Origin of the sequence: Frigoribacterium sp. Leaf415, assembly GCF_001424645.1 — a bacterium.
In the GTDB taxonomy this organism is placed as follows: Bacteria; Actinomycetota; Actinomycetes; order Actinomycetales; family Microbacteriaceae; genus Frigoribacterium.
Genome location: NZ_LMQR01000001.1, coordinates 2,451,847 through 2,507,458, shown reverse-complemented (window position 1 = coordinate 2,507,458; position 55,612 = coordinate 2,451,847). Strand labels below are relative to the sequence as shown.

General features: G+C 73.0%; 57 protein-coding genes (2 of these 57 running past the window's edge). 30 read left to right on the top strand and 27 right to left on the bottom strand.

Annotated features, from left to right (window positions below):
• A protein-coding gene (locus ASG28_RS11595; RefSeq protein ID WP_055977529.1) for an Lhr family ATP-dependent helicase crosses the window boundary here: on the bottom strand, nt 1-4,301 show its 5' portion. 631 nt of this gene lie to the left of the window's left edge; 4,301 of the gene's 4,932 nt are visible here — the first part of the coding sequence; its start codon is at nt 4,299-4,301; the stop codon falls past the left edge of the window.
• 128 nt (nt 4,302-4,429) lie between these two features.
• On the opposite strand from ASG28_RS11595, the gene ASG28_RS11590 reads away from it, so the two are divergent.
• From ASG28_RS11590 to ASG28_RS11580, 3 genes are all read left to right on the top strand, one after another.
• Nucleotides 4,430-5,074, top strand: coding sequence for an FMN-dependent NADH-azoreductase (locus ASG28_RS11590; protein WP_055975242.1), 645 nt, complete (start codon nt 4,430-4,432; stop codon nt 5,072-5,074).
• 2 nt (nt 5,075-5,076) lie between these two features.
• A complete protein-coding gene (locus tag ASG28_RS11585) occupies nt 5,077-5,301 on the top strand; it encodes a hypothetical protein (RefSeq protein WP_055975237.1) in 225 nt (74 codons plus the stop codon).
• Nucleotides 5,302-5,368: 67 nt separating this feature from the next.
• Nucleotides 5,369-6,367: an aldo/keto reductase gene (locus ASG28_RS11580; protein ID WP_055975234.1), complete on the top strand. Its 999-nt coding sequence runs from the start codon at nt 5,369-5,371 to the stop codon at nt 6,365-6,367.
• Between the two features lie 70 nt (nt 6,368-6,437).
• Here ASG28_RS11580 and ASG28_RS11575 read toward each other — a convergent pair whose 3' ends face one another.
• Nucleotides 6,438-7,007 carry a phosphatase PAP2 family protein gene (locus ASG28_RS11575; protein WP_043595928.1) on the bottom strand — a complete coding sequence of 190 codons (570 nt, stop codon included), beginning with the start codon at nt 7,005-7,007 and terminating at the stop codon, nt 6,438-6,440.
• A 136-nt stretch (nt 7,008-7,143) separates the two neighbouring features.
• Between ASG28_RS11575 and ASG28_RS11570 the strand changes: the two genes are divergently transcribed.
• A complete protein-coding gene (locus ASG28_RS11570) occupies nt 7,144-8,037 on the top strand; it encodes an SDR family oxidoreductase (protein WP_055975231.1) in 894 nt (297 codons plus the stop codon).
• Between the two features lie 102 nt (nt 8,038-8,139).
• Here the strand turns inward: ASG28_RS11570 and ASG28_RS11565 are convergent, their stop codons facing one another.
• From ASG28_RS11565 to ASG28_RS11555, 3 genes are all read right to left on the bottom strand, one after another.
• Nucleotides 8,140-8,997, bottom strand: a complete 858-nt coding sequence (locus tag ASG28_RS11565) for an NAD-dependent epimerase/dehydratase family protein (protein WP_055975228.1) — start codon at nt 8,995-8,997, stop codon at nt 8,140-8,142.
• Nucleotides 8,994-9,989: a prolyl aminopeptidase gene (gene pip, locus ASG28_RS11560; RefSeq protein WP_055975225.1), complete on the bottom strand. Its 996-nt coding sequence runs from the start codon at nt 9,987-9,989 to the stop codon at nt 8,994-8,996. Before pip ends, ASG28_RS11565 begins: the two co-directional genes overlap by 4 nt.
• A 119-nt stretch (nt 9,990-10,108) precedes the next feature.
• Complete coding sequence (locus ASG28_RS11555; protein WP_055975222.1) at nt 10,109-10,534, bottom strand: DUF1810 domain-containing protein; 426 nt, start codon at nt 10,532-10,534, stop codon at nt 10,109-10,111.
• Nucleotides 10,535-10,659: 125 nt separating this feature from the next.
• On the opposite strand from ASG28_RS11555, the gene ASG28_RS11550 reads away from it, so the two are divergent.
• Nucleotides 10,660-11,919: a GNAT family N-acetyltransferase gene (locus ASG28_RS11550; RefSeq protein WP_055975219.1), complete on the top strand. Its 1,260-nt coding sequence runs from the start codon at nt 10,660-10,662 to the stop codon at nt 11,917-11,919.
• Between the two features lie 367 nt (nt 11,920-12,286).
• On the opposite strand, the gene ASG28_RS11545 is transcribed toward ASG28_RS11550, so the two are convergent.
• Entirely contained in the window at nt 12,287-12,964 is a 678-nt protein-coding gene (locus ASG28_RS11545; protein WP_055975216.1) for an SIMPL domain-containing protein, read from the bottom strand.
• A 49-nt stretch (nt 12,965-13,013) separates the two neighbouring features.
• Nucleotides 13,014-13,727 (bottom strand): alpha/beta hydrolase, encoded by a 714-nt coding sequence (locus ASG28_RS11540; protein ID WP_082454598.1) that lies wholly within the window; start codon nt 13,725-13,727, stop codon nt 13,014-13,016.
• 98 nt (nt 13,728-13,825) lie between these two features.
• On the opposite strand from ASG28_RS11540, the gene ASG28_RS11535 reads away from it, so the two are divergent.
• Nucleotides 13,826-14,374: an NUDIX hydrolase family protein gene (locus ASG28_RS11535; protein ID WP_043595902.1), complete on the top strand. Its 549-nt coding sequence runs from the start codon at nt 13,826-13,828 to the stop codon at nt 14,372-14,374.
• 147 nt (nt 14,375-14,521) lie between these two features.
• Nucleotides 14,522-15,490, top strand: coding sequence for a hypothetical protein (locus tag ASG28_RS11530; protein ID WP_055975212.1), 969 nt, complete (start codon nt 14,522-14,524; stop codon nt 15,488-15,490).
• Nucleotides 15,491-15,539: 49 nt separating this feature from the next.
• Here the strand turns inward: ASG28_RS11530 and ASG28_RS11525 are convergent, their stop codons facing one another.
• Nucleotides 15,540-17,435 (bottom strand): DEAD/DEAH box helicase, encoded by a 1,896-nt coding sequence (locus ASG28_RS11525; protein ID WP_200925289.1) that lies wholly within the window; start codon nt 17,433-17,435, stop codon nt 15,540-15,542.
• Nucleotides 17,436-17,983: 548 nt separating this feature from the next.
• Here ASG28_RS11525 and ASG28_RS11520 point away from each other — a divergent pair.
• Nucleotides 17,984-18,316, top strand: a complete 333-nt coding sequence (locus ASG28_RS11520) for a hypothetical protein (RefSeq protein ID WP_157485704.1) — start codon at nt 17,984-17,986, stop codon at nt 18,314-18,316.
• Between the two features lies 1 nt (nt 18,317).
• Here ASG28_RS11520 and ASG28_RS11515 read toward each other — a convergent pair whose 3' ends face one another.
• Nucleotides 18,318-18,917, bottom strand: coding sequence for a DUF1684 domain-containing protein (locus tag ASG28_RS11515; protein ID WP_055977526.1), 600 nt, complete (start codon nt 18,915-18,917; stop codon nt 18,318-18,320).
• Between the two features lie 230 nt (nt 18,918-19,147).
• On the opposite strand from ASG28_RS11515, the gene ASG28_RS11510 reads away from it, so the two are divergent.
• Nucleotides 19,148-19,651, top strand: coding sequence for a nucleoside deaminase (locus ASG28_RS11510; RefSeq protein WP_055975207.1), 504 nt, complete (start codon nt 19,148-19,150; stop codon nt 19,649-19,651).
• A 31-nt stretch (nt 19,652-19,682) separates the two neighbouring features.
• On the opposite strand, the gene ASG28_RS11505 is transcribed toward ASG28_RS11510, so the two are convergent.
• A complete protein-coding gene (locus tag ASG28_RS11505) occupies nt 19,683-20,171 on the bottom strand; it encodes a hypothetical protein (RefSeq protein ID WP_055975205.1) in 489 nt (162 codons plus the stop codon).
• A gap of 87 nt (nt 20,172-20,258) precedes the next feature.
• Between ASG28_RS11505 and ASG28_RS11500 the strand changes: the two genes are divergently transcribed.
• Nucleotides 20,259-20,855, top strand: coding sequence for a hypothetical protein (locus ASG28_RS11500; protein ID WP_082454595.1), 597 nt, complete (start codon nt 20,259-20,261; stop codon nt 20,853-20,855).
• 49 nt (nt 20,856-20,904) lie between these two features.
• On the top strand, nt 20,905-21,210 hold the full coding sequence (locus ASG28_RS11495; RefSeq protein ID WP_055975201.1) for a DUF427 domain-containing protein: 306 nt from the start codon (nt 20,905-20,907) through the stop codon (nt 21,208-21,210).
• A 170-nt stretch (nt 21,211-21,380) separates the two neighbouring features.
• On the opposite strand, the gene ASG28_RS11490 is transcribed toward ASG28_RS11495, so the two are convergent.
• The 8 genes from ASG28_RS11490 to ASG28_RS11455 all read right to left on the bottom strand — a co-directional run bounded on the left by ASG28_RS11490 (nt 21,381) and on the right by ASG28_RS11455 (nt 28,838).
• A complete protein-coding gene (locus ASG28_RS11490; protein ID WP_055975199.1) occupies nt 21,381-22,025 on the bottom strand; it encodes a CGNR zinc finger domain-containing protein in 645 nt (214 codons plus the stop codon).
• Nucleotides 22,026-22,206: 181 nt separating this feature from the next.
• Complete coding sequence (locus ASG28_RS11485) at nt 22,207-22,662, bottom strand: SprT-like domain-containing protein (protein ID WP_054145362.1); 456 nt, start codon at nt 22,660-22,662, stop codon at nt 22,207-22,209.
• A 21-nt stretch (nt 22,663-22,683) separates the two neighbouring features.
• The gene (locus tag ASG28_RS11480; RefSeq protein WP_055975196.1) at nt 22,684-23,901 is read right to left on the bottom strand and encodes a hypothetical protein; all 1,218 of its coding nucleotides are present in this window, start codon (nt 23,899-23,901) and stop codon (nt 22,684-22,686) included.
• A 404-nt stretch (nt 23,902-24,305) separates the two neighbouring features.
• Nucleotides 24,306-25,514 carry a PQQ-dependent sugar dehydrogenase gene (locus tag ASG28_RS11475; protein WP_055975193.1) on the bottom strand — a complete coding sequence of 403 codons (1,209 nt, stop codon included), beginning with the start codon at nt 25,512-25,514 and terminating at the stop codon, nt 24,306-24,308.
• Between the two features lie 105 nt (nt 25,515-25,619).
• Entirely contained in the window at nt 25,620-26,024 is a 405-nt protein-coding gene (locus ASG28_RS11470) for a flagellar assembly protein FliW (RefSeq protein WP_043594811.1), read from the bottom strand.
• Entirely contained in the window at nt 26,021-26,905 is an 885-nt protein-coding gene (flgL, locus tag ASG28_RS11465) for a flagellar hook-associated protein FlgL (protein WP_055975191.1), read from the bottom strand. The genes ASG28_RS11470 and flgL overlap by 4 nt, the downstream gene beginning before the upstream one ends.
• Nucleotides 26,906-26,908: 3 nt before the next feature.
• Nucleotides 26,909-28,333 carry a flagellar hook-associated protein FlgK gene (flgK, locus tag ASG28_RS11460; protein WP_326937860.1) on the bottom strand — a complete coding sequence of 475 codons (1,425 nt, stop codon included), beginning with the start codon at nt 28,331-28,333 and terminating at the stop codon, nt 26,909-26,911.
• A 1-nt stretch (nt 28,334) separates the two neighbouring features.
• Nucleotides 28,335-28,838, bottom strand: coding sequence for a flagellar protein FlgN (locus tag ASG28_RS11455; protein ID WP_043594815.1), 504 nt, complete (start codon nt 28,836-28,838; stop codon nt 28,335-28,337).
• Nucleotides 28,839-29,307: 469 nt separating this feature from the next.
• On the opposite strand from ASG28_RS11455, the gene ASG28_RS11450 reads away from it, so the two are divergent.
• The 5 genes from ASG28_RS11450 (at nt 29,308) to ASG28_RS11430 (ending at nt 33,481) form a co-directional block, all read left to right on the top strand.
• Nucleotides 29,308-30,129, top strand: coding sequence for a sigma-70 family RNA polymerase sigma factor (locus ASG28_RS11450; RefSeq protein ID WP_055975186.1), 822 nt, complete (start codon nt 29,308-29,310; stop codon nt 30,127-30,129).
• Between the two features lie 116 nt (nt 30,130-30,245).
• Nucleotides 30,246-31,103, top strand: coding sequence for a flagellin N-terminal helical domain-containing protein (locus ASG28_RS11445; protein ID WP_055975183.1), 858 nt, complete (start codon nt 30,246-30,248; stop codon nt 31,101-31,103).
• Nucleotides 31,104-31,291: 188 nt separating this feature from the next.
• On the top strand, nt 31,292-32,680 hold the full coding sequence (gene fliD / locus ASG28_RS11440; RefSeq protein ID WP_055975180.1) for a flagellar filament capping protein FliD: 1,389 nt from the start codon (nt 31,292-31,294) through the stop codon (nt 32,678-32,680).
• Entirely contained in the window at nt 32,680-33,156 is a 477-nt protein-coding gene (gene fliS / locus ASG28_RS11435; RefSeq protein ID WP_082059937.1) for a flagellar export chaperone FliS, read from the top strand. Before fliD ends, fliS begins: the two co-directional genes overlap by 1 nt.
• Nucleotides 33,146-33,481: a hypothetical protein gene (locus ASG28_RS11430; RefSeq protein ID WP_055975178.1), complete on the top strand. Its 336-nt coding sequence runs from the start codon at nt 33,146-33,148 to the stop codon at nt 33,479-33,481. The genes fliS and ASG28_RS11430 overlap by 11 nt, the downstream gene beginning before the upstream one ends.
• A 55-nt stretch (nt 33,482-33,536) precedes the next feature.
• Here ASG28_RS11430 and ASG28_RS11425 read toward each other — a convergent pair whose 3' ends face one another.
• Nucleotides 33,537-35,066, bottom strand: coding sequence for a CitMHS family transporter (locus ASG28_RS11425; protein ID WP_055975175.1), 1,530 nt, complete (start codon nt 35,064-35,066; stop codon nt 33,537-33,539).
• Between the two features lie 170 nt (nt 35,067-35,236).
• Between ASG28_RS11425 and ASG28_RS11420 the strand changes: the two genes are divergently transcribed.
• Together ASG28_RS11420 and ASG28_RS11415 are read left to right on the top strand one after the other, a co-directional pair.
• Nucleotides 35,237-37,183, top strand: a complete 1,947-nt coding sequence (locus ASG28_RS11420; RefSeq protein ID WP_082454593.1) for a sensor histidine kinase — start codon at nt 35,237-35,239, stop codon at nt 37,181-37,183.
• Nucleotides 37,180-37,884, top strand: a complete 705-nt coding sequence (locus tag ASG28_RS11415; RefSeq protein WP_055975173.1) for a response regulator — start codon at nt 37,180-37,182, stop codon at nt 37,882-37,884. The genes ASG28_RS11420 and ASG28_RS11415 overlap by 4 nt, the downstream gene beginning before the upstream one ends.
• A gap of 49 nt (nt 37,885-37,933) precedes the next feature.
• Here ASG28_RS11415 and ASG28_RS11410 read toward each other — a convergent pair whose 3' ends face one another.
• From ASG28_RS11410 to ASG28_RS11385, 6 genes are all read right to left on the bottom strand, one after another.
• On the bottom strand, nt 37,934-38,476 hold the full coding sequence (locus ASG28_RS11410) for a hypothetical protein (protein ID WP_055975170.1): 543 nt from the start codon (nt 38,474-38,476) through the stop codon (nt 37,934-37,936).
• Between the two features lie 3 nt (nt 38,477-38,479).
• Complete coding sequence (locus ASG28_RS11405; RefSeq protein ID WP_055975167.1) at nt 38,480-39,007, bottom strand: hypothetical protein; 528 nt, start codon at nt 39,005-39,007, stop codon at nt 38,480-38,482.
• Nucleotides 39,008-39,016: 9 nt separating this feature from the next.
• Nucleotides 39,017-39,445: a hypothetical protein gene (locus ASG28_RS11400; RefSeq protein WP_055975164.1), complete on the bottom strand. Its 429-nt coding sequence runs from the start codon at nt 39,443-39,445 to the stop codon at nt 39,017-39,019.
• A 119-nt stretch (nt 39,446-39,564) separates the two neighbouring features.
• Nucleotides 39,565-41,448, bottom strand: coding sequence for a hypothetical protein (locus tag ASG28_RS11395; RefSeq protein WP_055975161.1), 1,884 nt, complete (start codon nt 41,446-41,448; stop codon nt 39,565-39,567).
• Complete coding sequence (locus ASG28_RS11390; protein ID WP_055975158.1) at nt 41,445-41,819, bottom strand: DUF6507 family protein; 375 nt, start codon at nt 41,817-41,819, stop codon at nt 41,445-41,447. The genes ASG28_RS11395 and ASG28_RS11390 overlap by 4 nt, the downstream gene beginning before the upstream one ends.
• 93 nt (nt 41,820-41,912) lie before the next feature.
• Entirely contained in the window at nt 41,913-42,188 is a 276-nt protein-coding gene (locus ASG28_RS11385) for a hypothetical protein (RefSeq protein WP_055975155.1), read from the bottom strand.
• A gap of 192 nt (nt 42,189-42,380) precedes the next feature.
• Between ASG28_RS11385 and ASG28_RS11380 the strand changes: the two genes are divergently transcribed.
• The 12 genes from ASG28_RS11380 (at nt 42,381) to ASG28_RS11325 (ending at nt 53,623) form a co-directional block, all read left to right on the top strand.
• On the top strand, nt 42,381-42,728 hold the full coding sequence (locus ASG28_RS11380; RefSeq protein WP_055975153.1) for a flagellar basal body rod protein FlgB: 348 nt from the start codon (nt 42,381-42,383) through the stop codon (nt 42,726-42,728).
• A complete protein-coding gene (locus tag ASG28_RS11375) occupies nt 42,725-43,120 on the top strand; it encodes a flagellar basal body rod protein FlgC (RefSeq protein WP_043596823.1) in 396 nt (131 codons plus the stop codon). The genes ASG28_RS11380 and ASG28_RS11375 overlap by 4 nt, the downstream gene beginning before the upstream one ends.
• Nucleotides 43,120-43,476: a flagellar hook-basal body complex protein FliE gene (fliE, locus tag ASG28_RS11370; protein ID WP_082454592.1), complete on the top strand. Its 357-nt coding sequence runs from the start codon at nt 43,120-43,122 to the stop codon at nt 43,474-43,476. The genes ASG28_RS11375 and fliE overlap by 1 nt, the downstream gene beginning before the upstream one ends.
• Nucleotides 43,476-45,167 carry a flagellar basal-body MS-ring/collar protein FliF gene (gene fliF, locus ASG28_RS11365; RefSeq protein ID WP_055975150.1) on the top strand — a complete coding sequence of 564 codons (1,692 nt, stop codon included), beginning with the start codon at nt 43,476-43,478 and terminating at the stop codon, nt 45,165-45,167. Before fliE ends, fliF begins: the two co-directional genes overlap by 1 nt.
• Nucleotides 45,164-46,219, top strand: a complete 1,056-nt coding sequence (gene fliG, locus ASG28_RS11360) for a flagellar motor switch protein FliG (RefSeq protein ID WP_055975147.1) — start codon at nt 45,164-45,166, stop codon at nt 46,217-46,219. Before fliF ends, fliG begins: the two co-directional genes overlap by 4 nt.
• Before the next feature lie 314 nt (nt 46,220-46,533).
• Nucleotides 46,534-47,292 (top strand): FliH/SctL family protein, encoded by a 759-nt coding sequence (locus ASG28_RS11355; RefSeq protein ID WP_055975142.1) that lies wholly within the window; start codon nt 46,534-46,536, stop codon nt 47,290-47,292.
• A 62-nt stretch (nt 47,293-47,354) separates the two neighbouring features.
• Nucleotides 47,355-48,713 carry a FliI/YscN family ATPase gene (locus ASG28_RS11350; RefSeq protein ID WP_055977517.1) on the top strand — a complete coding sequence of 453 codons (1,359 nt, stop codon included), beginning with the start codon at nt 47,355-47,357 and terminating at the stop codon, nt 48,711-48,713.
• On the top strand, nt 48,713-49,171 hold the full coding sequence (locus tag ASG28_RS11345) for a hypothetical protein (protein WP_055975141.1): 459 nt from the start codon (nt 48,713-48,715) through the stop codon (nt 49,169-49,171). The genes ASG28_RS11350 and ASG28_RS11345 overlap by 1 nt, the downstream gene beginning before the upstream one ends.
• Nucleotides 49,168-49,956 (top strand): C40 family peptidase, encoded by a 789-nt coding sequence (locus tag ASG28_RS11340; protein ID WP_235477765.1) that lies wholly within the window; start codon nt 49,168-49,170, stop codon nt 49,954-49,956. The genes ASG28_RS11345 and ASG28_RS11340 overlap by 4 nt, the downstream gene beginning before the upstream one ends.
• A complete protein-coding gene (locus tag ASG28_RS11335; protein ID WP_055975135.1) occupies nt 49,953-51,845 on the top strand; it encodes a flagellar hook-length control protein FliK in 1,893 nt (630 codons plus the stop codon). Before ASG28_RS11340 ends, ASG28_RS11335 begins: the two co-directional genes overlap by 4 nt.
• Nucleotides 51,846-51,857: 12 nt before the next feature.
• The gene (locus ASG28_RS11330; protein ID WP_055975132.1) at nt 51,858-52,304 is read left to right on the top strand and encodes a flagellar hook assembly protein FlgD; all 447 of its coding nucleotides are present in this window, start codon (nt 51,858-51,860) and stop codon (nt 52,302-52,304) included.
• Between the two features lie 149 nt (nt 52,305-52,453).
• The gene (locus tag ASG28_RS11325) at nt 52,454-53,623 is read left to right on the top strand and encodes a flagellar hook protein FlgE (RefSeq protein WP_055975129.1); all 1,170 of its coding nucleotides are present in this window, start codon (nt 52,454-52,456) and stop codon (nt 53,621-53,623) included.
• 178 nt (nt 53,624-53,801) lie between these two features.
• Here ASG28_RS11325 and ASG28_RS11320 read toward each other — a convergent pair whose 3' ends face one another.
• Together ASG28_RS11320 and ASG28_RS11315 are read right to left on the bottom strand one after the other, a co-directional pair.
• Nucleotides 53,802-55,172: a reverse transcriptase family protein gene (locus ASG28_RS11320; protein ID WP_055975126.1), complete on the bottom strand. Its 1,371-nt coding sequence runs from the start codon at nt 55,170-55,172 to the stop codon at nt 53,802-53,804.
• Nucleotides 55,173-55,588: 416 nt separating this feature from the next.
• Nucleotides 55,589-55,612: the 3' portion of a DUF4190 domain-containing protein gene (locus ASG28_RS11315; protein WP_055975123.1), read on the bottom strand. It continues 249 nt past the right edge of the window; the window shows 24 of its 273 coding nt (coding positions 250-273); its start codon lies beyond the right edge, outside the window; its stop codon occupies nt 55,589-55,591.

Below are 55,612 nucleotides of genomic sequence, written 5' to 3'. Positions count from 1 at the left end.
GACCGCAGGCGGTCGACCGTCGGCCCGGTCGCGAACTGCGCCGCTCCGAGGCCCTCGACGAAGTAACCGCGGCGGGCGCGACCCGTCTCTTCGAAGCCGCTGAGCACCTTGTAGGCCGTCGAGAAGCCCCCGCGGACGCCCTCGTTGACGACGGCGCCCCGGGTGACGACGCCGTGGCGCTCGAGCAGGATCTCGGCCGTCGCGGCGGCACGCACGGTGCCGTCGGGTTCGGCCAGGGGCAGCAGCGACCAGCGGCCGCCGACGGTGGGCGGGCCCGCCTGTCGGGGCATGGCGACCCGGCCGCGGCTGCGGTACGACGAGCGGGACCGCGTCGGGGTGCGCGGCCTCGGCGTGCGTCCGCCGCCGACCTGGGTGCGCAGGGGAGCGAAGGTGTCGTTGGTGATCTGCCCCGCCCAGACGAGCTGCCAGATGGCGGTGACGAGCGAGTCGTCGTCGGTGCTGCCGACGGCGTCGGAGAGTTGCCGGAAGAAGTACGCCCCGCCGCCGGCCAGGGCGGCGAGCACCTCGCGCTGCAGGTCGTCGGTCTCCGCCCCGGACGGTTCGGGCAGGGTGACCTGGGCGCCGTCGGCGAGGTGCAGGCTGACCCAGCCGTCGTTGCCGGGCAGGGTGCCGGTGCCCGACCAGATGACGTCGCCGGTGGCGGTGAGCTCGTCGAGCATGGACGGGTTGTAGTCGGTCACGCGGGCCGGCAGGATCAGGGACTCCCACGCCGAGGCGGGCAGCGAGACCCCGCTGAGCTGGTCGACGACCTGCACCACGCCGTCGAGGCCGCGCAGCCCCGAACCCTTGAGCCCGGTGGCGACGTGTTGCCAGGCGGGCAGGAAGCGTCCGAGCGTCTCGGGGGCGACGGGTTCGACCTCGTGCCGCAGGGCGGCCAGCGACTTGCCGCGGAGGCGACGCAGCACCTCGGAGTCGCACCACTCGCTGCCCTGCTGCCGGGGCCGGAACTCGCCCTCGACGACGCGACGCTGGGTGGCGAGCTTGCGCAGGGTGTCCATGACGACGGCGGTGCCGAGGCCGAGACGATCGGCGACCATGGCGGGGATGAAGGGCCCGTGGGTGCGGGCGAACCGGCCGATCAGGTCGCCCAGAGGGTCGTCGACCGGTTCGACGAACGCGGTCGGCACGCCGATCGGCAGGGCGACGCCGAGGGCGTCCCGTAGGCGCGAGGCGTCTTCGATGCCGGCCCAGCGCACCGTGCCGGCGTGGGTGAAGCGCAGGACGCGGTTCGACCAGGCGAGATCGGTCAGGGCGGTCTCGAGCGCGCGGTGCGCGTCGTCGCGGGCGGCCACGTCACCGGCGACCAGGGTCGCCGCGAGCCAGCTGCGGTCGATGATCTCGTCGGTGGTCAGCGGGCCGAGCAGGCGCAGCAGGTCGACGACGCCCTCGATGTCGCGGGCACGGCGGTCGGGAGCGAGGCGCTGCAGTTCGAGTTCGTGCTGGTCGATGACGTCGGCGTCGAGCAGCTCGCGCAGCTCGGCCCGGCCGAGCAGCTCTTGCAACAGGCTCGAGTCGAGCGACAGGGCGGCCGCACGCCGCTCGGCGAGGGGCGAGTCGCCCTCGTACATGAAGGCGGCGACGTAGCCGAAGAGCAGCGACCGGGCGAACGGCGAGGGCACCTCGGTCTCGGTCTCGACGATGCGCACGGTGCGGCTCGCGAGGTCGCGGGTGAGGCTCATCAGGGCCGGCAGGTCGTAGACGTCCTGCAGCACCTCGCGGACGGCCTCGAGCACGATCGGGAACTGTGGGTACTTGCGGGCGACGTCGAGCAGCTGCGACGACCGCTGGCGTTGCTGCCAGAGCGGCGACCGCTTGCCGGGGTTGTAGCGGGGGAGCAGCAGCGCCCGGGCGGCGCACTCGCGGAACCGCGACGAGAACAGGGCGGAGCCGCCGACCTCTTCGGTGACGATCTCGTCGAGGTCGTCGAGCTCGAACGAGAACAGCTCGGCCCCGGGAGGCTCGGCGTCGGTGTCGGGGATGCGCACGACGATGCCGTCGTCGGCGGCCATCGCCCCACCGTCGACGCCGAGCTGGTCGCGGATGCGCGCGGAGACCGCCAGGGCCCACGGAGCGTGCACCTGCATGCCGTACGGCGAGTGCAGGATCAGGCGCCAGTCGCCGAGCTCGTCGCGGAAGCGCTCGACCACGAGGGTGGTGTCGGTCGGCACGTACGACGTGGCGGCCTTCTGCTCGGCGAGGAAGGCGATGAGGTTGCGCGCCGCCCGCCCGTCGAGGCCGCCGGCGGCGACGCGGGTGGTGGCGTCGGCCTCGCTCGAGTTCGACAACTCGCGGATGTAGCCGCCGATGGCCTTGCCGAGCTCGGCGGGGCGCCCGATGCCGTCGCCCTTCCAGAAGGGGACGCGACCGGGCTGGCCGTAGGCGGGAGAGACGAGCACGCGGTCGTGGGTGATGTCCTCGATGCGCCAGCTGGTCGCCCCGAGGGCGAAGACGTCGCCGACCCGGGACTCGTAGACCATCTCTTCGTCGAGCTCGCCGACGCGGGCGGCCTTCTCGCCGACCATGAAGACGCCGAAGAGGCCCCGGTCGGGGATGGTGCCGCCGCTCGTCACCGCGAGGCGTTGGGCGCCGGGGCGGCCGGTCAGCGTGCCGTGCACGCGGTCCCAGACGATGCGGGGTCGCAGTTCGGCGAACTCGTCGGACGGGTACTTGCCGCTGAGCAGGTCGAGGGTGGCGTCGAAGGCGGAGCGGGGCAGGGTGGCGAAGGGGGCGCTGCGACGCACGGTGTCGAACCAGGCGTCGGCGTCGAGTTCGTCGAGGGCGACGGCCGCGACGGTCTGCTGGGCCAGCACGTCGAGGGGGTTGGTCGGCACGCGCAGCTCTTCGATGAGCCCGGCGACCATGCGTTCGGCGGCGACGGCGGAGTGGATCAGGTCGGCCCGGTGCTTGGGGAACAGCACGCCCCGCGAGGTCTCGCCGACCTGGTGCCCGGCCCGGCCGACGCGCTGCAGCCCGCTGGCGACGGAGGGCGGCGACTCGACCTGGATGACCAGGTCGACCGCACCCATGTCGATGCCGAGCTCGAGCGAGCTCGTGGCGACGACGCAGCGCAGCCGGCCGCTCTTGAGGTCGTCCTCGATCAGCGCGCGTTGGTCTTTCGACACCGAACCGTGGTGGGCACGGGCGAGCAGGGGGTCGCTGCCCGCGGTCTGCCCCGATCCGCCCATGAGCTGGGCCGGTGCCCCGCCCCCGACGGCCGGGTTGCGCTGTGCGGCGGGTGCCGGGGCGAAGGGGTCGACGGTGTCGGCGGCCGCGTCGTCGCCGACGGAACCGGCCGTGACCAGCTGACCCCGCGCCTCCTCGGTCGCGCGCACGGCGGCCTCGAGGTCGCCGCCCTGGCGTTCGATCCAGATGTCGTTGAGGCGGGCCGTGAGGCGTTCGGCCAGGCGGCGCGAGTTCGAGAAGACGATGGTCGAGCGGTGCGCGGCGATCAGGTCGACGATGCCCTCTTCGACGTGCGGCCAGATCGAGCCCTGCGGTGCGGCGCCGGCGGCCGACCCTTCGAGCGGGGCGGCGGTGCCGAGCTCGGTCATGTCGTCGACGGGCACGACGACGCGCAGGTCGAACTTCTTGTCGGCGCGCGGGTTGACGATGGTGACGGGGGCCGGCCCTGCCAGGAAGCGGGCGACCTCTTCGGGCGGGCGCACGGTCGCGCTGAGGCCGATGCGCTGTGCGGGTTTCTCGAGCAGGGCGTCGAGGCGCTCGAGCGAGAGGGCGAGGTGGGCTCCGCGCTTGGTGGAGGCGACGGCGTGGACCTCGTCGATGATGACCGTCTGCACGCCCTTGAGGGTCTCGCGCGCCTGCGACGTGAGCATGAGGTAGAGCGACTCGGGCGTCGTGATGAGGATGTCGGTCGGGGTGCGGGCGAGCCGGCCGCGGTCGCTCGAGCTCGTGTCACCCGAGCGCACGCCGACCGTGATGTCGGGAGCCTCGGTGCCCAGGCGGCGGGCGGTCTGGGTGATGCCGACGAGCGGCGAACGGAGGTTGCGCTCGACGTCGACGCCGAGCGCCTTGAGCGGAGAGATGTAGAGCACGCGGGTGCGGTGCAGCTTCTCGTCGGGCGGGGGCGACGAGGCCAGCGAGTCGATCGACCAGAGAAACGAGGCGAGCGTCTTGCCCGAGCCGGTCGGCGCGATGACGAGGGCGTGGTCGCCCTGGCTGATGGCCGTCCAGGCGCCCTCTTGCGCCCGGGTCGGCGCGGCGAAGGCCCCCCGGAACCACTCGCGGGTCGCGGGGGAGAAGCGGTCGAGCACGTCGGTCATCGCTGCCATCCTGCTCTGCACCACCGACATTCCGCCGAGATGTCATGACGTGCCGCTCATGTCCGGAGGTGAGCGGCACGTCGTGTCATCTCGCCGGCCGTGTCGGCCGCCCCGGCTACGGTGGGCGCATGCCGAACCTGCTCCACCTCGACTCGTCCGCCGACCTCACGACGAGCCGCTCGCGCGCGATCACCGCGGCGTTCGCCGACGCCTGGTGCGACCTCGGCGCCGACCACACGGTCACCCGCCGCGACCTGCACGTCGACCCGTTGCCGCACCTGAGCGACAGCGCGCTGCACTGGCCGCCGCGCCTCCGTCAGCAGGGCGACGCCCCCGACCCCGCCCACGAGGCCCTGCAGCAGGCCCTCATCGCCGAACTCGTCGCCGCCGACGTCGTGCTGATCGGTGCCCCGCTCTACAACTACTCGCTGCCCTCGACGCTCAAGGCCTGGGTCGACAACATCCACGTTCCCGGCGTCACCGCGCCCTTCGACGGCGACGACCAGCAGCCGATGCTCGGCCGACCCGCGGTCGTCGTGACCAGCCGCGGCGGCGTCTACGACGAGGGCACGCCCACGGCCGACTGGGACCACGCCACCCCGGTCCTCGACATCGTCCTGGGGTCGACGCTCGGCATGCGCGTCGAGACGATCGCCACGAACCTCACGCTCAGCGACCGGCTGCCCATGCCCGAGGCGGCCCGCGAGCGTGCCACGCGCGAACTGCGAGAGGCGAAGGAGGCGGCGGTCGCCTCGGCCCGTCGCCTCGGCTGACCGTGTCGTCGCGTCGACGAGGCGGTCGTCGGGCCGGGGCCGCGCGCCGGCTGAAGTCGATCGTCGCCCGCGTGTTCGGCATGCTGGCCGCGGCGCTCGCCATCATCGGCCTCGTCCGGTTGTTGCAGGGACAGGCCGGGTTCGGTGCCGCGTTCCTCTTCGCGGGCTTCGTGTCGGTCGTCGTGTCGTACGCCCTCGTGCGCAGCGTCAACGCGTCCCGGCGCTGACCTCCCGCGGCTGCGCCTGGTCCTGCACCTGGGCGACCCGTCGTGCGGCGTGGCTAGGCTCGACGACATGCAGAGCCGCACCCTCGGAACCCGTTCATCCTTCCTCGCCGACCGCCCCGTCTCGGTGATCGGCCTCGGCACCTGGCAGCTCGGTGCCGACTGGGGTGACGTCAGCGAGAGCGACGCGCTCGACGTGCTGGGCGCCTCCGTCGAGTCCGGGGTGACCTTCTTCGACACCGCCGACGTGTACGGCGACGGACGCAGCGAGCAGATCATCGGCCGCTTCCGTGCATCGAACCCCGACGTCCCCCTGACGGTCGCCACGAAGATGGGCCGCCGGCTCGAGCAGGTGCCGTCGAACTACGTCCGCGACAACTTCGTCGCGTGGACCGACCGCTCACGCCGCAACCTCGGCGTCGACACGCTCGACCTGGTGCAGCTGCACTGCCCGCCCACCCCCGTCTTCGAGAGCGACGCCGTCTACGACGCCCTCGACGAGCTGGTCGAGAACGGGGCGATCCGCGCCTACGGCGTCAGCGTCGAGGAGACCGCGCAGGCCCTGACCGCCATCGCCCGCCCGAACGTCTCGACCGTGCAGATCATCTTCAACGCGTTCCGTCTCAAGCCCCTCGACGAGGTGCTGCCGGCCGCGCAACGCGCCGGCGTCGGCATCATCGCCCGGGTCCCCCTCGCGAGCGGGCTGCTCTCGGGCAAGTACACGACCGAGACGACGTTCGCCGAGAACGACCACCGCACCTACAACCGGCACGGCGAGGCGTTCGACCAGGGCGAGACCTTCAGCGGCGTCGACTTCGAGCAGGGCGTCGCCGCCGCGCAGGAGTTCGCCGCGGCCGTCCCCGACGGCGTCACCGTGCCGCAGGCCGCCCTCGCCTGGATCGTCGAGCAGCCGGGCGTCAGCACGGTCATCCCCGGCGCGCGCAACGTCGCTCAGGCCACGGCGAACGCGGCGGCCGGAAGCGTCGGTGACCTCGCCGACGGGCTCGACAGCGAGGTCGTCCGCATCTACGACCAGTACTTCCGCGAGGCCGTCCACCCCCGCTGGTAGTCCGGGCGGGTCGACCCGGCCGGTCCCGCTCGGTGCCGCCGAGCCGGGCCCGGCGGGGAACCCCGTCGGGTCAGCGCTCGCGCGGTGACACGAGTCGCCCGACCAGCGCGACGCCCGACCCGATGATCAGCCCGCCGACCACGTCGGACGTCCAGTGCGCCCCCACGTGGAGGCGCGACCACGAGACGGCGCCGGCCAGCGGCAACAGGGCTGCCGCGGCACCCGGCGACTCGATCGCGACACCCGTGACGAATCCGGCGGCACAGGCCGCGTGGCCGGACGGGAACGACGCGGACAGCGGTTGGCTGCGCAGGCGTCGTTCGATCGGGACGTCGTCGATGAGCGGACGGTTGCCGCCGAAGATGCGTTTGCCGACGATGTTGGCCATGGCGCTGGCGAAGCCGAGCGACAGCGTGCCCCGCACGGCCGCGCGACGCTGGCCCACGAGGGCGAGGCCCGCGGCGACCGCGGCCCACAACAGCCCGTGGTCGGCGAAGTGGCTGAGACGACTGAGGTTGCGGTCGACGACCGGCACCCCTCGGACCGAGTTGATGCGTTTCGCGGCCCGGCGGTCGGCGCGCAGCACCCAGGCGGGCAGGACCTGACGGGGAGTCTCGGAAGGCAGTGGCAGCAGGGGCACGCGACCACCGTATCTTTCCCCGGGGGCCGCGCCGCGCCTCCTCGGGTCCGCTCGTCGCCTCGCGGCCGGTGACGTCGCGGCCGGCAGGGGTACAAGCTGGGCCGACGCAGCGGCGCCGCCGCGTACACCGGGGGGCATGGCAGACAACATGTACACCCCGCAGAACCCCGTCACCCAGTACCCCCAGCCTCCGTTCGAGCACCAGCAGCAGAGCGCTCCCGGCGACGTCCACGCCATGAAGCCCGAGCCCGACCACGGCGAGACCAGCTACGTCGGCAGCGGTCGCCTCGCCGGCCGCAAGGCCCTCGTCACCGGTGCCGACAGCGGCATCGGCCGCGCGACGGCCATCGCCTTCGCCCGCGAGGGTGCCGACGTCGCGCTGAGCTACCTCGCCGAGGAGCAGTGCCAGGCCGAGGAGGTCGCCGCACTCGTCCGCGAGGCAGGTCGTACCGCCGTGCTGTTGCCCGGCGACCTGCAGGTCGAGCAGACCAACGTCGACGTCGTCGAGAAGACGGTCGCCGAGCTCGGCGGCCTCGACATCCTGGCGATCATCGCCGGCGTCATGCCGACCGTCAGCAGCATCGACGACTTCGAGACCGAGACGCTCGACCACGTCCTCAAGGCCAACATCTACCCGCTGTTCTGGTTGACCAAGGCCGCCTCGAAGCACCTGCAGCCGGGGGCGTCGATCATCACGACCTCGTCGATCCAGGGCTTCCAGCCGTCGCCCGACCTCGCCGAGTACGCCGTGTCGAAGGCCGGCATCGCGAACTGGACCCGCGCCATGGCCCAGCAGCTCGCCGAGCGCGGCATCCGCGTCAACGGCGTCGCGCCCGGCCCCGTCTGGACGCCGCTGCAGCCCGCGTTCGTGCCGAACGAGAAGATCGAGACCTTCGGCTCGGAGGCCGCCTACGGTCGCCCCGGCCAGGCCGTCGAGCTGGCCCCGTCGTTCGTGTTCCTGGCCAGCCAGGAGTCGAGCTACATCAGCGGTGAGACCATCGCCGTGACGGGTGGCACGCCGATCCACTAGATCGCCGACCCACCCTCGAACACGCCGTCGAGTGGACCGGACATCGCCGAGTGCGGTGCCCCGTCCGCTCGGCGGCGTTCTCGTGCGCCGGGCGGGACCGGTTCAGGGGTGCCGCACGCCCTGGCCCGCGATCACGGCACGGTAGCCATCGCGGAAGGTCGGGTACGCGAACGTGAACCCGGTGCCACGCAGTCGTGCGTTCGACAGCCGCTTGTCGCCACCGGCCTGACGGCCCCGAGGAGGCGCGCTCGGCGGCACGGGCACCCCCAGTTCGTCGGCCACGAACGCCAGCACGTCGTCGAGCCTCGACGGCTCGTCGTCGACCCCCACGTACAGGACGTCGGTCGGCCCTGAGGTGGTGGTGAGGTGCACGATCGCGGCCGCCGCGTCGTCCCGGTGGATGCGGTTCGTGTGCGGCGAGCTGCCGGCAGGCTCGGCCAGGCGCGCCTCGCCGTCGCGCACCTGGGTGATGAGTCGCTCTCGCCCCGGGCCGTAGATGCCGCCGAGGCGTAGGACGACCCCGTCGGGGCGACGCTCGTGCAGCAGGGCCTCGGCCTCGAGGATCACCTCGGCCGTCGGAGAGGCCCCGGTCGCTGGCGTCGCCTCGTCGACGACGCTGCCGTCGTCGACGTCGTACACGGCGGTCGACGAGACGAAGAGCACCCGGGCGTCGACCGCCCCGGCCTCGTCGAGTGCGTCGAGGACGGTGCGCAGGCCGTCGACGTAGGACGCCCGGTAGGTGTCGACGTCACGCGACCCGGCCGAGAGGGCGACGACGACGACCTCGGTGTCGGCGGGGAGCGTGGGGCGGGTGGTGCTCAGGTCGATCGAGACGCCCTCGATCGAGGCCGGGAGCTTGCCCGCCGAGCGACGGAGGCCGAGGACGCGGTGCCCGAGGGCGACGAACCGCAGGGCGGCCTCGGTGCCGAGGTCGCCGCAGCCGGCGAGGACGACGGTCATCGGGTCCCCTCGTCGTCGGCTGCGGTCGGTACGTCGGCGAACCGGTCGGTCGCCGCGATCAGCGCCTCGAGGATGCCCGGCTCGTCGAACGCGTGCCCGGCGTCGTCGACCAGGACGAACTGGGCGTCGGGAAGGGCCGCGTGCAGGTCGAAGGCCGTGGTCGCCGGAGTGCACAGGTCGTAGCGACCCTGCACGATGACCGTCGGGATGTGCGCGACGAGATGCGCGTCACGGATGAGCTGGCCCTCGTCGAGGAAGCCACGGTGGACGAAGTAGTGGTTCTCGATGCGGGCGAAGGCCAGGGAGAACGCCGGGTCGGAGTACCGCTCGACCAGGTCGGGGCGGGGCAGCAGGGTGATCGCCGAGGCCTCCCACGACGACCACGCGACGGCGGCCGGCCCGTGCACGGCCGGGTCGGGGTCGGCGAGCAGGCGCGAGTAGGCCTCGATCAGTCCGCCCGGTCGGCGCTCGTCGACCGGCACCGGGGCGAGGTAGCCCTGCCACCGGTCGGGCAGCACGTTCGACGCCGGACCCTCGTAGAACCAGTCGAGCTCGCTCTGTCGCAGCGTGAAGATGCCGCGCAGCACGAGCTCGGTGACCCGGTCGGGGTGGGTCTCGGCGTAGGCGAGTGCCAAGGTCGACCCCCACGAGCCGCCGAACACCTGCCAGCGGTCGATGCCCAGGTGCTCGCGCAACGTCTCGAGGTCGGCCACGAGGTGCGGTGTCGTGTTCGTGGAGAGGTCGGTGCCGAAGGTGCCCGCGCGCGGCGTGCTGCGGCCCGCCCCGCGCTGGTCGAGCAACACGATGCGGTACCGCCGCGGGTCGAACAGGCGGCGATGCGCGGGCGACGACCCGCTGCCGGGCCCGCCGTGCAGGAAGACCACCGGCTTGCCGTCGGGGTTGCCGCATTCCTCCCACCAGACGTGCTGGCCGTCACCGACGTCGAGCAGGCCGGAGTCGTACGGTTCGATCTCGGGGTAGAGCGGGGGCATGCGGACGAGCGTAGCCGTGGGCGCCGACACCGGCAGGGGAGGCGCGGTGCCTGTGGGCGGTGACCCGCGCCTCCTCGTCCGGGGACGAGCCGTCTCGCGACGCGGGGGCGCCGAAGAGCTCAGAGGCGGGCGACGGTCAGGTCGTCCTCGACGCCGTCGAACCAGCGGTCGAACACCGCCCGGAACGCGGGCTCGGACGGGTCGGCCCGGCCGAAGAGGGTCATCGACGACCGCAGCTTGAGGGCATCGACGCCACCCATCAGCTCGTCTACGCTCACCGCCTCCGCTGTTGCGGCCAGGCCCGCCGCTTCGCGCAGCCTCGGGCCGAGCACGGGGTGCGCGAGGTAGGCCCGCGCCTCGTCGAGCGAGCGGATCGCGTAGGTGCGGTCCATGCCGCTGCGGCCGAGGCCTGCGATCTGAGGGAAGACGAACCACATCCAGTGCGACGACTTCCGTCCGCGGCGCAGCTCGTCGAGGGCCCGGTCGTGGGTGCCGCCGGCGTCCTGCGCGTCGACGAACCGGTCGAGGTCGAAGGGGTCGCTCATCGACCCGTTCTACGCCTCGCGCGTCGGGTCGTCGCCCCCTGGCGCGGCTGCGGATGACGGCGCTACTCTGGTCGGCTGCCCTGCCGGGCGGCGGACGACGTCCCCGCCTCGACCCCGGAGCCCCCGTGACCGACATCGTGATCGACGAGATCGTCGTGCCCAGCACTCTCGAGCCCCGTCCCGCCGCCGACCGTGACGCCGACGCAGACCCCGACGGCGACCACGCCGACCGCCCCGACCACGCCGACCGCGTCGCCGCCTACGTCGAGGCGATCGCCCTCGAGAACGCCGTCCAGACCGAGGTGCTCGGTTTCGGCGACCTCGACTTCGCGCCGGCCGAGCAGCTGCCGCAGTGGCACGACCCGTTCACGCCACGGCGACTGTTCGTGGTGCGGGCCGAGGGACGCATCGTCGGTCGGGCCACGTACGAGACGCTCGCCGACCCGGCCGTCACGACCTGCTGGCTCTGGGTCGCCGTCGCGCCCGAGCACCGCCGCCGGGGCCTCGGCACGGCCCTGCTCGACCACCTCGAGGCCGTCGCCCGCGCCGCCGGCCGCACCGACGCCATCGCCTTCGTCGCGTCGGGCCAGGGCGTCGCCTCCGGCCAGGGTGTCGCCTCCGGCCAGGACGTCGCGTCCGGCCAGGGCGTGGCCTCGGGCCAGGGCGCCACCGCAGGCCAGGGCCCCACCGCAGGCTCGGCCCCCACGACCGCCCCGGCCGACCGCCTCGAGGCCTCGACCGGTCACGGCTGGGTGCCCCGCGCCTCCTCGGAGGTCCGGTTCGCGCTGTCGCGCGGCTACGCGCTCGGCCAGGTCGAGCGCATCAGCCGCCTGCCCCTTCCGGTGGACGAGGAGGCGCTGGCCGCGATCCGCTCCGAGGCGCTCGCCGCGGCGGGGGACGAGTATCGCGTCCACACCTGGTCGGGCCCCACCCCCCGGCTCTGGCAGTCCGACGTCGCGGCCATGGCGACCGCCCTGAGCACCGATGCGCCGATGGGCGACGTGCCCGAGCCCGAGGACGTCTGGACCGTCGAACGCCTCGTCGAGGCCGAGCGGCGACGGGCCACGAGCGGGCGGGCCTCGCTGACCGCGGCGGCCGAGCACGTGCCGACGGGCCGGCTCGTCGCGTGCTCCGACCTCGCGGTGCCCGACGACGCGTCGCGGCCCGCGATGCAGCAGATGACCCTCGTGCGACGGGAGCACCGCGGGCACCGGCTGGGCTGGCTGGTGAAGGTCGCCAACCTCGACCGTCTGGCCGTGGAGAAGCCGGGCCGCCCGGCCGTGCTGACGTTCAACGCCGAGGAGAACCGGCCCATGCTCGCCGTCAACGAAGCCGTCGGGTTCGGGCCGATCGGCGTCGAAGGGGTGTGGCACCGGCTGCTCTGAGGTGGGGCGCCGGGCCGACGGGCGGCGCGGCACCCCGGGGTGCCGGAACCGGAATCGGACCAGCCGCTCGGGTCGGCGTGTGCCGAACCCGACCGGCGGCGAGCCCCTGGCGTGCCGAACCCGACCGGCGGCGAGCCCCTGGCGTGCCGAACCCGACCGGCGGCGAGCCCCTGGCGTGCCGAACCCGACCGGCGGCACGCTCCTGGGTGTGCACAACCCGACATCGTCGCGACGACGCGCCGCTCATGTCCGCCGTCGCCCGGCGTGTCGAAGTCCGGTTGTCGCGATTTGCACACCGAGACGGTGACACAGGGGCAGGGGCAGGGGAGGCCGGGTGGCAGGGCCGGGGCGCGGGGGAGCAGGCGGGTCAGGCGACGAAGTCGGCGCTGACCTCGGCGGAGACCTCGATGTCGTCGGGGTGCAGGTCGAAGGTGACGAGGCCGCCCGACGAGAACGTCGCGGCAGCACGGGCCAGGCCGAACGGGCTGCCGCCACCGGGAGCACCCGGCCGCAGCCCCGGCTCGAACACCGACTGCAGCGTCGGTCGCCCGAGCCCGAGTGCCTCGGCGTAGTCGCCGGCCCGGGTGACGGCGTCGGCGATGGCGGCGACCCGCACGGCCTTCTCGACCTCGGGCCGGCGGGCATGGCTGAGCGACCACTCGATCCAGTCGACGGTCACGCCGGGTTCGAGGGCGACGTCGCCCACCCACGAGGCCAACGCGTCGAAGTCGCTGAACCGCACGTCGACGTCGGCCCGCGTACGGAACAGCACCCCAGAGGAGGCGCGGGTCGCGTCGCCCCCGTCGCCCCGGTCGGTCGCCGCCTCGGTCTCGACCGCGACCGAGACGCTCCGGGCGCTCCACCAGGTGGCGGCCTCCTGGCGGCGCCAGGCCGTCGCCTGCTCGGTGAGGCGGGAGTGCACGGCGGCGGTGTCGCGGACGACCCTCTCGCGGTCGTCACCGTCGAAGCCCACGGTGAGGTGGACGACACCGCGCTCGGCACGGTGGCGGTGGGTGGCGGAACCGGACACCGAGAGCGTCGCCATCGCGCGCCTCCTTCGTTCGTTGGGGCTAGAGGGCCGGGGCGGGCCCGGATCAGTCGGTGGAGTCGGCGCCGGCGACCGACACGGGTGCGTCGGCGTCGGCGGCCGGGGCGGCGGTCACACGGCCGATGAACGCGTTGAGGTCGTCGAGTTCTTCTTGCGAGATGCCGTGGGCCAGCCCGGGGTAGACGGTCTGCTCGGCGTCGGCGTGCGTCTCGAGCCAGGCGGACGTGCGCTCGACGGCGTCGGCGGGGATGACCTGGTCGACGTCGCCGCGACCGTAGAAGACGGCGGGGCGGGCGGCCGTGACGGCGTCGTCGCGTGCGGCCGCGCGCTCGAGCGTGGCGTCGTCGCCCGCGGCGGGGACCACGAACCCGGCGAGCACGGCCGCGAACGCGAACCGCTCGGGCGCGTGACGGAGCAGCTGCAGCGAGAGCGACCCGCCCTGCGAGAACCCGAGCAGGCTGACGGACGGATGGTGCGCCCCGAGCGAGTCGAGCCAGGCGAGCACGGCCTCGGCCGCGTCGTCGACGGCGCCCAGGTCGGGCGCACCGGGAGTCGACAGCGGGTACCACGAGAACCCGTCGCCGTGGGGCAGTGGTGCCCGCAGCGACGCGACCACGAACTGCTGCGGCAGGTAGGGGGCGAGCGCGATCAGGTCGCCCTCGTGCGAGCCCACGCCGTGCAGCAGGACGAGCAGGGGCCGCCCGTCACGCTCGGCCTCGACGGCGGACCACTGGACGAGGGACGGGTCGATCTGCACCATGGGCCGAGCCTAGCGACGGGTGCCGACATCGGGGCCGGTGCTGTTCGCCCGTAGCGTCACGTCACGCGATCGGGCCGTCGAGCCGGTAAGAATGGGCCATGAGCTCCGTGCGGACACCCGACCCCGACCCCAATCCCGGCTGGCTCTCGGAGGACGAGCTCTTCCAGGCGCGGCAGCACCTGCCGATCCTCTACGTCGAGGCCGTGCCCGTGCGAACCGACGGCATGGGGGTCGTGACCGAGGTCGGAGTGCTGCTCCGCGCCTCCGACGAGGGGTCGATCTCGCGCATGCTCGTCTCCGGCCGGGTGATGTACGGCGAGAGCCTGCGCACCGCCCTGTTCCGTCACCTCGAGAAAGACCTCGGGCCGATGGCCTTCCCGCAGCTGCCTCCGTCGCCGGTGCCGTTCCAGGTCGCCGAGTACTTCCCGCTGCCCGGCTCGTCGGTCTACACCGACCCCCGTCAGCACGCCGTGTCGCTCGCCTACGTGGTGCCCGTGACCGGCACCTGCGACCCGCGGCAGGACGCCCTGGAGCTCACCTGGCTGACGCCGCACCAGGCTGCCTCCGACGAGGTCGCCGCCGAGATGGAGGGCGGCCGCGGCACCCTGCTGCGCAGCGCCCTCGCCTCCGTCGGCGCCCTGCACTAGCCGCCGCGCCTGCCGAGACCCCAGGAAGTCGCTGAGACCCCCGTGCGCGAGCCGGGGTCTCGGTGACTTCCTGGGGTTTCGCGACGTTCTCCACAGGCCGACGACGGCAGGAGGCGCGGGTCACGTCGGTCCGTCAGGCTCGACACCGTGCCGACACCTGACGACGAGATCATCCGCCGAGCGACCTGGCTGCGCAGTGGTCGTGACGACCACGAGTTGCGACGACGAGCTCGCGTCGACGAGCTCGTCCGACTCGCCCCCGGCACGTACCTGTCGGCAGAGACGTGGGTCGCGGCCGACCCTCGACAACGGCACGCATTGCGGGTCCGTGCCGTCGTCGGGCGGCTGACCTCCGACATCGTCGTGTCGCACGAGTCGGCGCTCGCCCTGAACGGGTTCCCCCTCCTGGGGCGTCGGCCCGAGCGTGTCCACGTCGTCGACCGGAGGCGCGCCAGCACCCTCACATCGTCCACGCTGGTCCGTCACGCCGCCGACCTCGGCGCCGCCGACCTGATCAGCAGGTGGGGCATGCCCACGGTCGTCCCCCTCCGCGCCGCTCTCGACGTCGCGCGTACCCGCGATCTCCGAGGCGGACTCGTCGTCATCGACCACGGACTCCGTTCGCAGGCTTTCGACCGGACCGCCGCAGGGGCCCACCTCGAGGCTCGTGGCTCCCACAGAGGTACCCGGGTGGCCACCCTCGCTCTCGCCCTCGCTGATCCACTCTCGGAGTCGGCGGGTGAGTCGCTCAGCCGGGCGGGCATGTTCGAGGCCGGGCTGGCACGCCCCGTCCTGCAGAAGCGCTTCCACGACGACGACGGACTGATCGGCCGGGTCGACTTCTGGTGGCCGTGCTGCGGGGTGGTCGGCGAGTTCGACGGGCTCGTGAAGTACCTCGGCCGGACCGAACGACGAGGCCGCACACCCGAACAGGTCGTGGTCGACGAGAAGCTGCGCGAGGACCGCATCCGTGCCCTACCCGGGGTCCGCGGCTTCGCCCGGTGGCTCTGGGACGACGCCCTGACGCATCGACCCATGCTCGACAAGCTCGCCCGTGCGGGGCTCGCCGGCTGCACGCACGGCGAGTGGAGCGCCGAGACCCCAGGAAACCGCTGAGACCCCCGTGCGCGCACGAGGGTCTCAGCGGTTTCCTGGGGTCTGACGGTCAGCGACCGCTGCGCTGGCCGCCGCCGGTGCGGGCCTTGCCCCCGACGAGGCCGCCGACCTTGAGCGAGCCGGGACGGCCGCCCTCGGACGAGGCGCGGCGTCCGCCGCTGCGCTGGCCGCCGTCACGCTGGCCGCCCTCGCGCGAGCCGCCTTCGCGCGAGCCGCCGAGCGACGCGGCGAACTCGGCCTGGTCGTTGCGGACCGCGTTGGTGCGGCTCTGGCCGCCGTCGCTCTGGGTGCCGCTGCTCTGGGCGCGGCGACCGGTCTGACGGGTGCCACGGGTCTCGTCGCGAGCACCGTCACGTGCGCCACGGGCGTCGTCATGGACGGGCGTGGACGAACCGCGGCCCGACTCGGTCGAGTAGAAGGTCGAGGCGCCACCGCGGGGGGCGGCGTCGCGACGCGCACCTCCGTCGCGGCCACCCTGGCGGCCGCCGTCACGCGAGCCACCCGAGCGACCCGCACCGGCACCGGCGCGACCGGAGTCGGAACCGCGACCCGCGCCTCCTTGGCCGGGGCGACCCGAACGGTCCTGACGGGCGATGGGGTTGCCCTGCGAGTCCTGGCGCGCGGCGCGCTTGCGCTGCGCGTTGGCGCCCTGCGAGCGTCCGCCGCCACCCTGCTGCTGCTGGACGGCAGCCTTGGGCGAGGGCTTGACGTAGGCGGCGACCTGGCCGACGAGGGCGTCGACCTCGGGCGAGTTCGGCGTCACGGCGGTGATGGTCGGGCGGATGTCGGCCTTCTTCATCAGCTGGGCGACGTCGCGCTTCTGGCTGGGGATGACGAGGGTGACGACGTCGCCCTCTGCTCCGGCGCGGGCGGTGCGGCCCGAGCGGTGCAGGTACGCCTTGTGCTCGGTCGGCGGGTCGACGTGGATGACGAGCTCGATGTCGTCGACGTGCACGCCTCGGGCGGCGACGTCGGTGGCGACGAGCACGCGGGCCGAGCCGTCCTGGAAGGCGGCGAGGTTGCGGTCACGCTGCGGCTGCGACAGGTTGCCGTGCAGGTCGACGGCGGGGATGCCCGACTCGGTCAGCTTCTTGGCGAGCTTCTTGGCGTGGTGCTTGGTGCGCATGAAGAGGATCCGACGGCCCTGGCCGCCGGCGAGCTTCTGGATCAGCGCGTTCTTGCTGTCGACGTCGGGCGTCTCGAAGACGTGGTGGGTCATCTTGGCGACGGGCGAGTTGGCCTCGTCGACCGAGTGCAGCACCTCGTTGTGGAGGAACTGCTTGACCAGCTTGTCCACGCCGTTGTCGAGGGTGGCGCTGAAGAGCAGGCGCTGGCCGTCGTTCGGGGTGGCCTTGAGGATGCGCGTGACACCGGGCAGGAAGCCCAGGTCGGCCATGTGGTCGGCCTCGTCGAGCACGGTGATCTCGATGGCGTCGAGCTTGACGAAGCCCTGCTTCATGAGGTCTTCGAGGCGGCCGGGGCAGGCGATGATGATGTCGACGCCGGCCTTGAGGGCCTGCACCTGACGGTTCTGCGAGACGCCGCCGAAGATGGTGGTGGTGCGCATGCCGTAGGCCTCGGCGAGCGGCGCGAGCACGGCGTCGATCTGCGTGGCGAGCTCGCGGGTGGGGGCGAGGACCAGGCCGAGGGGGCGCCCGGCGCGGCGGTTGCCGCCGGCCAGCTTGCCGCCGAGGCGCGCGGCCATGGGGATCGAGAAGGCGAGGGTCTTGCCCGAGCCGGTCTTGCCGCGGCCGAGGACGTCGCGTCCGCCGAGGGTGTCGGGCAGCGTGTCGACCTGGATCGGGAACGCGGTCGTCTTGCCTTCCGCGGCGAGGGACTTCACGATCGGAGCGGGCACGCCCAGCGAGCTGAAGGTGACGGTGTCGGCCGCCTCGTCGACGGTCGTGGCGTCGGTGTTCTCGGTGTCGAGGGTGTTCGTTGACATGTGGTGCACCTTTCGGGGCATCGGTGTCGAGCCGGGCCGAGGCTGCCTGGCCGCCTGCTGGTGCGAGGGCACGTCGGGGACGTGCTCGCACGAGGGCGGGGCAGTGCCGGGAGAACGGCTGTCGTAGCCGGGCTCGAGGTGTGGCGACGGTGCAGGTGTGCACGATCGTTTCGCCGCAGAGTGAGCTTCGCGCGCCTGCTGTTCTGCCTGGGTGTGTGCCAGGACGGAGAGGCGGTGAGGGGCGTGCTACGACGCAGGGAGCCGATCGGACCGGCTCGCAAGTGACCCCAGCCTAGCGGCTGAGGCCGGAAAACGCGACGGGTGTGGTCTGCACGGCTGTGCAGGCGCGTCGTGTGGCGGCGCTGGCGACGAGCCGAGGAGGCGCGGGTCGGCCCCTCAGGACGCCTCGCCCCCACCGCGCCACGCCTGGCTCACCGTGGATCGACCTGTCGATCCGTCGACGTGGTTGGCTACACCTCGGGGGCGCGAGAGCCGCGGCTCCGGGGGGCACGCACCGCGGTCTCCCCTGGTCCGGAAGGCCCGAACCCTTGCGCGCATCGACAGTCGTCTCGAGCTTGATCACCGCCTCCGTCCTGGCAGGGGGCCTGGCGGGGTGCACCGCCTCGGCCTCGATCGACCGGACCGTGTCGTCCAGTGCCTTCGCGACCACCGTCGCCGACGCCCTGGAACGAGAGGTCGGCACCCGACCCGACGTCGACTGCGGCGACGACGCCATCCCGGTCGTGGACCGGTCCGAGGTGCACTGCGACGTCAACACCCCGGGCTACGACGTCGTCTACGACTCGGTCTCGGTGATCAGCACCGACGGCGGTGACGACTACAGCGTCGCGGTGGAGGTCGACTCCGAGCCCAAGGAGTAGCTCAGACCGCGCGCCCGTACCGCTCGCCGACGGGGATCTCGACCGCGACCGTGTTGCCGGGCTGCGCGAGGGGGCAGGCCCAGGCCGGGTCGTAGGCACAGCTCGGGTTGTAGGCGAAGTTGAAGTCGAGCACGATCGTGCCGGGCTCGCCGCCGGCGCCGAGGTCGGCTCCCTTGACCGAGTCGATCAGGTAGCGCCCGCCGCCGTAGGTGCCGCCCGGCTTGCCCGCCAGGGCGTCCTTGATCGGGATGAACAGGCCGCCCGCGTACTGCGCCAGCTTCCACACGTCGAGGCTGCCGACGCCGGGCACGTCGACCACGCCGACGAGATCGAAGAGCACGTCGCCGTCGGTGCCGGTCTCGACCACCATGCGCCGCGGTTCGGCCGGCTCGACCGCCACCTCGAAGCGCCAGGCCGGGTCGTACGGCTTCGTCGGCAGGCCCGTGAAGTCGGGGCGGTCCTCGGGCAGCAGCGGCGTCGAGGGGTGCGTCGCGAACAGCTCGTCGCGGGTGCGTCGCCACAGGTCGTGGGCCGCCGCGAGGTCGGTCGCCTCACGCACGTCACGGTAGAGCCCGTGGATCGTCCGCCGCCACGACGCGATGTCGAGCGCGCCCTGGGCGGGCGTCGAGGTGGTGGTCTCGGCAGAGGCGTCGGCGCTGGCGTCGGGAGTGTTCTCGCCGGTGGACGAGGAGGCGCGGGTCGGGTCGGTCACCTCTGCCACCGTACGCAGGCGGTCGCCCCGCCGCCCGTGGCTCCCTCACAGGCGGGTCGCCCGTCCACAGCTCGCCGTCGCGGCCGCGGCGGACGGTGCCCCCTGGCTACGCTCACCCCATGACGACCGACACCACGACTCCTGACCCCACCGTCACCCCGGCCGACCTCGCGCAGCTGCACCGCGCGATCGAGGTCGCGCAGCAGGCTCGCGACCACGGCAACCATCCCTTCGGCTCCCTGCTGCTCACGGCCGACGGGGACGTCGTCGAGGACGAGAACACGGTCGTCACCGAGGGCGACCCGACGGGCCACGCCGAGACGAACCTCGTCCGCCTCGTCGCACAGCGGTTCGACAAACCGACGCTCAAGGCCGCGACCCTCTACACGAGCACCGAACCGTGCGCGATGTGTGCCGGAGCGATCCACTGGGCCGGGATCGGTCGGGTCGTCTACGCACTCGCCGAGCAGCAGCTGCTCGGCATGGTCACCGAGCAAGAGGGCGAGTCGACGCTCGACCTGCCCTGCCGCGAGGTCTTCGCCCGTGGGGGAGGCGCGGTGTCGGTGTCGGGGCCGGCCCTGTTCGACGAGGCTTCGGCCGTGCATGCCGGATTCTGGAGCTGACGCCGGCCCCCGGTGCGGCGTGCTGCCGAGGTCAGACGTGCTTCGGGTGGGTCGACGCCCCGCGCCAGGTCGGGGCCAGCGCCTTCATGCGCAGCGCGCGCCACTGCCAGGTCGCCCAGAGCCCGGGCCAGAGCAGCAGGCCCAACGGGCCGGCGTGGAACTCGAGTCGGTCACGCAACAAGGTGTGGTCCTGACCGTCCGGCACGACGGCCATCCGGTGGTTGATGCGCATGCGGGCGAACTGGCCGCTCGTGCCGCGTCCGGTGTCGCGCTGGATCCACGCACCGTCTCGTTCGTGCCAGTCGAGGTCGACGTGCGTGCTGCCGAGCGGCAGGACGCCGAGGATGCTCGCCGACACCGGGTGCGCCTCCTCGGTCCAGCGGTCGGGGAAGCCCGACGGCGACTCGGACCGGTAGACCACCAGCGGCTTCGTCACGGCGACCATCACCTGCGGATCGCGGAGGGCGTCGGTCGCGACGTCGACGGGGCAGGCGAGGCGGAGTTTGAGCTGCACGTGCATGCCCCGATCCAACTCCCGCCGCCTGATCGCACGTCACGTCGCGTCACGCACGGGCGACGTCCGAGCGTGGCTGCCTACGCTGGTCCGATGAGTTCGCACGGCCAGCAGAAGTACCAGGTGAGGCTCGACCACGGCGTGGCCGGAGCCGCCCGCATCGCCCCCGGGGCGCACGTCGTCGTCGTGGTCGACGTGCTCGACGGGCACGGAACCCTGACGCGGGACGAGACCGTGCGCGTCGTCGCCGCGCTGCCCGAGGTCCCGAGCGGGGCCGACGTCCTCGTCGTCACCGGTGCCGCTGCCGCGGCCGAGGTGGCCCGACACGTGGTCGAGCGTCAGACCCGACAGGGCGACCGCGCCCTCGTCGCGCTCGTCGCCGCGGGGGCGGTCGAAGCCGACGGGTTCCGGCCCGCCGTCGAGGACCAGCTCGCCGCCGGAGCGGTGGTCGACGCGCTCGCCGCGGTCGGCATCGACTTCTCGTCCCCCGAGGCGGCCGTCGCCTGCGCCGCCGCCGGGGCACTCGCCCGGGCCTCGTCGCACCTGCTGACGGCCTCGGCCTCGGCGGCCGAGCTGGTCGCGACCGACCGGGGCGACGTGGTCGACGCGGCCCGCGCCTCCTCGTCCTCCGTGGCGGTCGTGGCCGTCGTCCGGGAGGGCTCCCGCGAGGAACTCATCCCCTCGGCGTAGCGTTGCGGCCAGAGCGACCCGAACGTCGCCCCGACCCGCAGGAGGAACCATGAAGGCAGTGCTCACCGACGGAACCGTCGTCGCCGAGGCCCCGAAAGACGAGCTGATCTCGATCGAGGGCAACTGGTACTTCCCGCCCGCGAGCGTGAACTCCGACCTGCTGACCGAGAGCCCCACCCAGTACCACTGCCCGTGGAAGGGCGACACCCAGTACTTCAGCGTGAAGTCGGGCGACGACCTGCTGCAGGACCGCGCCTGGAGCTACCCGACGCCGATCCCGACCTCGTTCGACCGCGTCGGCAAGGACTACTCGGGCTACGTCGCCTTCTGGAAGGACGTCTCGGTCGTCGACTGACCGACCGTCGACCGTCGGCCGTTGCCCGCGCGGGTGTGTCCTGTCCGGGGCCGCACCGCTCACGCCGCCACGAGATGAACAACCCGCCACGCAATGACGTGGCGGGTTGTTCACTTCGTGGCGGGAAAAGGGAGCGGCGGGGTGGCCGGGCAGCGCGCGCGGCTCCGGCCTCAGCCCCTCGCGGCCCGGGCCCGGTGCGCCCGCACCTTGGCGCGGTTGCCGCACCTCTGCATCGAGCACCAGCGGCGGCTGCCCGCGCGCGACTCGTCGAAGAAGACGAGCCCGCACGCCTCGTTCGTGCACCGACGGAGGCGCGAGTCCGGTCCGCCTCCGAAGCCGACGGTCGTGAAGAGGGTCACCGCGTCGCGGGCGACCGACGCCATCGCCTGCCCGAGCCGCAGGCGTCCGGCTCCGGCCTGGCGTCGGCCGCCCTCGAGGGACGGCGGGACGTCGGGCAGCGCCGCGAACAGGTTGAGCGTGTCGACGTCGTCGGGGTCCGTCGAGGTGCCGTCGGCCGCGGCCACCGCGAGCCGGGCGATCGCGTCGCGCAGGCCCCGGGCGTCGGCGAGCTCACGGTCCGCGGCCGAACCCGCGATGCCGTCGAAGCGTTCGCCGATCCAGTCGTCGAGGTCGGCGGGCAGCAGCAGGCCGTCCCACGGGGTCGACCCGTCGGCGGGCAGGTCGAGGCCCGACTCCGGGCCGAAGCGCGACCCGGCACGGAATCCGCCGAGGTAGGCGAAGTCGAGGCTGAGCGCGCCCGAGTCGAAGAACCACCGGGTGTCGGTGTCGGATCTGAGCCACTGTCCGGTCTGCACCTGACCACCCTAACCGGTTACGCGCCTCCTGGACTCTCCTGCTCCTGCTCCTGCTCTCCCTTTCTCTCCCTCGCCGGCGAGATGTCACGACTTGCCGCTCACTTCTTATGATGAGCGGCAATTCTTGACATCTCGCCGAGGGGCCGGGGCAGGGGCAGGCAAAGGCCCGGGAGGCGCGGCGTCAGACCTCGCGCTTGGTCCAGGTGATCAGGTGGGCCGGGTCGTACCTCCGCGAGCACCGCCCGCAGGCGAGCGGTCGCGCCGGCTGCCGGTAGCGGTAGTGCTCGTGCCCCGCTGGGCAGACCCCGACCCAGGGGGCGAGCTCGCTGGCGATGGCTCCGTCGTGCAGGCGTGAGCCGACGTAGCCCAGGTCGGTCGCGACGGCCTTCCACCGGGGTCCGTGACCGGCGCGCGACCCGGCGAGGGCGTGGGCGACCTCGTGCAGCAGCACCTGGTGGATCTCGTCGTCGTCGTAGCGGCCGGCGAGGTGCCGCGAGACCGTGATGCGCTTCGTCGTGTAGTTGCACAGGCCCGCGCGGGTCTTGGCGTTGTCGAAGCCGAAGGTCCACACGGCGGGGTCGAGGTGCAGGTCGATGAGCGCAGCGGCCCAGCGCCGCACCCGGTCGAGGTCGGCCACGTCGAGGTCAGGAGGCGCGGGTCAGCGCCGCGGGAACGGCCAGGTGGTGGGCTCGTCGTCGCGCGGGAGGCCGTCGACGACTCCGGTCACGCCGGTGCCGCCCGTGCGGGGCCGATCGGTGCCACGGGCCTCGTCGTCGCCACGACGCTCGGCGTCGAACTCGTCCGAGTCGCGGTCGCGGTGACCCGCGGCCCGCTCGGCGAGGTGGCTGATCTTGCCCCAGAGACCACCGTCGCGTGGTGCGGCGGGAGCGCTAGCGGCGACCTTCTCGGCGCGCGCGGCGGCGGCCTGGGCCACGGGCGACGCGGCGGCCTCGTCGGGCATCGACTCGGGGTCGAAGCTGATCGCGGCGGTGCGCGCGGCGTCGATGGTCTGACGGACCGGCACCGCGCCTCCTTCCGCGTCGACGTCGGAGGTCGTGGCCTCGGTGCCCTGCGGCGCCTCGGGGGCGGGAGCAGGAGTGGGAGCAGACACGGGCGCGGGCGACCCGCCGTAGAGGGCGGCGATGCCGTCGAAGCGGGGGACCTCGGTCCGCGCCGGGGCCGGGGCCGGCGACGCCGGGGTCAGGGGCTGCATCGGTACCGGGTTCGTGTCGCCGGCGGCGGGAGCCTCGATGCGTGGCTGCGGGCCCGTGTCGCTCAGGTAGGCGCGCATGACGCCCTCGATCGCGACGCGCAGCCCGTTCGTGCGGTCGCGCGGGGCGCCCGACGCCTCGTACGCCTCGAGTGCCTTGGCCAGCGTCTCGCGAGCCTCTTCGTTGCGGCCGAGGTCGTACAGCGTGTAGCCCTCGAGCTCGGCCGCGGCGGCCTCGAGCTCGCGCCATTCTTCGGTGGCGGCCGTGATGCGGCTGGTGTGCAGGTCGTTCAGGGCGCGGTCGAGCTTGCCCTGCTCGCGGAAGATGTGGGCCCGTCGGATGCGGGCGGCCGTCGAGTCGGCCCGGTCGCCGGTGAAGTGCGCCAGACGGAAGGCCTCCTCGGCGATGGCGAGGGCCTCGTCGAGGCGGCCGAGCAGGCGCAACAGGTCGGCGCGCTCACCGAGGGCGGCGGTGCTGCGGCTCTGGCCCAGGGCGGCGAGGCGGGCCTCGGCGGCGGGCACGTCGACGGCCGTGCGGAGGCTGACGGGGTCGAAACCGCCGGCACCGCCGATGCCGCGCACGACGGGTGCAGCGAGCCCCGGCGGCACGGTCTGGGGGCGGGCGCTGCCGGGTGCTGTCGTGTCGGGTCGGTCGTGCTGGCTCATCGAGTACGAGGGTAACCGCCCGGCCCCCGAACAGGCCGCGCGGCGCGCAGCGTGTGAGCGAGTGTCACGGGGCCGTGTGGAGAAGTCGACCCGCGCCTCCTCGGGTCGCGTGCCGAACCCGACTCGCGCCTCCTCGGGTCGTGTGGTGAACCCGACCCGCGCCTCCTCGGGTCGTGTGCCGAACCCGACCCGCGCCTCCTTCTGTTGCGTGCACATCGCGACAGGTGGCCGCATCCCGCCACTCGATCGTGCCGGTCGGCCGGCGTGTCGCCCCCTGACTGTCGCGATTTGCACAGGAGAAGCAGCGGGATCTGAGCCGGAGCCGGAGTCAGGGCAGGGCGAGGGGCGGAGGGGCGGAGTGCCAGAAGGGGCGGAGGGCCAGGAGGCGCGGGGCGGGCCGCGGGTCAGGGGGCGGCGGTGAGGGGGACGCTGACGATGCGGTCGTCGCCGGCGCTCGGCGTGCCGCGCCCGTCGGTGTTGTTCGTCACGAGCCAGAGGGTGCCGTCGGGACCGGGGAGGACGTCGCGGATGCGGCCGAGCGACCGGTCTCCGGCGAAGAGCTCGGTCGGCACGGCTTCGGAGCCGGGTGCGACCTGGATCTCGAACAACTTCTCGCCGCCGAGCCCGGCCAGGTACAGCGTCGTGCCGACCGCCGTGAGGCCGCTCGGGCTGGCGTCGTCGGTCGACCACTGCAGCACCGGGTTCGAGAAGCCGGCGACCTCGCCGCGTCCCTCGACCTCGGGCCAGCCGTAGTTCGCCCCGTCCTCGAGGGCGTTGAGCTCGTCGTAGGTGTTCTGCCCGAATTCGGCCGCCCAGGCGGCACCGGTGGCGTCCCAGGCGATGCCCTGCGGGTTGCGGTGACCGAGCGAGTAGACGAGCGACCCGGGCGTGGGGTTGTCGTCGGGCACGCCGCCGACCGGGGTCGCGCGCAGCACCTTGCCGCCGAGCGACCCGGGGTCCTGCGCGTTCGGCCGTTGGTTCGCGTCACCCGTCGTCACGTAGAGCAGCCCGTCCGGGCCGAACGCGAGGCGGCCGCCGTCGTGGTTGCTCGCCTTCGGGATGCCGGTGATCACGGCCTCCTGCTCGCCCAGGCCGTAGGACCCGGCCTCGCCCGTGATCGGCGCGCGCACGACGCGGTTGTCGTCGGCGGTCGTGGCGTAGGCGTAGAGGTACGACGGCGACCCGGCGAGCACGGCCAGGCCGAGCAGTCCGCCCTCGCCCTCGTGCACGACCCCGTTGATCGTGCCGGCCTCGCGGGTGCTGCCGTCGGCGAGCAGCTCGAGCACCGTGCCGGTGTCACGCAGGCTGACGAACGACGACCCGGTGTCGAGTCGCACGACCGACCAGGGGGCGGCCAGGTCGGTGGCGACGTCGGTCGGCACGGCATCGGCCGCGACGGTGACGGCGGTCGCGTCGGTGGTCCCGGCGACCGGGCCGGGACCGGCGGCGGCGGTCGGGTCGGTCGGGGTCTCGGACGCCGGGCGGGTGGCGGCCCGGCCGCCCGAGCCCGTGGCGTCGGCCCCGGCGGTGCAGCCGACGAGCAGGACGGCGGTGACCGCCGCCATCGTGCCGACGGCGAGCCGGTGCCGTGTGGTGCGGGGTGTCGTGATCATGATCGCGCCTCCTGCGTTCCAGGCAAGCCGATGCCCGCGACGTGCGCACCGGTCGTCACCACACCGTGACCGCCTTCGCAGCCGGTGCCCAGCCGCGTGGCAGGCCTACGCGCGCGGGTTCAGCTCGGCGCGCAGCGGCCAGTCCTGGCCCTCGAGGATCAACTGGGCACCCGCGCCGGTGCGCACGTTGACCACGATCGGCGCGAGCAGGTTCACCGTCATGCCGGTCGACGCAGGCGTCGCGACGACGAGCAGCAGGGCCTCGGCGGCGTCCTGCAGGTCGAGGGTGGCGGACTGGTCGTCCGACACGACGGGCGAGTAGTCGGGCAGGTGCACGGACGCGTCGAGCACGAACAGCCGCACCTCGGACCCGCTCGCCCGCAGGGCGAAGAGTCCTGGGGCGCCGTCGATGCGCTCGAGCGAGAAGTCGGTCAACGGCTCGAGACCGAACGGAGGCGCGACGAACGTCACGACGGAGCCCGCGACCTCGCGGGCGGCGTTCGCGCTCATCGGAGGAAGTCCATCAGCGTGGGCTGGAGCACCTTGGCGGTGACCGCGAGGGCCGCCTGGTAGGAGGTGTTCTGCATCTGCAGGTCGAGCACGGCCTGGCCGAGATCGAGGTCCATGATGCCGGCGCGCTGCGCCTCGAGCGTGGTCTTCGTGTCCAAGAGGGTGTCCTCGGCTCTCAGGATCTGGGACTGTCGTGCCCCGATGTCGGACTGTACGCCGCGGACGGCCGTCAACCGGGCGTCGACCTCGGTGAGCCGCGTCCCGACGTTGACGCCGGCCCGCAGGTCGTTGCTGATGCGGTCCAGCATGCTGAAGACCGAGTCGGCACCGGTGCCGAAAGCGGTGGCCCCGTCGGCGTCGACGCGCACGCTGGTCTCGACGCCGATCTGGCGGGTGACCGACGAGCCCGGGGTGCCGGTGTAGCTGAAGTCGGGGCGGAAGGCGACGCCCGCGTCCGACGTGCCGGCGAAGACGCTGCGACCGTTGTACGAGGTGTTCGCCACGGCGAGCAGGTCGGCCTTGAGGCCGTCGATCTCGGTCGCGATGGCGTCGAGCGCGGGTTGTGACAGCGCGCCGGTGTTGGCGCCCTGCACCGTGAGGTCGCGCACCTTCTTGAGCACGTCGTCGGTGGACGACAGCGCCGAGTCGGCCAGCGAGAGCCACCCGTTGCCGTCGCCGACGTTGCGGGAGAACTGCACGTTCGCCGCCTGCTCGGCCTTGACCCGCAGTGCGTCCGCCGTGCCGGCCGGATCGTCCGACGGCTTCGAGATCTTGTCGAGGGTCGACGCGCGCTGCTGGGCCTGGTCGACCCGGTACGAGCTGGTCTGCAGGTTGCGCTGCGCGGTGAGCATCGCCATCTGGTTCGTGGTGCGGGTGATCATCGGTTACCTCCCGACCCGTCCCATGCCGTTGATCAACGTGTCGAGCATCTCGTCGATCGCGGTCATGACCCGGGCCGCGCCCTGGTAGGCGTGCTGATAGGTGAGCAGGTTGACGTTCTCCTCGTCGAGGCTGACCCCGGCGGTCGAGAGCTGGCGACCCTTGGCGGACGTCGCCGCGAGGTCGGTGAGGGTCGAACGGTCGGCCTCGGTGCGGGCCGTCGCCCCGATCGTGCTGACGATCGAGCCCCAGGTGCGGTCGGGCGAACCGACCGACAGGCCGATCTGGCCGACGGCCCGGGCGACCGATCCGTCGAGGGCCCCGCCCGTGCCGTTGCCCGAGGCGATGGTCGAGGCGCCGGTCGGCAGCACGGTGAGGCCGCGGGCGGCGGACACCCCGGCGGTGAACCCGAAGAAGGCGTGACCCGTGGTGCCGTCGGCCGTCGTCCCGGTGGAGTGCACCGCGTTGACCTGGGCGGCGAGCTGGGTCGCGAGGGCGTCGTAGCTCGCGGCGGCCTCGGCGAGCACGCCGCCGGTGCCGCCGGGAGCGGCCGGGGCCAGCACCGACAGCGAGCCGGCGATGCTGCCGCCGTCGAGCGAGATGGGGTCGCCGGCGCGGTGGGTCCATTCGAGCGAGACCCCCGAGGAGGCGGTGGCCAGGGTGTAGTCGCCGGTCACCTTCACCTGCCGGGCCGAGTCGCCCGACACCAGGGCGTTGCCGCCGACCAGGACGTCGACCGTGCCGTCCGCGTTGTCGCGCACCGTGCCTCCGGCGAGGGTCGCGATCTTCTCGGTCAGCGCCGAGCGCGCGTCCACCAGTTCGTTGGTGCTGACACCCTGCTGGGTCGCGGTGCGGATGCGCACGTTGAGGTCGGCGACCTGGGTCGCGGCCGAGTTGAGCTGCGAGGCGAGACCGTCGAGCTGCTGACGCTGCGAGGTCCATTGGTCGTCGACGGCCTTGTAGCCGGTCGAGAGGGTCTGGGCGATCGTGTTCGCCTGGCCGAGCAGCACGGCGGCGGGGGCGGCGGCGGACGGGTCGTTCGAGACGTCCTGCCAGGCCGACCAGAACTTCGTCAGCTGCGAGGCGATGCCGGTGCTGCTCGGCTCGTTCAGGGAGGACTCGAGGGCGGCCGTGACCGAGGCGCGGACGCCCTGGTAGCCGGCGGCCCCGGCGGCGCCGCGCACCTGCGCGTCGGCGAACCGGTCGCCGATGCGGGCGATGCCGTCGACCGACACGCCCTGTCCCGGCTGGACGCCGCTCGAGAACAGGCCCACGCGGGCCGCGGCCTCGATCGAGGACTGGGTGACCCGTTGGCGCGTGTAGCCCTCGGTGTTGACGTTGGCGATGTTCTGGCCGACCACGTCGAGCCCGGTCCGGGCCGCGGTCAGCCCGCGGTAGGCCGTGTTGAGGCTGCCGAACGTGCTCACCACGTCAGAGCCGCCCGTCGAACAGGTGACCGCCGGAGGCGCTGGCCGAGTTCGCGTGACCGGTCTGGCCGGTCGCGTCGTACGTCGCGGTCGCGGGGCCGGTCGACGCGGTGGCCAACGTCTCCTGCGTGGCGCGGGCGGCGGCCCGGAGGAAGCGTTCGTTCTCGTCGCGCAGCTGGGCGATGCGTCCGGTCAGCTCGGTCATGGCGCGCAGGTGGGCGGTGAAGATCTCGCCCCACGGGCCGGCCGGGGCCGCGGCGATGATCTCGCGCAGCGGGGCCTCCTCGTCGGTGCCCCACTCGCGGGCGACGGCCGACACCTCGACACTGCGCTCGAGCCCCGCCGACCGCAGGCGACCGAGCACCTGCTCGACCTCACGCGTGGCGTGGTCGATCCAGCGGCTGCGGCCCGCGGTGAGCAGCAACTGCTCCTCTTCGAGCTTGAAGGTCAGCAGCTCGAGCAGCTCGCGCTCTCGCCAGAGCAGCGCGGAGAGTTCGTTAGCGCCCATGGGGGCCTCCTCGGTCGGTCGCATCGGGGTGTCGGGTTCGTCGGTCGTCGGCGAGGAGTGCCCGGCGTCCTCTGCACCGGTGACTATCGGCGGAGGCGCGGAGCACGTTAGTCAGCGGCCCCGAACCGTGCTCCTAGCCTTAAAGCACCACTCGAAGGAAGGGCCGTTCCGACCCAGTCCGGGGGTGGGGGCACGGGGTGTGTCCCCCGAAGGGATGACGACCGTTCCCCCGCACTGGGGGCAGTTCCGGACTGCCGCCGCCCCCCTCCTGCTCGGTAGCGTTGCAGAGCAGCGACGGACCCCCGACGGGTCGGTCGCGCAGCACCATCCGCGGTCCGGACGACGTCTCGTCCGGTGCGCCGCGCCTCCTCGGCGAACCCTGTCGACGTGCCCTGATCAGAGGGCCGTTCGTCGCGCCCGGAGTCACCGTCACCGGACCACACAGGTCCCCTTCGCACTGGGAGTCGCGATGAACCGCACCGAACGCAACGCCATGGTGGTGGAGAACCTGCCGTTGGTCGGTTACCTCGTCTCGGAGGTGTGCGCCCGCGCCACCCACCTGTCGCGTGACGACCTCGCCTCGGTCGGTGCCGTCGCCCTCGTCCAGGCCGCCGACGCCTTCGACCACACGCTCGGCATCCCGTTCGGCGCCTACGCCCGCACCCGAATCGTCGGCGCGTTCGCCGACGACATGCGCTCGGGCGACTGGGCCAGCCGTGGCACCCGCAAGCGCATCAAGGAGACCCTCGCCGTCCAGGAGGCGCTCACCGCGACCCTGGGACGCGCCCCGAGTGTCGACGAGATCGCCGGTGCCCTCGGCGTCGACCGCCAGACGGCGGCCGGTGCCCTGACCGACGCGGCCCGCACGGTCTCGGCCCTCGACGACACCGTCGCCGACCACCTCGCCGCCGACCTGCCGCTGCCCGAGGAGAACCTGCTCGTGTCGGAGCGCAGCCGCTACGTCGCCGCCGCCGTCGAGGCCCTGCCTGAGCGCATGCGCCTGATCGTCGAGGGCGTCTACTTCGGCGACCGCACCGTCACCGAGATCGCCGACGAGCTCGGCATCACCCACAGCGCCGTCTCGCAGCAGCGCACCGAGGCGGTCCGCCTGCTGCGCGACGCCCTCGAGTCGCACTACGCCGACGACCCCGACGCCGAGTTCACGCCGGTCTCGAAGACCGCGCCGGCCCGACGCAGCGCGTACCTGTCGCGCGTCGCCACCAACGCCGCCGTCGGCATCGCCCGCGCCATGCGCGAGCCCGACGCGGCCGCCGTCAGCACGGCGGTCTGAGATCGCCCGAAAAAACTTCTGCGGCTGACTTACAGCCGCGGTCGACCGGCCGACAGTAGCCGGTGTCAGCCCACGGACGGGCCGACGAACACCACCCAGTCACGGAGGAGAACACCATGGGTATGCAGATCAACACCAACCTCGCGGCCAACAACACGTACCGCAACCTGAACGCCACGCAGAACGACCTGTCGAAGAGCCTCGAGAAGCTCTCGTCCGGCCTCCGCATCAACCGTGCCGCTGACGACGCGGCCGGCCTCGCGATCTCCGAGGGCCTGCGTTCGCAGGTCGGCGGACTGACCGTCGCCGCACGCAACGCCCAGGACGGCATCTCGGTCGTCCAGACCGCTGAAGGTGGCCTCACCGAGGTGCACTCGATCCTCCAGCGTGTCCGCGACCTCGCCGTTCAGGCCGGCAACGACTCGAACAACGAAGACGCCCGCACGGCGATCCAGACCGAGGTCACGGCACTGTCGAAGGAGCTCACGCGCATCTCGGGCTCGACCAACTTCAACGGCATCAAGCTGCTCGACGGTGAGGCCGCGACCGGCGCTGCCGCTGGTACCGGCAAGCTGACCTTCCAGGTCGGTGCCGGTAGCGACGCGGGCAACGACCAGATCGAGATCGATCTGTCGAAGTCCAACGTCGGTACCATCGCGACCGATGTCGCCGCCCTGAAGTTCACGACCTCGGCGGAGGCCCTCACCTCGATCGCGGCGATCGACACGGCCATCAAGGCCGTCTCGACCACCCGTTCCGAGCTGGGTGCCGTCCAGAACCGCTTCGAGCACTCCATCGCGTCGACCAACGTCGCGAAGGAGAACCTCACGGCGGCCCAGTCGCGCATCCGCGACGTGGACATGGCCGAAGAGATGGTCAAGTACACCCGCTCGAACGTGCTCAGCCAGGCCGGCACCGCGATGCTGGCCCAGGCGAACCAGAGCACCCAGGGCGTGCTGTCGCTCCTCCGCTAGTCCTAGCTGAGGAAGGTCCCGTGCTCCCAGCTCGGGCCTGAACCACCACCTCACCGCGGTTCGAGACCGGGTGGCCTCGACGGTGCAGCTGATCCTGCACCGTCGGGCCACCCGGTCTCAGCACTTCCCCCCACTTCGATCTGCCCCACGGTCCGACCCCGGACACCCCACCTCGACAGGAGCACCTGATGGCCTCGCTCGGCATCGACGGCCTCGTCAGCGGGCTCGACACCACGACGCTGATCAACACGTTGATGCAGTCCGAGGCCGTGCCGCAGACGATCCTGAAGAACAAGGCCACCGTCGGCCAGACGCTCGTCACGGCACTGCAGGGTCTGAACACCAAGATCGCCGACCTGGCGACGCTCGCGACCTCGACCGCCAAGGCCGGCTCGCTCTCGCTCTTCACCCCCACCAGCAGCTCGACGGCCGTCACGGCCACCACCGCGCCCGGGGCCGTCTCCGGCTCGATCGACCTTGTGGTCGGCTCGACCGCCTCGTCGAAGACCGCCGTGACCGCGGCGATGACCGCCTGGCCCGACTCGCCCGCCACCCTGACCTTCGTCTCGGCCGCGGGCACGAAGACCGAGGTGACCGCCGCCTCCTCGTCGCTCGACGACGTCGTGAAGGCGATCAACGCCTCCGCCGCCGGCGTCTCGGCCGTCAAGGTCGCCTCGGGCAAGGATGCCTCGGGGGCCGTGCAGTACCGCCTGCAGCTGTCGAGCCAGAAGAGCGGCGCCGAGGGCGGCTTCGACGTCTTCCGAGGCACGGCCGCCGACGTGGCCGCCGGTACCGCGCCCGACCTGATCGCCCAGCCCGGTGCCGCCGTGATCTCGCAGGCACGCGACGCCTCGATCACGCTGTGGGCGGGCACCGCGGCCGAACAGGTCGTCACCAGCAGCAGCAACACGTTCACCGACGTGATCCCCGGCGTCTCGGTGACCGTCTCGGCCGCGACGACCGAGCCGGTGCACCTCTCGATCGCCCGGGACGCGACCGCCGCCACGAAGGTCGCCACCGACCTGGTCGCTGGCGTCAACGCCGCGTTGAGCCTCATCAGCACCAAGAGCGCGGCCACCACTTCGACCAGTGCGACGGGGACGACGACCGTCACCGCCGGCGTCTTCGGCGGCAACTCGACCACACGCGGCATCACTCAGCGTCTGACCGATGCCGTGCTCAGCCCCGTCGACGGGCAGTCGCCGAGCACCATCGGCATCTCGATCGACGCGAAGACCGGCCAGTTCGCCGTCGACGCCACGAAGTTCGCCGCCGCGCTCGCCGCCGACCCCGCGAAGGTGCAGGCCACGATGAGTGCCATCGCCGCGCGGGTCGCTTCGACGTCGACCGCCGTGTCGGACAAGTTCGACGGTTCCTTGACGAAGGTCATCACCGGGCAGCAGTCGGTCGTGAAGGACCTCAACAACCGCGTCAGCGACTGGGACGACCGTCTCTCCGCTCGCCGCGCGAGCCTGCAGAAGACCTACTCGGCCCTCGAGACCTCGCTCAGTGCTCTGACCGCGCAGCAGAAGTACATCTCGAGCCAGCTCGCCACCCTCTCGACGAGCAGCAGCTGATGGACGCCACCTCGTTCGCCGCCTTCGCCGCGGCCTCGGCCGGCCCCTCGGCCGTCGTGCAGAAGCAGCGCGCCCAGTACACGAGCGACGCCGTGCTGTCGGCGACGCCCGTGCAGCTCGTCACGATGCTCTACGACCGCCTCATGCTCGACCTGTCGCGCGCCGAGGCCGCTCAGGTCGCCGCGAACTGGGGCACCGCCTCCGAGCAGTTGCTGCACGCCCAGGCGATCATCGCCGAGCTGTCGTCGTCTCTCAAGATCGACGTCTGGGACGGCGGCGAGGGCCTGCTCGCGCTGTACACCTACACGTCGACCGCCCTGGTCAACGCCAACGTGCACCGTGACGTCGCGCAGACCCGCGAGGTCATCGGGCTGCTCGAACCGTTGCGCCAGGCCTGGCACGAGGCCGCGGCCTCGCTGCAGGCGGGCGCCGCCTCGACCGTCCCGGGCCTGTCCGGAGGCTTCGGTGTCGCCTAGGACCGAGCGGACGCACGCCGCCTGGCGCGCCGCCCTCGACGAGCTGGAGGCGCTGGTCGCCGAGGCGGACGCCTCGCTTCCCATAGGCGACGGCGACCCCACCGCCCTGCCCACTCCGGCCCGTCGATGGACGCCGCCCGTGGGGCTGGGGCCGTTGCCACAGGAGTTGGCGACCCGCGCCTCCTCGTTGGCCGAGCGCCAGCGCGGCGTGCTCGCCCGCCTCGAGGCGGCGCGGGTCGCCGTGCTGCAGCACCTCGGCGCCGTCCGCACCGTCGAGGCGTCACACGAGCCCTCGCGCCCGGTCTACCTCGACGCCACCGGCTGAGGCAGAGCAAGGCCCGGCCCGGCCCGGCCCGGCCCGGCCCGGCCCGGCCGGAGCCTCAGCCGAAGGGGATGACCCCGACGACGATCGCGACCACGAGCATGACGACCGAGACGACGGCCGCTCGCCAGAGGACCTTCTTGTGGTGGTCGCCGAGGTTGACGTTCGCGAGGCTGACCAGCAGCAGGATCGCCGGCACGAGCGGGCTCTGCAGGTGCACGGGCTGGCCGATGACCGACGCGCGCGCCATCTCGACCGGCTCGATGCCGAACGCCGCGGCGCTCTGGGCGAGCACGGGCAGGATGCCGAAGTAGAAGGCGTCGTTGCTCATGAAGAAGGTGAGCGGCAGGCTGAGCAACCCCGTGATGACGGCCAGGTACGGGCCCATCTCGTTCGGGATCACCTGCACGAGCCACTGCGCCATCGCGTCGACCATGCCCGTGCCGTTGAGCACGCCGATCAGCACGCCGGCGGCGAAGACCATCGAGACGACGCCGACGATGCTCGGCGCGTGGGCGACGATCTCGGCCGACTGCTGCTTCACCTTCGGGAAGTTGATCAGCAGCGCGACCGCGACGCCGACCATGAACACGTAGGCCAGGGGGAAGAGGTCGAGCACGAGCAGCACCATCACCACGACGGTCAGCGCGAGGTTGAACCAGATCAGCTTGGGACGCAGGGTCTCGCGGGTCGGGTCGAGCATCGTGTCGGCCATCGTGCCGGCCATGGGTGCGCCGTTCTCGCTGCCGGCGGTGCCGCCCGGGTTGTAGACCGCGCGCTCGCCGGGGGCGTCCGCGCGGCTGCCGTCGGCGCGACCGCCGCGCAGGCCCAGGGCGACCGTGGGGCTGGTGAACATCGAGACGCCGACGCCCGCCTTGCCCGGTCCGCCGCCGCGGGCGGCCGTGGCCAGCTCGCGTGACAGGGGGGACATCTTCTCGGCCGCGGCGGCGAGCACCGAGCCGCCGAGCTCGACCGTGCCGAGGCGGCGGCGCTCGCGCAGGCCCATCAGCCAGGCGAACACGAACACGATGACGAGGCCCGTGATCAGCGACGGCACGAGCGGCACGAAGATGTCGGACGGCGCGACGTTGAGGGCGGCGGCGGCGCGCACGGTCGGCCCGCCCCAGGGGACGATGTTGAGCGTGCCGTTGGCGAGGCCGGCGACGCAGGTCAGCACGACCGGGCTCATGCCGAGCTTGAGGTAGATCGGCAGCATGGCGGCGGTCGTCACGATGAACGTGGTCGACCCGTCGCCGTCGAGCGAGACGGCGCCGGCCAGCAGCGCCGTGCCGAGCACGATCTTCGCGGGGTCGTTGCCGGTCACACGGAGGATGAACCGCACGAGCGGGTCGAACAGCCCGACGTCGATCATCAGCCCGAAGTACATGATCGCGAACATCAGCAGCGCCGCGGTCGGGGCCAGGTCGCCGATCGCCTCGATCACCATGTCGCCGATGCCGAGGCCGGCCCCCGCGAACAGGCCGAAGATGGTCGGCACCATGATCAGGGCGAGCATCGGCGAGAGCCGCTTGGTCATGATCAGCACCATGAAGGTGGCGATCATCAGATAACCGAGGATGACGAGCATCAGGACTCCTTCGTCCGGTTCGTGTGTCCGGGCACGCTAGCCGCGCCTCCCGACCCGCGTCGCGCTTGTGCGCATTGGCCGACTATCGCGCGTTGCCGAGGTTCTGCGCGTTCTGCTCAGGACCGCAGGAGGCGCGGGTCGGGTCGGCCACGCCCGGTACCCTGGCGGGCGTGACCGACGACAGTTCACCCCGGGGGCGGCGCACCTCGACGAGGGCCCGACCGGGATCGCGACGCGACCTCGGGCAGGGGCCGGCGCCGCGCCTCCGGAAGCGACGTTTCGCCACCGAGGTGCTGCTGCTGCAGCTCGCCGTCGTCACCGCCATCGTGCTGCTGACCAGCGCCGTCTTCGCGACGATCGCCGTCCAGCGCCTGGCGCGCGAGGCCGAGTCGACGGCGCTCGCCGTGGCGCAGAGCGTCGCGAGCGACGCCGACGTCCGCGAGCAGGTCGCGCTGCTGAGCGTCGACGGCACCGAGATCGACCAGGAGGCGCTGGCCGGGGGAGCCCTGCAGCGCACCGCGGTCGCGGCCCAGCAGCGCACCGGGGCGCTCTTCGTCGTCGTGACCGACGATCGCGGGGTGCGGCTGGCCCACCCGGACCCCTCCCGCATCGGCGAGCGCGTCAGCACCAGCCCCGACGCCGCCCTGCGCGGGGAGGAGGTCGTGGCCTGGGAGCGCGGCACGCTCGGCGACTCGGCCCGCGCGAAGGTGCCGATCTACGCGCCGGGCGTCTCGGTCGGCGCGGCGTCGCCGGGGTCCGGCTCGGCGGCGGACGTCGTGGGCGAGGTCAGCGTCGGCTACGCGCCGACCCGGGTCTACGACACGCTCGTGCAGGACGCCGTGCCGGTCGTCGGGGTGGCCGTGCTGGCCCTCGCGCTCGGCGTCGTCGCGTCGGTGCTCATCCGCCGGCGGCTCGACCGGGCGACCCTCGGGCTGCAGCCGGAAGAACTGTCGACCCTCGTGCAGAACCAGCAGGCCGTGCTCGGCGGCGTCGGCGAGGGCGTGCTCGCCGTGTCGCGCGACGGCGTGGTGACGGTGTGCAACGACCAGGCCGCCCGACTGCTGGGGCTCGACGCGGGTGCCGTGGTGGGGCAGCCCCTCGGCGGGCTCGACCTGCCCGAGGGGCTCGTCGCGCTGCTCGGCTCGAGCGGTCGGCACGGCGACGTGGAGGTGACCCCGGGAGGGACGCCGGCCGGCACCACGACCGACACGACGCTCGTGGTCGACCACCACGTGCTGCTCGTCGACGTGCGTCCGGTGTCGCGCGACGGTGTCGACCTCGGCCGGGTCGCGGTGGTGCGCGACCGCACGGCCGTCGAGGCCCTGACCCGTCGGCTCGACGCCGTCGGCGCGATGACCACGGCCCTCCGCGCGCAGCGACACGAGTTCGCCAACCGGTTGCACGCCCTGTCGGGGATGCTCGAGCTCGGTCGCGCCGAGCAGGCCCGCGCCTACCTCGCCGACGTGCTCGACCACGGGCCGTTGCGCTACCCCGTCGCCCACGCCGACCGGTTGACCGAGCCGTACCTGCAGGCGTTCCTCGGGGCGAAGGGCGTCGAGGCGGCCGAACGGGGCGTGCTGCTGAAGCTCGGGCCCGAGACGCTCGTCACGGGGTCGGTCGTCGAGCCCGGCGACGTGACGACCGTGCTCGGCAACCTGGTCGACAACGCGGTCCGGGCCGCCGTGGCCGGTCGCGTCACCCCCGCCTGGATCGAGGTCGAGGTGCTCGACGACGGCACCGACCTGCACCTGTCGGTGATGGACTCGGGGGACGGCGTCGCCGACGCGGGGCAGCTGTTCGACCGCGGGCCGCACGCGGCCGACGTCGCGGCCGATGTCGAGGCCGACCCCGCACGCGTGCACGGTCTGGGCTTCGGGCTGCCGCTGTCGCGCGACATCGCCCGGCGACGCGGGGGCGACGTGTGGCTGGGTTCGCCCGGTGGCGAGGGGCACGGGGCCGTGTTCTGCGCGAGGCTCGTGGGTGCGGTCTCGAGCGAGGCGGTGGTGACGGACGCGTCCGGGTCGGCCCGCGCCTCCTCGTTCACCGACGGACCACACGACCGGCCCGACCCGCGCACCGGCAGCGCCCCCCGCAGCTCCGAGAGGACGACTCCATGACGACCGAACTCACCGTGCTCGTGGTCGACGACGACTTCTACGTCGCCGACCTGCACCGTCGCCAGGTCGAGCAGCTGCCCGGCCTGCGGGCGCTGCCGGCCGTCGGCACGATCGCCGAGGTGCGCCGCGTCCTCGCCGAGCGGCCGGTCGACCTGCTGCTGCTCGACGTGCACCTGCCCGACGGCAGCGGCCTCGACCTGCTGCGCGAGGTCGACGTCGACGCGTTCGTGCTCAGCGCCGCGTCGGACGCCACGACCGTGCGGCGGGCCCTGCGGCGCGGGGCGCTCGGCTACCTGATCAAGCCCTTCGCGTCGGGAACGCTGGTCGACCGGTTGCGCGCCTATCAGCGGTACCGCAACGTGCTCGACGAGCGGACGGCCGTCGACCAGGAGGCGCTCGAACGGGCCCTGCGCATCCTCCATTCCGGCGACGCGGCGAAGGCGGCCTCGTCGTCGCGGTCGGCGACCGAGCAGGCGGTGCTCGAGCAGTTCGGCGCGGAGGCCGGTGCCGGTGCCGGCGCCGCCGGCGGGGCCGACGTCGGGCCGCTCGAGCTCTCGGCGGCGGACGTCGCCGCCCGGGTCGGGGTCTCGCGCGCGACGGCCCAGCGCTACCTCGCGGCGCTCGCCGCGGACGGCCTCGTCACGATGAAGCTCAGCTACGGCACCACCGGCCGCCCCGAGCACCGCTACTCGCGCCCCTGACCCGACGCGCCCCCTTGTCAGGCGTGCGGCCGAGGAGGCGCGGCTCGGCTCAGTCCGCGGGTGCGGTCTCGACGACCGGGCCGTTCACCTGGACGTCGATCAGGCGGTTGACGGAGCTGTCGGGCCCTCCCCGGAGGGTCACGGTGTAGGGCTCGTCCGCACCCTCACCGGGTCCGGTCACGATCCGCCGTGAGCCGCTCGGGGTGGTGTCGTCCTCGAACACGGTGAAGCCGTCGGCGACGAGGGCGTCGACCAGCGCTGCCGTCGTCGCGTCCCGGGAGACGCCCGGCACGAGCACGACGGAATGCGCGACGGTCCACTGACGGATGCTGCTGTCCGGGTCGTTCGGTGTGCCGGCCACGCCGGCGTCCCCGTCCTCGAACACCTCGACGCTCTCGACGACCGCGGGGTCGACGAGCGCGACCACCCGGTCGACGAGGTCGTCGGCACGTCGGCCGGTCTCTTCGACGGACATGGTCGGCACGGGCGTCGACGTCTCGTCCGTCGTCGGCCGGGTCGTGCTGCACGCTGTCAGGACGGTGACCAGGGCGATCGCGATCGACGCGGAGACCCACGACCTCTCGTCAGTCACGACTCACGGTACTGTCTCGACCGTCGGTCCGACGACGCCGAGGAGGACGTAGTTCTGGCCGGGTGACGCACCGTTGTCGCCGGCCTGCACGGTCAGTTCGAAGCCGTCGTAGCGGTCCTCGTCGGAGGTCAACGTGACCCAACGGCCTCCCGCGTTCGACGTCTCACGGTCGAGACCCACCGTCCAGCCGTCCGCGACGTGGGCGTCGATCACCGACTCGGCGACGTCGAGCTGAGGCGCGTCGGCCACGAGATCGACGTACCGCAGCACCCGCCACTCCTGGATGCTGCCGTCGGCGTCGTCCGCCGAGCCGCCGATCGCCGCCGCGCTGTCCTCCTGGGCCTCGACGCTCGCCACGAGCGTCGGGTCGATCTGGGCTTGGAGGCTGTCGATCAGTTCCGTGGCGACCGTGCCGGTCTCTTCGAGGGACAGTCCGTCGTCCGCATCGTGAGGCCCGGTCGTGCCAGTGCTGCATGCCGTGAGGAGCGCGAGGCCCAACACGACGACGCAGAGCGCGCGGCGGTCACCCATGGAGGAACGTCACGTCGCTGCGTCACCATCGGTCTCGACGGTCGGGCCCGTCACGGCGAGCGACAGGACGGCGGGTGTCGAGCCGTCGTCGCCGGCCTGCAGGCGGATCTGGTACCCCTCGTCGGCGTCCCGTGTCAGTTCCACCCATCGGCCTCCCGCGCCGGTCGTCTCACCGTCGTAGACGACCTTCCAGCCCGACGACCCCAACTCGTCCACTGCGTGGTCGGCCAGCTGCAACTGGTTCGCCGGCTCCCGCAGCGAGATGGTGCGTTGTACGTGCCACTCGACGACACTCGAATCGGCATCGACGTCGCCACCGAGCAGCGATCCCGCGCTGTCGTCGACGACCTCGACCGACGTGACCTGGTCGCTGGGGATGAGAGCTTGTACGGCATCGGCGATCTCGTTGGCCTTGATCTGCGTCTGGTCGATGGTCACGGTGTCCTCCTGGGACGAGCGGGTAGGGGAGGCATCAGGCGCAGGCGAACCCGACGTGCAGGCCGTGACGAAGGCGAGCAGGACGACGCCCGTCAGTGCGCCGGCAGTGTGGAGGGACCTCATCCTCCCTGCCCCGTCTCGACAGCGATCGTCCGGCGTCGGTAATCGTCCTGCATGATCGGGAGGTCGTCGACCCCGACGTCCCACTTGTGGCTCTCACCCTCGGGGTCCTCGACGAAGGGTTCGACGTCACCGCCGGTGAGGACACCCATGACCTGCCGGAAGGCGGACGACTTGGTCGACCACCAGTTGAAGTGTCCTCGCATCGGTCCGCTCTCCTGTCCTGCGGAGGCATCGTTGAAGCCCGTCTCGAGCCGGGTCACTCCTGGTGTGTCGACCGGACTGCCGCCGTGGCCGATGCCGGTTCCCGGGAGTTCGAGCCCCTGGGAACCACCGACGATCGGATCGAACGGAGCGAGCATGGCGTAGTGGGGCACGTCGGCCGTCTCGGGGTACTGATCGAGGTCGCGGATGCCGTGTCCGAGACCGGCGCTGGACACGTGGAGCACCCGGTCGACATCCATCCCCTCCTTCTCTGCCATGCCGACGACCGCCCCGCCGTAGCTGTATCCCACGGCCGTCACTGTCGTCGACTCGTGGTGGTCGACGGCGTTGACGAGCCGAGAGAGTCGCGGGGCGAGGTCTTCGCTGGCTGCGGAGTTCGCCGCCTCGGCTCCCTGGGGGAAATGACCGCCTTGCCAGGCCAGCATTCCCAGTGACCCCGGAGGCATCGCTGCGTTCGCCATGGTCGTCGCCTTGTCGATGCTGCCGTCGGCATTCGAGAGGAGGCTTCCCGTTCCGGGGACGTAGACGCCGACGTCCCGGGTCGAGGCCGGTATTCCGCCATCCGGGCCCAGCCCCCCGACGTACACCGCGATGGCCTCGCGAGACGGGTCGAACACGATCACGTGCGCACCCTCCGTCGTCGTCGTCGAGCCGTCTGCGGCGACGACGGTGCTCTGCTCCTCGAGGAGTCCGTCGTAGAGACGGAGTTCAGCGGCCCACGCGTCTGCCTGGGCTCGTCGTTCGTCGGAAGGGTGCTCCGGGACGCCGTCGATGAGCCGTCGCAGGCGTTCGCTCTCGGACCGCAGCCCGTTGTGGTTCGCCTCGATGCGGCGGTTCCACGGCACCCCGTCCAGATTGCCGACGAGGAGGTAGGCGCTCGAGACCATCAGCGCCTGCGCGGTGGGATCGACTCCGTTCCACCAGGTCTCGGTCGCCTCCGCCGACGGCGGCGCGTCGATGAGGGAGTGCATGCGCTCCTCGTTGTCGGCGACCCACGCGTCGAGTTGGTCGCGGTCCATCGCCGCGAGCTGCTTGAGCGTCGTCATCGCCGCGGCGTCGACGTTCGCGTCGAACGTCGTCAGCACCGTCTGCCAGGCGCCGGGGCGGGCGATCGCGGCCGCCTGGTCGTCGCGCACCGCGCTCAGTCCGCTGCCCGTGCCTCCGGACACGGCCCCGATCGCGCCGGCGCAGTCGCGCTCGGCGTCGAGGATCGCCGACGTGATGCCCGACGCCGCCCGGCGCAGGGACTGGTCGCGGGCCACGAACTCGGGGTTCGACGTCCACGACTCGGACCCGTTGCCGTCCTCGCCGTGCCAGGTCGCGACCTCGATGCCGAACTCGCCGACGTCGGTGTACAGCCGGTCGCGCAGCACCTCGAGCGGGGCGAGCGCCTCGGCGTAGGCGGCGAGGGCGTCGGCGATCTGCTCGATCGACGTCGCCAGGTCGTCGCCCGCGACGCGCACCGGGGCGACCGCCCCGAACAGCACGCCCTGCTCGGGAGCCTCGTAGACGCCGCCGAGACCCTGCCAGTGAGTCTCGACGTCCGCACCCGCCGACCGCAGCGGCTCGGCGGTCGCCCGCAGGGACGTCGCCGCTGATTCGACGGCGGCGGGGTCGTCGGCCATCGGCTCGACGTCGGCCGTCGTGATGTAGCTCATCGGACCCTCCAGGCACCGCGGTCGACGCCCGCAGGAGGCGCGCTCCGGTTCCACGCGTCGACGGCCGAGGCGCGGGTGGTCGCGTTCGCCGCCATCTCCTCGTCGCCGTCGAGGTAGGCGGTCGTGGCGTCGCTCGCCCCACCGACCGCCCGGCGGACGGTCGCGGCCATGCGGTCGGCGACGTCCTCGCGCTCGTCCATGGCGGATCGCAGCGCCGCCGAGACGGTCGGTGCGGCCACGGTGGCCACGGCCGACGCCGAGGCGACGTCGAACGCCGACCCCGCCGCGGTCAAGGCTTCCCCGTCGGTCGCGACCGAGGCGAGAACCGCCCGTACCCCGTCGATCGAGATGCTCCACGACGTCATCGTCATCCCCCCTGGATGCTCTGTTGTCCGCCCGCTGCCCCGAGCGCTGCTCGTTCATCGTGCCACAGTGCCCCGGCGGACGACACCGGCGGAGGGCTGTCAGCCCACGAACCACCAGAGCGACGCGATCTCGGCGGGCTGCTGCTGAAGGCCGATCCACAAGCCGACCGGCCACAGGAGCAGGGGCAGCACGACCCCGACCGCGATCGCCGCGACCACGAGGGCGAGGAACACGAGCCCGACCAAGGCACCGACCGACCGGCGGCCCAGGGCAGCCTCCGCAGCCGCCTCGTCGTCGTCCACGACGATCTTCTCGTCCGGGTCGGGGGCGTGCTCGTCCCCGAGGCCCAGCAGCCGTCGGCCGTCCTCGTCCATGCGCGCGCCTCCGTTCCCCGGTCCTGGGCGCGACGCTAGCAGCAGCCGGCGTGCGCCCCCAGTACGGGGCAGGCGCCCGCCCGCCGCTTACGCCGCCCCGCGCCCCGCCGATAGAGCGCCGTGAGCACGGATCGCTCGCACACCCCGGCCACGGATCGGCCCCCGCACTCCACCGACCCCACCGGGACAGGCATGCCACTCGAATCCGTGACGCAAGCGGCGCTGCAGAGCGCCCTCGACGGTCTCTCGCTGCGCCAGAAGACGATCGCCGCGAACATCGCGAACGTCAACACCCCCAACTACACCGCCAAGCGGGTGCAGTTCGAGGAGGCGCTGGGCCGGTCGGTCGCGTCCGGCAGTGGAGCGGTCCAGGCGTCCACGTCGCGCAGCCTCGAGCCCACGCGCCTCGACGGCAACAACGTCAACCTCGACACGGAGACCCTGTCGAACGTCGACACCGTGCTGCGGTACCAGTTCGCCACGCAGGCCATGAACTCCGAGCTGACGGCCGTCCGCGCCGCGTTCCGGACGAACTCGTGACCGCCTTCGACGCGATCGGCATCGCGAGCACCGGCCTGACCGTGCACCGCAAGTGGCTCGACGCCGTCTCGGACAACATCGCCAACGTCAACACCGTCAAGTCGATGGACGACACCGCCTTCCAGGCCCGCTACGTCGAGGTGCAGGAGGGCGCCGGCACCTCGGGCGTCTTCGTCAAGGCCGACCGCTACGGCAGCGAAGCCGGCCGCGTCACCTACCTCCCCGACCACCCGCTCGCCGACGCCGAGGGATACGTGCGCATGCCCGACATCGACCTCGGCGCCCAGATGGGCGACCTGATCATGGCGCAGCGTGGCTACCAGGCCAACGCCGCCGTGGTCGACCGTGCCAAGACGGCCTACGAGGCCGCACTCCAGATCGGACGTGGCTGATGCCCATCGCAGGAATCCAGGCCCTCGGGGCCGTGCAACAGTCCGGCTACGCCGACGTGAGCTCGCTCATGACGGCCGGCGGCGCGTCCGACGTGACGGGCTCGACCGGCGCGACCGGCGCCTCCTCGGTCTCGGGCGCGACCTTCGGCGCGACCATGACCGGTGCCGTCGAGGGCCTGCAGCAGCTGCAGTCCGAGTCGAAGACCCTCGCGGTCAAGGCCGTCACGGGCGACCTGACCGACATCCACGACGCGACCATCGCCGCGACGCGTGCCCAGGTCACGCTCGAGCTGGTCAGCGCCGTCCGCAACAAGGGCGTCGACGCCTTCAACGAGATCATGAGGATGCAGGCCTGATGCCGAACGCCGTCAAGGGCCAGCTCGCCAAGCTCGGTGCCGCCCTCCAGAGCTTCACGGTCGCGCAGCGCACGATCGCCGTCATCCTGCTCGCCGCGCTCGTGCTCGGCGTCGTCGCGCTCGTCAGCTGGCTGGGCAAGCCCACCTACACGCCGCTGTTCAGCGGCATCGACCCGACCGACGCGAGCGCCATCGTCGAACTGCTGCAGACCGACGGCGTGCCGTACCAGCTGACCGCGGGCGGCGGCACGATCCTCGTGCCCGAGAACGTCGTCTACGACGAGCGCCTCAAGGCCGCGGCCGCGGGGCTGCCCGCCGCGAGCTCGGGCGGCGGCTACTCGCTGCTCGACACCATGGGCGTCACCTCGTCCGAGTTCCAGCAGAACGTCACCTACAAGCGCGCCATCGAGGGCGAGCTCGCCAACACGATCAAGGCGATGGACGGCGTCAAGAACGCCAGCGTGCAGCTCGCGATCCCCGAGGAGTCGGTCTTCGTCGCCGAGCAGCGCGACCCGACCGCCTCGGTGTTCGTCGAGACCCAGGCCGGTGCGACGCTGGACTCGAAGCAGGTGCAGGCCATCGTCAACCTCACCAGCGCCTCCGTCGACGGCATGAAGGCGACCGACGTCGCCGTCACCGACGCCTCGGGCACGGTGCTGTCGGCCGTCGGCAGCGGAGCGGTCGGAGGCGCGGGCGGCGACGCGAGCGACTACGAGTCCAAGGTCCAGGCGTCGGTGCAGGCCATGCTCGACAAGATGGTGGGCCCCGGCAACTCGTCCGTCGTGGTGGCCGCCGACCTCGACCAGAGTTCGGGCACCAAGGTGACCGAGTCGTTCTCGCAGCCGACCTCGGGGCCGATCGCCCTCAACGAGTCGGGCACCACCGAGCAGTACGGCTCGGGGGCGGACGGGGCGAACGGTACCGGCGCGACCGGCGTGCTCGGCCCGGACAACATCGCCGTGCCGAACGGCACCGCCGCCGACGGGACCACCACCGCGGGCACCGGCGCCGACGGCGGATACACCAACGAGTCGACCACGAAGAACAACGCCGTCGACAAGGTCACCGAGAGCCTCAACGTGCCGGCCGGCGAGGTCAGCCGGCAGACGGTCTCGGTCGCGCTGAACTCGGCCGCGGCCAACGGGGTCAACATGCAGAGCGTGCGCGACCTCGTCGGCGCCGCCGCCGGCATCGACGCCGCCCGCGGCGACACCGTCCAGGTCGCCCAGGTCGACTTCGACACCTCGGCCGCGGACGCCGCCGCCGAGGCGCTCAAGGCCGCCGACGCGGCGAGTGCGAGCGAGGCGATGTGGGGCACCATCCGCACGGTCGGCATCGTCGCGGCCATCGCGATCGCCGCCATCGTCGGCCTGATCGTCTTCGCCCGTCGCAGCCGCCGCCAGGACCGCGAGGACGTCGACCTCGGCGAGCTCGCCCCGCAGAACGGTGCCCAGACCTGGGACGCCACGATGCCGCTGTCGCTCGACGACGCCGTCGCCACCTCGCGGCTCACGCTGCCCGGCATGGGCGAGGCGAGGACCGAGCTGCTCGACGTCGACGCCCCGACGCCGTCGCCCGAGTTCGTCTCGGCCGAGCGCCGCCGCGCCGAGATCGACGCGATGGCCGAGCGCGACCCGGGCAAGACCGCCGAGCTGCTGCGCGGCCTGATGGACGACCGGCAGCCCGCATGAGCCTCGTCCCCACCACCTTCGGTGCCCCGGCGGCCCCCGGCGTCGGCAAGCCGTTGACCGGACCGCAGAAGGTCGCGGTCATCCTGATGCAGATGGACCAGGCCCGTGCGGCCGCGGTCATGAAGGAGTTCAGCGAGGTCGAGGCCGAGGAGATCGCGGCCGAGATCGTGCGCCTGCGTCGCGTCGACCCGTCGCTCGCCGAGGCCACCGTGGCCGAGTTCCACGACCTCAGCGTCAGCGGCCGCTACCAGCGCCGCGGCGGGCACGACGTCGCGGTCGGCCTGCTCGAGGCGTCGTTCGGTTCGGAGCGCGCCGCCGGCGTCATGGAGCGCATGGCCTCCAACATGGCCGGCAAGTCGTTCGAGTTCCTCGACGAGGCCGAGGCCGGTCAGGTGGTGACGCTGCTCGACGGCGAACTGCCGCAGACCATCGCCCTGGTGCTCGCCCACCTGCGACCGCAGCAGGCCTCCGCCGTGATGTCGGGTCTCGACGTCGAGCTGCGCGCCGACGTCGCCCAGGCCATCGCGACGATGGGCACGGCCACCCCCGAGTCCGTGGGCATCGTCGCGGCCACCCTCAAGGTGCGGGCCGGTGCCGTCGTCGCCCCGCGCGAACAGGTCGAGGTCGTCGGGGGCATCCAGCCGTTGATCGAGATCCTCAACCGCAGCGACGTGGCGACCGAGAAAGCGCTGCTCGAGGGCCTCGACGAACGCGACCCCGAGCTGGCCGAGGAGGTCCGCTCGCGCATGCTCACCTTCGAGGACATCGTCAAGCTCGAGTCGCGCGACATCCAGCAGGTGCTGCGCGGCATCGACGCGGCGATCCTCGCCACGGCGATGAAGGGCGCACCGACCGCGGTGACCGAGGTCATCCGCGGCAACGTCTCCGAGCGCAACCGCGAGTTGCTGGACGACGAGCTGCAGTCGATGGGTCCGGTCCGCAAGTCGCAGATCGAGGAGGCGCGGGCGTCGGTCGTGCGCGCCATCCGCGAACTCGAGGCGATGGGCGCGATCACCATGCACCGCTCCGACGACGACGCCCTCGTCGACTAGCTGGCCCCCCATCGACCACCCCACCCGCCCCTCCTCTCCCGCCCGGCCCCTTCCCTCTTCCCTGTGCACATCGCGACAACGGCAGGGCGACACGCCGACTGCTGACGAAGGTGAGCGGCGAGTCGGGCCGACGTGGTCGGGTTCGGTACGCGGAGCCGGGAGGTGCGGGTCGGGTTCGGTACGCGACGCGGCCCCCCTTCGGGGCAAGCCCTAACGCCCGCCCGCCGCGCGTCGAGAGTCGCCGGTGAGCACGGATCGCTCACCTCACCCCTGGCCACGGATCGGCCGTCACCCCCAACGCCGAACGGCTCGTGATGCTCGACTCCGTGATGACCCCCGAGGGCGCTGCCCCGGCCTTCGCGCGCGTCAGCTACCCGTCCGTCTCGCTGCCGGGGTCCGACGCCGCCACCACCCGACAGGCCCACGACGCCCGGGCCGAGGCCCGCGGTCACGCCGCCGGGTACGCCGCCGGCCTCCGCGCCGCCGAGCTCGAGCTCGCCGCCCGCCGGGCCGTCCTCGAGGCCGAGCACTCCGACCTGCTGCACCGCCTCCAGGCCGCGACCGTCTCGGCCGTCGGGGCCCTCGCCACGTCGGCCCGTGCGCTCGACGCCCGCGTCGCGCCCGTCCTGGACGACGCCGAGGAGGCGCTGGTCGCCACCGCCTTCGAGCTCGCCGAGGCGGTCCTCGGCTACGAACTGCGCGCCTCCGAGTCCGTCGACGACGGGTCGCACGGGGTCGACGCCACCGCCACGCCCGATGCCATCGTCACGCCCGACGTCGACCCGCGCCTCGGCCGCACCGCTCGTGCGGCCGTCGCCCGCGCCCTCGCCGTGACCGACCCCGGCGACGTCGTGACCGTCCGCCTGCACCCGGCCGACCTCGCGCAGCTCGACGCCGCGACCCGCGACTCCGTGGCCGCCGAGGTGTCCTTCGTGGCCGACGCGAGCCTGGCCCGCGGCGACGCCGAGGCCGAGCGACGCATCGGCCAGGTCGACGCCCGACTCGGCACCGCGCTCGACCGGGCCCGGACGGCGCTGCTCGGTGACCCGGCGTCGGACGGGGGAGTCTCGTGACCCTCACCGCGCCTCCTGCTCTCGTGTCGACGGGTGCCGTCGTCGACGGCGGCCGTCCGCGCGTGCCGACCGCCCTGGCCCCCCGTCTCGCCGCGGCACGCGTCGCGGCCCGCCCGCAACGCGTGGGCCGGGTCAGCTCGGCCGTGGGCCTCGGCCTCACCGTGCAGGGCCTCGACGCGGCCGTCGGCGAGATCGTCGCCGTCGGCGACGCGACCGCGACGTCCGGCGGGCCCGGCGCCGGCTCGGACCTCGCCGAGGTCGTCGCGACCACGCCCGACGGCGTGCGGTGCATGCCGCTCGGCCGCCTCACCGGCATCACGACCGGCACGCCCGTCCGCTCGACCGGTCGTCCGCTGCTCGTCCCGACCGGCACGGGCCTGTTCGGGCGCGTGCTCGACGGGCTCGGTCGGCCGATCGACGGCAAGGGGCCGCTCGTCGGCGCCGACGGGGGTCGCGTCGACCTCGTGCCGCTCGACCACGAGACCCCGTCCGCCATGCACCGGGCGCGCATCGACACGCCCCTGCAGCTCGGCGTGCGCGTGCTCGACACCCTGACCACGGTCGGCAAGGGCCAGCGCGTCGGCCTGTTCGCCGGCTCGGGCGTCGGGAAGTCGTCGCTGCTGTCGATGATCGCCCGCGGCTCGGACGCCCAGGTCAGCGTGATCGCCCTGGTCGGCGAGCGCGGCCGCGAGGTGCGCGAGTTCCTCGAGGACGACCTCGGCCCCGAGGGCCTCGCCCGCTCGATCGTCGTCGTCTCGACCAGCGACGAGCCCGCCCTGATGCGCCTCCGCGCCGCGTTCGTCGCGACCCGCATCGCCGAGTCGTTCCGCGACCAGGGCGCCGACGTCGTGCTGATGATGGACTCGCTCACCCGCGTGGCGATGGCCCAGCGCGAGATCGGCCTCTCGGTCGGCGAACCGCCCGCGACCCGGGGCTACCCGCCGTCGACGTTCTCGGTGCTGGCCGGCCTGCTCGAGCGCGCCGGGACCGACCGCATCGGCTCGGTCACCGGGCTCTACACGGTGCTGGTCGACGGCGACGACCACAACGAACCGATCGCCGACGCCGCCCGCAGCATCCTCGACGGGCACGTCGTGCTCGACCGCAAGCTCGCCGTGACCGGGCACTTCCCGTCGGTCGACGCGCTCGGCTCGGTCTCGCGCGTCGCCTCGAAGGTGACCAGCCCGCCGCAGCGCGCCGCCGCGACGACGCTGCGCAAGGTGATGGCCGCGCGCCGAGCCGCCCAGGACCTGCTCGACGTCGGCGCGTACCAGCGTGGCACCAACCCGCTCGTCGACGCGGCGGTCGACCACCAGGGCGCCATCGACGCGTTCCTGCAGCAGGGCATGGACGACCGGGCGGCCTCGGCCGACTCGTGGAACGCCCTGGCCTCGCTCACCTCACGGTTCGGAGCGATCTGATGGCACGTCCGTTCTCGCTGCTCGGCCTGCTGCGGCTGCGTCACGCCCAGCAGGACCAGGCCGGCGCCGTCCTCGCCGAGGCCGCCGACCGCCTGCGTGAGGCCGCCGACGAGCGCGTGCGCGCCAAGCGCACCCTCGCCGACGAGCCGTCCGAGGTCACGGACGCGGCCATGCTGAGCGCGCTCGCCGCCTCGCGGGCCTCGTCGCGCGGCATGCTCGCCGAGCTCGACGCGGTCACCCAGCGCCGTCAGGCCGACGCCGACGCGGCGCAGGCCGCCTTCAACGAGGCCCGTCGTGCGGCGATCGGCCTCGAGAAGCTCGAGCACAAGCACGTGGTGGCCGAGGCGGCCGCCGACCTGCGCGACGAGCAGATCGCCCTCGACGAGATCGCCTCGCGCCCCCGCCCCGACGGCTCGCCGTCCGGCACCGACCCCGAGAACCCAGGAGGCGCGGCGTGAGTCCCGTGACCGAGGTCCTGTCCCGCATCCAGGACATCCAGGCGACCATCGCCCAGCTGCGCGCCGGCACCACCGGTGCGACGTCCGCGACGGCCACCGCCGCGTCCGCCACGTCGGCCACGGCCTTCGCCGACGCGCTCGCCGGCACGTCCGGGACGGGCGCGACGGCGACCAGCGCCTCCGTGGACGCCGTGGCCGGATCGGTCGCGAGCGGCAGCGGAGCGGACGGCTCGGACGTGGTCGAGTCCGCCAAGAAGTACCTCGGCGTGCCGTACGTGTTCGGCGGCGAGGACCGGACGGGCATGGACTGCTCGGGTCTCGTGCAGACCGTGTTCGAGGACCTCGGCGTCAGCATGCCGCGGGTCGTGCCGGACCAGGCGAAGATGGGCGCCGAGGTGTCGTCGCTCGCCGAGGCGAAGCCCGGCGACCTGCTCGTGCCCAAGGGCGAGGGCCACATCGTGATCTACCTCGGCGACGGCAAGGTGCTGCACGCGCCCCGTCCGGGCAAGGACGTCCAGATCGTCGACAACTGGTACAAGGACTCCGACCTCAGCACGATCCGCCGCATCGTCCCGGCCGAGGGCGCGTCGGGTGCCGCGCCGACGTCGGCCGCGTCGTCGGCGCTGTCGAGCCTGTCGGGCTTGTCGGGTCTCTCCGGCCTGTCGGGCCTGTCCGGCCTGTCCGGTCTCTCCGGTGCGGCCGGTGCGTCGGGCGCGTCCTCGTCGGGGACCGACCTGATGACCGCGGCCCTCCAGAAGCTGATGAGCGCGGGGGTGGCCTCGTGACCCTGTCCCGCACCCTTCCGTTCGCGCCTCCCGCCCTGTCCGAGGCGTCGTCGCTGCGTGCCCCCGTCGGGTCGCGCGGACCCGGAGCAGGCGGTGCCGGTGCCGGTGCTGCCCGCGAGGCCGACCGTGCGGCCGCCGGCTTCGGCGCCGCCATGCGTCACGAGCACGCCTCGCGGGCCGCCGACCGGCGCGACGCCCGGGTCGCGGACCGTGACGCCGGCACCGCGGACCGTGACGCCCGCGCCGCCGCACGTACCGCCGGCGGCGCCGACGACCGGAACGCCCCGGTCGGCCCGGACTCCTCGACCCCTGCCTCGAACGAGAACGTCGCCACGTCGCTCGACCCCGCGTCCGTCGCACCCTGGCGCCGGACCCTCGCCGGTGCGAGCTCGGCGCCGACCGCCGGATCAGCCGGTGCCGCCGAGCCCGCAACGCCGGCCGGAGCCTCGGAACCCCCGTCGACCACCGCCGGCGGGCCCGCCGTGTCGGACGGCACGGCATCCGGCATCGTGACGCCCGGTCTGCCCGTCGCCAGCGCCGTCGCCGGCAGCAGCGCCGTCGTCGCCTCCGCCTCGGCCGGGGCCACCGGGACGACGGACGCCGCCGGGACGGTCCCCGCTGCGGTTCCTGCCCTCGCCGCCGTGTCGCTGCGTCCTTCCGCGTTCGCTGATCCGGTACGCACCGGAGCGCTGACCTCCCCCGGCGCCTCGGCCGAGAGCCTCGATCCGGCACGTACCGGATCGGCCGGCTCGTCCATGGTCGCCGGGCCGGTCTCCGACCTCGATCCGACACGTACCGGATCGGCCGACCCGTCCGTCTCCGGCTCGGCCCTCGGCGCGTCGGCGCCCACCACCGCCTCCGCCTCCTCGGGAGCTGCCGACGTTGCCGGTCCCACCGCGGCAGCGAGCGCTCCGATCACCACGGCTTCCACCCCGGGAATCGCCGCCGCGACCACGACCCCTGCCACGCCCGCAGTCGCAGGAATGACCGCCGCGACCGCCGCAGCGACCGCCGCGCCCTCCGGCACGAGTGCGGCCGGCACGTCTGCCGACTCGGCCCTCGCCGGTCCGTTCGCTCCGGTACCCACCGGATCGGCCGGCCGCTCCGAGGCGCTGCCCGTCACCGGTGATCCGGTCCGTGCCGGATCGACGATCCCGGGGCCTGCCTCCTCCGCGGCAACGGCGACGGACGGCCGTCCCGTCTCGTCGCCCGCCACCGTCTCGGCCCCCTCCACCGGCCCCGCGACCGCCCCCGTCGACACGCTCGTGTTCGCCGCCCCCGGGACCGTCGCGACGTCCGCGGCCTCCGCCACCAGCGCCTCCTCGTCCGCGACCCCGACGCCGGCCGCCGCGCAGCCGGCCCCGTTGACCCAGCAGCTCGCCCGCCCGCTGTTCACGCTCGCCGCGGCGGGCCCCGGGGTGCACGTCGTCACCGTGGACGTCGCTCCCGAGGCGCTCGGCCCGGTCACCGTCCGGGCCCACGTCTCGGCGCACGGCACGCACGTCGAGATGTTCGCCGCGTCGGACGCCGGCCGCGACGCCGTCCGGGCGATCCTCGGCGACCTCCGCCGCGACCTCGCGACCGCGTCGAACCCGGGAGGCGCAGGCCCGGGAGGCGCGGGTCACCAGACCAGCGTCGACCTCTCGTCCCAGAACCAGCCGTCCGACGCCCGGGGCGACCGCTCCGGTCAGCCCGGCTTGCTCGGGGCGCAGGCCGGTGCCGACGGCGGGCCGGGCCGGCAGGCTCGCGACGCCGCCGAGGCGCGCACCGCCGACGCCCGCACCGGACGCGCGCCGCGCGACGGAACCGACCCCCTCGACGCGACGGGCGCGGTCGACCGTGCCCGCGCCTCCTCGTCCCTCTCGACGTCCCTCGACGTCCTGGCCTGAACCGGAGACCCCATGCCCTCGATCGACCAGATATCGGGAACCGTCGACGTCGCGACCCAGATCGCCGCCGCCAACGCCGCGAAGAGCGGCTCGAGCCGTGCGACGACGAACACGATGGACAGCGAGATGTTCATGAAGCTGCTCGTCACGCAGCTGAAGAACCAGGACCCGTCGACCCCGATGGACACCAACGCCATGATGTCGCAGACCACCCAGCTGGCGATGATGGAGCAGGTCACGGCCCAGACGACGACGGCCAACGAGAACTTCTCGCTGCAGATGCGCATCGCCGCGTCGAACCTCGTCGGCCGCGAGGTCAGCTACACGGGCCCCGACGGCGTCGAGGTGAAGGGCACCGCCACGAGCGTGTCGTTCGCCGAGGCCGTCCCCAAGGTCTCGGTCGGCGGGAAGGAGGTCGCGTTGGATCTCATCTCGGGCATCGCCACCACGAAGGCGTGACACCACCCGCACGACCAGAACGACCCGCACGATCCGCACCACCCGTACGACCCGCACCACCCCTCGAACCGCACCGGGAGCAGGACGCGACCGGCACCACCCGCGCAGGACGCGCCTCCAGATCTCTCCCCAGCTGAAAGGCAGCACCCATGCTCCGCTCCCTCTACTCCGGCATCTCGGGCCTCCGCTCGCACCAGACGATGCTCGACGTCACCGGCAACAACATCGCCAACGTCAACACCGCCGGCTTCAAGTCGTCGACCACCCAGTTCCAGGACACGCTGTCGCAGATCACGCAGGGCGCCGGCGGCCCGCAGACCGGCATCGGCGGCACGAACCCCGCCCAGATCGGCCTCGGCGTGCAGGTCGCCGGCATCTCGACGAACTTCGCGCAGGGGTCGGCGCAGGCCACCGGCAAGGCCACCGACCTGATGATCTCGGGCGACGGCTTCTTCGTCACCCGCCTCGGCAACGACACCGTCTACACCCGCTCGGGCGCCTTCGACTTCGACGCCGACGGCCGCCTCGTGTCGTCCGACGGCAAGATCGTGCAGGGCTACTCGGCCACGAACGGCGTCATCAACGACGGAGGCGCGCTCGGCGACATCACGCTGCCCCTGAACGCCGCGGCACCGGCGACGGCGACCTCGAGCGCCACGGTCGGCGGCAACCTGCCGAGCGAGTCCGCGGTCGGCGACAAGATCGTCCGTGACACCAAGGTGTTCGACGCCAACGGCCTCGAGCGCACCCTGACGCTGACCTTCTCGCGCACCGCGACCGGCTGGGACGCCTCGGCGACCGACGGCAACGGGGGCGCCACCGCCTCGCTGGCCTTCGCCGACGGCAAGCAGACCGGTGCGGCATCGCTCAACCTCAACGGCGTCACCGTCGACCTGTCGGGCATCACCGGCTTCGCGGCGCTCAACACCACGTCGATCACCGAGCAGAACGGTCGCGCGGCCGGCACGCTGCAGGGCTTCTCGCTGTCGAAGGACGGCACGCTGATGGGCCAGTTCAGCAACGGTTCGACGGTCGGCCTCGGTCGCGTCGTGCTCGCGACCTTCACGAACCCCGGCGGCCTCGAGAAGGAGGGCAACTCGGGCTACCGCGCGACCGCCAACTCGGGTGCCGCGACGGTCGGCGCCCCCGGTTCGCCCGGCGTCGGCTCGCTGGCCAGCGGCTCGCTCGAGATGTCGAACGTCGACCTCTCGCAGGAGTTCACCAACCTGATCGTCGCCCAGCGCGGCTTCCAGGCCAACGCCCGCATCATCACCACCTCCGACGAGGTGCTGCAGGAGCTCACCAACCTCAAGCGCTAGCCGCAGCCGCTGGCAGGCCGGCTCGGACGGGCGGGTTCGTCGAGAGCGGGCGTCTTCGGACGCCCGCTCTCGACGAACCCGCCCGTTCTGTCGTCGGGTCGCCCTGTCGTCGGGCGGCCCTGTCGTCGGGCGGTCCGCCCTCAGGAGGCGCGGTGCCGCGCAGGAGGCGCGGTGCGGGTCACCTGGGGACGCGCGCGAACGCGGCGCGCAGCCGGGCCCCGCGCCCGGGGTGGAGCTGCTCGACCCAGCCGATGCGCCCCCACAGCTGGGCGGCGAAGTCCGGGTGCCCGGCGCGGTTCTGCGCCTCGAGCCCGGTGGTGGCGGCGTTGTGCAGCACGGCCCGCAGCTGGTCGTACTCGGAGCGCACCGTGTTCGTGCCCTGGTTGACCACCACGCCGGTGACGACCTGTCGCGTGGCCGCCCCGCGCACCCGGGTCTTGGCCTGGTTGAGCAGGTGTCCCTCGTCGCCGACGATGCGTCCCACGCCCCGCACGAACGCGTCGGCCCGCGCCGCGAGCGTCCCGTCGCCGCTGAACGCGAGGTCGTCGGCGTACCGCGTGTAGGTCGCGCCGGCGGCTCGGGCGTATCCGTCGAGCCGCGAGTCGAGTCGGCGGACGGCGACGTTCGCGAGGGAGGGCGAGGTCGGCGCGCCCTGGGCGAGATGCGCGACGGCGAGTGCGTGACGCAGGGCGAACCGCTGTTCGGGGCTGCCTCCCGGGGGCATGCGCGAGAGCACGCCCGGCGGCACGGAGGTCGTGCACAACCCCGTGAGCACGTGGGCGACGGCGTCGGGCAGGCCCTCGCGGCGCAGGGAGCCGAACACCTGCCCGGCGGTGACCCGGGCGAAGAACGAGGTCAGGTCGAGGGCGATCACGACCTCGCGGCCGACGTGTCGACGAGCACCGGTGACCGCGCTGCGCCCGGGGACGAACCCGTGCGCCGCATCGTGCAGCGGAACGGCCGCCAGCACCTCGTCGAGCACGACGCGTTGCAGGTCGCGCAGCCGGAAGCCGGGGACCTCGAGCAGTCGTGGCGTGCGTCCGGGCCGCGACCGCCACTCGTACCGGTGGTGCTGCAGGGGCCCGCCGTCGACGCGGCGGTGCCACCGGCCGGGGTCGGCGAACCAGTCGAGCTCGCCCACGGTCAGGTGCAGCAGGCGGGCGACGTCGGCCACGGTGCCCAGACGCAGGAGGCGCGGGTCGGCCGAGCGCGCCTCCTGCGTCACGGGCACGTGGTGGACGTTGCGCAGCGGACGGCCGCGCCTCCGGGCCTCGGCCACCGCCTCGGTGAAGGCCGGGTCGCGGCGGATGAGGGCGGCGAGCGTGCGGGGATCGTCGAGCGGCGCTCGGGGCAGGGCGTGGACGAGGTCTCGGGCGAGTGGACGCCAGAAGCGGGCGGACCCGTCGATCGCCTCGCCGGCCGCGGCGGCCAGCCCGCGGACCGACCACTCCGCGCCGAGGAAGGCGTCGGCGAGCACGGTCGCGACGGCATCGGGCCCCGGGTCGGGCTCGTGTGCGCCAGCGGCCGACGCGGGGGAGCGGACGCTCACCCGGTGCCCGTCATGCCCTTTGCCGTGCTGCTCGCGATCGTGCGGGCGCAAGCCGCTCGTGCCGCTGACGCGGCGGGTGCGTTCGGGTGGCTGCGGCGGTGCCTCGGCGACTCGTGCGTCGGTGCGGGCCGCGAGCCGCGCGAAGCGCGGTCACCGGCCTGCGGTGCGGTGCCGTGGTCGATCTGCGTGCCCCGGGGTAGCCCCGGAGAGGAAGGCACAGCGCGTGTGCCGTCCACCTCGCCGAGACACCGTCGCATGCCCACACGCTAACGGCGCCCACCGACGTCCGCGATCCCTCGCAGGGCGGAACCCGTCTCAGGCGGGGCGCCCACCCGGGACGCGAAGGAGGCGCGGTGCCTGCTCTGCAGACACCGCGCCTCCTGTGCTCCCCGGCTGGTGTGCCGGGGTCGATCGACCTAGTAGGTCGTCGGCATCGAGTT

Bases quoted from the DNA above. Each gene is read 5' to 3' on its own strand.
- ASG28_RS11590 (WP_055975242.1), top strand. From the start codon at position 4,430: ATGCCGAACCTGCTCCACCTCGACTCGTCCGCCGACCTCACGACGAGC.
- ASG28_RS11580 (WP_055975234.1), top strand. From the start codon at position 5,369: ATGCAGAGCCGCACCCTCGGAACCCGTTCATCCTTCCTCGCCGACCGC.
- ASG28_RS11570 (WP_055975231.1), top strand. From the start codon at position 7,144: ATGGCAGACAACATGTACACCCCGCAGAACCCCGTCACCCAGTACCCC.
- ASG28_RS11565 (WP_055975228.1), bottom strand. From the start codon at position 8,997: ATGACCGTCGTCCTCGCCGGCTGCGGCGACCTCGGCACCGAGGCCGCC.
- pip (WP_055975225.1), bottom strand. From the start codon at position 9,989: ATGCCCCCGCTCTACCCCGAGATCGAACCGTACGACTCCGGCCTGCTC.
- ASG28_RS11555 (WP_055975222.1), bottom strand. From the start codon at position 10,534: ATGAGCGACCCCTTCGACCTCGACCGGTTCGTCGACGCGCAGGACGCC.
- ASG28_RS11545 (WP_055975216.1), bottom strand. From the start codon at position 12,964: ATGGCGACGCTCTCGGTGTCCGGTTCCGCCACCCACCGCCACCGTGCC.
- ASG28_RS11540 (WP_082454598.1), bottom strand. From the start codon at position 13,727: ATGGTGCAGATCGACCCGTCCCTCGTCCAGTGGTCCGCCGTCGAGGCC.
- ASG28_RS11535 (WP_043595902.1), top strand. From the start codon at position 13,826: ATGAGCTCCGTGCGGACACCCGACCCCGACCCCAATCCCGGCTGGCTC.
- ASG28_RS11525 (WP_200925289.1), bottom strand. From the start codon at position 17,435: ATGTCAACGAACACCCTCGACACCGAGAACACCGACGCCACGACCGTC.
- ASG28_RS11510 (WP_055975207.1), top strand. From the start codon at position 19,148: ATGACGACCGACACCACGACTCCTGACCCCACCGTCACCCCGGCCGAC.
- ASG28_RS11505 (WP_055975205.1), bottom strand. From the start codon at position 20,171: ATGCACGTGCAGCTCAAACTCCGCCTCGCCTGCCCCGTCGACGTCGCG.
- ASG28_RS11500 (WP_082454595.1), top strand. From the start codon at position 20,259: ATGAGTTCGCACGGCCAGCAGAAGTACCAGGTGAGGCTCGACCACGGC.
- ASG28_RS11495 (WP_055975201.1), top strand. From the start codon at position 20,905: ATGAAGGCAGTGCTCACCGACGGAACCGTCGTCGCCGAGGCCCCGAAA.
- ASG28_RS11480 (WP_055975196.1), bottom strand. From the start codon at position 23,901: ATGAGCCAGCACGACCGACCCGACACGACAGCACCCGGCAGCGCCCGC.
- ASG28_RS11475 (WP_055975193.1), bottom strand. From the start codon at position 25,514: ATGATCACGACACCCCGCACCACACGGCACCGGCTCGCCGTCGGCACG.
- ASG28_RS11470 (WP_043594811.1), bottom strand. From the start codon at position 26,024: ATGAGCGCGAACGCCGCCCGCGAGGTCGCGGGCTCCGTCGTGACGTTC.
- flgL (WP_055975191.1), bottom strand. From the start codon at position 26,905: ATGATCACCCGCACCACGAACCAGATGGCGATGCTCACCGCGCAGCGC.
- ASG28_RS11455 (WP_043594815.1), bottom strand. From the start codon at position 28,838: ATGGGCGCTAACGAACTCTCCGCGCTGCTCTGGCGAGAGCGCGAGCTG.
- ASG28_RS11450 (WP_055975186.1), top strand. From the start codon at position 29,308: ATGAACCGCACCGAACGCAACGCCATGGTGGTGGAGAACCTGCCGTTG.
- ASG28_RS11445 (WP_055975183.1), top strand. From the start codon at position 30,246: ATGGGTATGCAGATCAACACCAACCTCGCGGCCAACAACACGTACCGC.
- fliD (WP_055975180.1), top strand. From the start codon at position 31,292: ATGGCCTCGCTCGGCATCGACGGCCTCGTCAGCGGGCTCGACACCACG.
- fliS (WP_082059937.1), top strand. From the start codon at position 32,680: ATGGACGCCACCTCGTTCGCCGCCTTCGCCGCGGCCTCGGCCGGCCCC.
- ASG28_RS11425 (WP_055975175.1), bottom strand. From the start codon at position 35,066: ATGCTCGTCATCCTCGGTTATCTGATGATCGCCACCTTCATGGTGCTG.
- ASG28_RS11415 (WP_055975173.1), top strand. From the start codon at position 37,180: ATGACGACCGAACTCACCGTGCTCGTGGTCGACGACGACTTCTACGTC.
- ASG28_RS11405 (WP_055975167.1), bottom strand. From the start codon at position 39,007: ATGGGTGACCGCCGCGCGCTCTGCGTCGTCGTGTTGGGCCTCGCGCTC.
- ASG28_RS11395 (WP_055975161.1), bottom strand. From the start codon at position 41,448: ATGAGCTACATCACGACGGCCGACGTCGAGCCGATGGCCGACGACCCC.
- ASG28_RS11390 (WP_055975158.1), bottom strand. From the start codon at position 41,819: ATGACGATGACGTCGTGGAGCATCTCGATCGACGGGGTACGGGCGGTT.
- ASG28_RS11385 (WP_055975155.1), bottom strand. From the start codon at position 42,188: ATGGACGAGGACGGCCGACGGCTGCTGGGCCTCGGGGACGAGCACGCC.
- ASG28_RS11380 (WP_055975153.1), top strand. From the start codon at position 42,381: ATGCCACTCGAATCCGTGACGCAAGCGGCGCTGCAGAGCGCCCTCGAC.
- fliE (WP_082454592.1), top strand. From the start codon at position 43,120: ATGCCCATCGCAGGAATCCAGGCCCTCGGGGCCGTGCAACAGTCCGGC.
- fliF (WP_055975150.1), top strand. From the start codon at position 43,476: ATGCCGAACGCCGTCAAGGGCCAGCTCGCCAAGCTCGGTGCCGCCCTC.
- fliG (WP_055975147.1), top strand. From the start codon at position 45,164: ATGAGCCTCGTCCCCACCACCTTCGGTGCCCCGGCGGCCCCCGGCGTC.
- ASG28_RS11355 (WP_055975142.1), top strand. From the start codon at position 46,534: ATGCTCGACTCCGTGATGACCCCCGAGGGCGCTGCCCCGGCCTTCGCG.
- ASG28_RS11345 (WP_055975141.1), top strand. From the start codon at position 48,713: ATGGCACGTCCGTTCTCGCTGCTCGGCCTGCTGCGGCTGCGTCACGCC.
- ASG28_RS11330 (WP_055975132.1), top strand. From the start codon at position 51,858: ATGCCCTCGATCGACCAGATATCGGGAACCGTCGACGTCGCGACCCAG.
- ASG28_RS11325 (WP_055975129.1), top strand. From the start codon at position 52,454: ATGCTCCGCTCCCTCTACTCCGGCATCTCGGGCCTCCGCTCGCACCAG.